Origin of the sequence: Novosphingobium sp. Chol11 (assembly GCF_945870625.1) — a bacterium.
Classification (GTDB): Bacteria; Pseudomonadota; Alphaproteobacteria; order Sphingomonadales; family Sphingomonadaceae; genus Novosphingobium.
On sequence record NZ_CAMBTS010000013.1, the window covers coordinates 1 to 52,179 of the forward strand.

Consider the following 52,179-nt stretch of genomic DNA (forward strand, 5'->3'; position numbering starts at 1 on the left):
GGTTTTCCCGATCCTGCTCGATACCGACAATCCAAAGTTTCGCGATGCGATGGAAGCGATGCGGCTGGCATCGCTGCGGCTCGAGGCGGCACGGGAAAAAGCCGGCCTGCGCAAGCTGATCGCTCGCGCCGGTGTTCCCGCGCGATCCGGTCGATCAGGCTGTCGGTCAGGGACCGGGCGATCAGGCGGCCGAGCGGTTTGGTGCTGGCCGCGCTCGGCGAGAGCGGGATCGCCAGCGCAAACCGGGTCCGGTAAATGTCGCGCTGCGAGATCGTGGTATAAAGCCGGGCAAGTTCGGCATCCTCGCCCGCGCCCAGAAAGGCGAACGGCGCAATCAGCGCGCCGGTGCTGATCCCGGTGACGATCGAAAACTCTGGGCGGGTGCCGGATTTGGTCCACCCGTTCAGCAATCCGGCACCGAACGCCCCGTTATCGGATCCGCCCGAAAGCGCGAGCATTGCGGTCTCGCCATCGCGCCCACGAAACGAGGCGGTCATCTGCCGCCCGGCCCCCGGCGCATCGGCCCAGAACCGCGCATCGGCGATCCCAGGCACGGTGGCTGTCGCCGCCTGCGCTTCGGTAAATGCGCCGCGGTTGATCGTGGCGCACCCTTCCAACAGGAAGGATGCGCTCACGATGGAAAGCAGCAACACCGACTTTTTCCGTCTGCGCACGGCTGGGGCGATCCGGTCGCTCAATTGGGCTGGCTGCTCGTGGTGGTCACTGTCCGCTTGACGACGGTTTTCTCGGTGGCGGCGCGGCGGCGATGATGCACGATCTTGCGCTTGCGCACAGGCGTTGCGGCCCGCACCGGCGTCACCAAACTTGATCGGGTCGTCTCGGTCGAGACTGTTGCCGTGGTCGTTGCCGGAGGCACCATCATCACGACGGGCGGCTGTGCGGCGCGGGCATTGGCTGCGTCAGCCTCGGCGTTGGCAATCGCGGCGGTTTGCTGCGCCACATCGGCGCGGGCATTGGCATTGGCCGCCGATTGCATCGCGCCAGCGGTCATGGCGTCGCTTTGCGATCGCTGCGCGCTGACATTGGCGGCGCGCGCGCGGGCTACTTCGGCGATGGCGGTGTCGGCCAGCTTCGAGGCGTGCTGCGCATCGATGATCGCTTCGGCCTTCTGCCCGGCGGCAAGCTCCTTGCGCGCCAGCACCAGCGCGTTCTGCGCCTGGCTCTGGATCGCCAGCGCATCGCCATCGGTGCCCACCTTGATGGCGGCGTCGATCTTGCCTGTGGCTTCGGCGATGGCTGCGCGGGCTTTGGTCGTCTGGCTTTGGGCCATGGCGGGGGTGGTGATCAGCAGCATGGCGCTCAGCGCGATGGCGGAAGAAGCATGGATGAAGCGTTTCATGGTTTTCGTCTTTCAAAGGCGGCCGGTGCAGCGAAAGGCCGCTGTCCTAAGCCGGTTGATGGGATCATTCAGGTTATCCGCAGCGCGTTCGGCGGCGGCGCTCGATTGCGCGTCCACCGACCACGCCAAGGCCCGCACCAAGCAGGGTCCCCAGCGTCCGGTCGCCGCGGCCGGCCACTTCATGGCCGATCACGCCGCCTGCCACGCCGCCGATGATCGCACCGGTGGTGCCATCGGATTTGCGGCAGTAAGTCCGGCCATCGCGGCCGACGAAGGTCTTGTAATGCCTCGAGCCAGCGTTCGAATGTCGCTGCCGGGCGTTGGCTGGGCTTGATGCCAGCATGGCGCAAGGGGCGAGGGCAAGCAGAGCGCCCAGCACAAATCTGGTTTTCATGTGTAATTCAATTCTTTGGTTAAACCGGGCATCATTTGCCAATGCGGATGGCGTTGATCGGGCCCATCATCCCCATCGTCTGAAGCAGCCAGATGACCACCCCGATCACGACGACAATGTTAAGAATATTCTTGATCTTGCTATCCATCGGGATGTAATTGTTTACCAGATAGAGCAGGACCCCAACGACAACGAGGATTATGACTAAAGTAACGAGGGGCACAGGCGATCCTTTTATTTGGACGAAATTTATCCGAAGCATGTTTGATATTGATAAAATTGCGCGACTCATGGCCTGCGGTGGCTGCAAAACCACGCTGGAACCCGTTTGAACCTACAGACCCGATAACCATGATCGCGGCGGATTGTTCCCGCGGACAGATCTAGGCTGCGGTTTGGTTCGCTATTCGTGCGCGCTGGGCGCTTGAGCCTGAGGGGTGAGTTCCGAAACAGTCGCCTTTAGGCCCGCTCATGCGGTAGGCGACATCGAGCTGCCCCGCCTCGGCGGGGCATGGTCGATGTCGCTAGAACATCTGCATATAGTTGAATATAACTTGAGATGCAGGCGTGCGTCTGTTAATCCTCCAGCCATTGTAGAGGTGCCATGCCCAGCCGACTGACTGTTGCTCGCGAACCCTCCGATATTTTCAAAGTGATTGGCCATCCCGATCGCGTTCGGCTCATCGAGGAATTGCGGGTGGCTGATAAGGACGTGAACACGCTGGCGGTTCACACCCATTTGCCGCCGACCCGGGTGTCGCAGCATCTGGCATTGCTGCGCAGCCACCGGCTGGTCGATGAAAAGCGCGAAGGGCGGCACCATGTCTATCGGCTGACCCAGCCGGAAATCGCCCAATGGATCGTCGAGGCCATTCGCTTCATCGAGCAGCGCGGCCCGGCATCGCTGAGCGCCGAGGCTGAAGAGGCGCGGATGCTCTGGTCCTGAATTTTACGAGCTAACCCTAATAGCAGGAGCCTACCCCATGCCCCGTTTCGCCGCAGGCGTTGTCCGCTTTCAGACCGAAGTGTTCCCCCAGCAGCAGGCCTTGTTCGAGCAGCTGGCCAAAGGTCAATCGCCCGAGGCGTTGTTCATCACCTGCTCGGATTCGCGCATCGAAACCGCCATGCTGACGCAGACCGCGCCGGGTGAATTGTTCATCTGCCGCAATGCCGGCAACATTGTTCCGCCGCACACGCAGCAGACGGGCGGGATGACCGCGTCGATCGAATTTGCCGTGGCCGTGCTCAAAGTGCCGCATATCGTGGTTTGCGGGCATACCGAATGCGGCGCGATGAAAGGGGCGATGAACCCGGAAGGGCTCGATGGCTTGCCGCATGTGCGCGAATGGCTGGGCTTTTCCAAGGCAGCGGTCGACGTTGTCGCGCACATTGCCCAGGGCAAGAGCGATGCCGAAAAGATGCAGGCGCTGCTCGAACAGAATGTCATCCTGCAATTGATGCATCTTCGCACCCACCCCACAGTTGCCGCGCGGATGGCTGCTGGCGAGCTGCGGCTTCACGGATGGGTTTATGACATTCGCACCGGCGGCGTGATGGCCTATGACGAGGCGCGCAATGTGTTCGTGCCCGTCCCCGAACTCTATGCTGCCGAAGTTGCCAAGCACGCCAGCGACCATGCCGCCTGCGCCGTCTGACCGGAGACCGACTATGTCCAATTCTGCCGCTACCACCGCGCCATCGCCGACCGCGAGCAAGGCCCGGATGCAAGATATACTCGCTTCGATCGTCGTGTTTCTGGTTGCGCTGCCCTTGTGCCTCGGCATTGCCATCGCGTCGGGCGCCCCGCCCGCGCTTGGTTTGATCACCGGCATCATCGGCGGCCTCGTGGTGGGCTCCATCGCTGGATCGCCGCTGCAGGTCAGCGGCCCTGCGGCCGGCCTTGCCGTGCTGGTGTTCGAACTGGTGCAGTCGCATGGCCTGCCCATGCTCGGCGTTGTCGTGCTGATGGCGGGTGCGTTGCAGTTGCTCGCAGGTTCCCTAAAGCTGGGGCAATGGTTCCGCGCGATTTCCCCGTCGGTCATTCATGGGATGCTGGCCGGGATCGGCGTGCTGATTTTCGCCTCGCAATTCCATGTGATGATCGACGATAAGCCGCATGGCAGCGGGATCAACAATCTGATCGCCATTCCGGGCGCGATCATCAAGGCGATCTTCCCGCTCGACATGTCGGTGCATCATCTGGCGGCATCGATCGGGCTGGTCACGGTCGCCAGCATTCTGGCGTGGAACTTTTTCAAACCTGCGGCGCTGAAATCGGTGCCCTCGGCGCTGGTCGCGGTGATCATCGGCACGACATTGACCGCTATCGCCAATCTGCCGATTGCGCGGGTGAACGTGCCTGAGAGCCTCGTAGCATCGCTCAACATTCCGACTGCCGCCGGGTTTGCGCAGGCTTTTCACACCGACATTCTCGTGCTGGCGCTGGTCTTTGCCTTCGTCGCCAGTGCGGAAACGCTGCTTTGCGCCACGGCGGTGGACCAGATGCACACCGGCCCGCGGACCAAATATGATCAGGAACTGCGCGCGCAGGGCATCGGCAACATGCTGTGCGGTGCGGTCGGTGCTTTGCCGATGACCGGCGTGATCGTGCGTTCCTCGGCGAACGTGCAGGCCGGGGCTACAACCCGGCTTTCCGCCATTCTCCACGGCGCGTGGCTATTGGGCACCGTGGTGGCCGTGCCGTTCCTGCTCAATCAGGTGCCGACGGCGGCGCTGGCCGCGATCCTGGTCTACACCGGGTACAAGCTGGTCAATCTCGCCCAGATCCGCAAGATCGCGACGTTTGGCCGAGTTGAGCTGATGATCTATTTCGCCACGCTGGTGGGGATCGTGCTGGTCGATCTGTTGACCGGGGTGCTGATCGGCTTCGGGATTGCGGTGGCCAAGCTGGTCTGGTCGCTCACCCATGTGCGCATTGATCGGATGGAGGACGCGGCGACCGGGCGGATCGATTTCGACCTTCATGGTTCGGCCACGTTCGTTTCGATCCCGCGCATCGCCGCCGCACTCGACACGGTGCCGACAGGCTCCGATGTGCATATCCAGATCGAGCATCTCGACCATATCGACCATGCCTGTCTCGATATGCTCTCGGCCTGGGGCCGTCAGCACGAAGCAACTGGCGGCAAGCTGGTGCTGGAATGGCATGATCTGCAAAGCCGCTATGCCGCGCCGCAATCCGCCCAGGATCAGGCGGCAAGGCGCAAGAAGGCAGAAGCGGCCGGTTGAAATCTGTCCCGGCAAGGCCAAGCCTTGCCGGGAATGGGTCAGTTCCCCGAAGGCCCGCCAGACATCTTGACGGGAGCGCTTGACGGTATTCCGCCGCCGCCGCCGCCGCTGTAGCCATAGGCCTGCGGCAGAACCGGTCCCATCTTTCCGCGCGGCAGCGGCGCCGGCGCGCCTGCCGCATCTGTCGCACCGGCGGGGGCGGGCGGGGCCATCGCCGCCAGCGCCTCGGGCGGGCTGGTGCGCGCAGCTGGCGGCGCGGCCAGCGGGCTTGCGCCTTGCGCTCCGGCGCGGGCCGGCGTCCGGGCGAGGCGCGACGCAGGCGCAGTGGGTGCCGGTGCCACGATCGGCGCGTCTGCCATGCGGATCGCAGCGCGGGCAGGGGGCGCGGAAACAGTGGGCACCGCCGGTTCATTTGCGGCAATCGGCGCTGCTGGCGGCAACGCAGCGGGCGGAACGCTGGCCGGGGTGCCGATAAGGATCGACGCGGTGCCCGCCGCCAGCGCGCCCATCCCGGCGGCCAGGATCCACCCGCGCGCGGCGCGCCGCTGCTGCGGCGCTGCCGGGGTCGCCGCTCGCCGCGCGGCGGCGACGGGATCGGCAGTCAGCGGCGCGACTTGCGCCAGGCGCGGCACATCGCGGGCGATGCGCGCGGCAAGGTCCGCCGGTATGCGCGGGGTCACTGCGGTATCGAGCAGGCGGTCGAGCGCATCGCGCCGGGGCCGGGGTGAAAATGGTCTATGGTGGCTCATGTCATCGCGCTCACATGCTGGGGGGCAATCTCGCCCCATGCCTGCGCCCGCGTTTGCAATCGCTCGCGCATCAGGCGGCGCGCCCGGAACAACAGCGATTCGAGCGCCTTGATGTTAAGGTCGAGCACCTCGGCGGCGCTGGCATTCGACAGGCCCTCATAATAGCACAGCACCAGCGCGGCACGGTGGCGCGCAGGCAGGGCGGCCAGCGCGTCGGCCACAGCGCAGCGGGTCTGCTCCGCTTCGATCAGCACATCCGCCAGCGGAGCCGGGTCTGCGCGGTCGGGCACATCGGGGGTGACGATCACGCGAAAGCGCCGCTTGCGATCAAGGCACAGGTTCATCGCCACACGGTGGAGCCAGCCAACCAGCCCGGCGCCCGTTGGCTGCCAGCGCGGCGCATTCTGCCAAAGGCGGGTGAAGCATTCCTGCACCACGTCCTCTGCTTCGAAGCTGTCCCCCAGCATGCGCGCGGCGAGGCGATAGAGCTGCGGCGTATGGCGTTCCACCAACACGCCGAAGGCGTTCGCCGATCCCTGGCCCACGGCAATCATCAGCGCGGTGTCCTGTGCGTCGACCCCCTCACAATCTGGGCCTTCGGGCGCAGGATCAGCCATAAGCGGACGCGCCGAAGCGCAGATCAGCGCCGACTCGTCGCCAGAACCCCGGATCGGGTGACTGTCATGATCGAGCCTCACGTGGTGATTCCCTCCCCGGCCCGAATCATGCCCCAAAATGCCGCGCGTTGCAAAGCGGCGCATCGGCGGCCCATTTTCGGGCTGCTGTACCGCCACATTTTGTGAAGGGCCGCGCCGTTCCCCGCGTTAGGCGATGTGGAAGCTGCGGAGCGGCCGACCTCCCCGGGCCGGCTGCTGCGCAGTTTCCACCGGGCTTTCGTGCCGCAGTCTGTCCTATTTGGCCTGCTGCGCGAACCACGGCTTCATCCGGGCAATCGCCTCCTCCACCAGCGGCGTGGATACGGCAAAGCTGAAGCGCATGAAGCGGTGGCCGTTCACCGGATCGAAATCGATTCCCGGCGCGCCGGCAACCCCGGTCTCTTCGAGCAGCCGGGTGCAGAACGCCATGCTGTCGTCGGTCAGGTGCCCGATATCGGCATAGACATAGAACGCGCCGTCGGGCGGAGCGATTCGGGCAAGGCCCATGTCCGCCAGCGCGGCCAGCAGCAGATCGCGGTTGCGCGCATATGTTTCAAGGTGTCCGTCCAGCTCATCCCGGCAATCAAACGCGATGAGCCCGGCGTGCTGGCTGAGCGAAGGGGGGGTGAGAAACAGATTGCCCATCCGCGCCCGCGCCTGTTCGATCAGCGCAGGCGGCACCAACAGCCAGCCCAGCCGCCATCCCGGCATGCTGAAATACTTGGAGAAGCTGTTGACCACCAGCGCCTCAGGCTCGATCGCCAGCAAGGAAACGGCGGCGTCGCCATAGGTGATGCCGTGATAGATCTCGTCCGACACGATCTGGATGCCGCGCGCACGGCAGATCGCAACAATCGCGGCCAGTTCATCAGGTGCGATCACTGTGCCGGTGGGATTGGCGGGGCTCGCCAGAATAAGGCCGTCGGGCGCGGGGTCGAGCGCGGCCAGCGCCGCAGCGGTGATCTGGTAGCGCTCAGCGGGCCCGCATTCCAGTTCGACCGGCTCCATGAACAGCGCGCGCAGATTGTTGCGATAGGCGACATAGCCGGGCCGCGCCATCGCCACCCGCGCGCCCGGCGCAAAGCGCAGCGAGAGCGCCATGACCAGCGCAGGCGAAGCGCCGCAAGTCAGCACCACTTGCGCAGGGTCGATCGCGCACCCGGCGGTGTCGAAGTAATAGCGGGCGATCCGCGCCTTCAGCGGCTCGCTCTCCCAATATCCCGCCACATCGTCATCGAGCACGCGTCGCGCCTCGGCCAGGGCGGCGGCGGGCGCTCCGGTCGATGGCTGGCCAAATTCCATGCGGATGATGCTGCGCCCGCTTTCGGACAAGCGCTGGGCCAGGCTGGAAATGGCAATGGCGTGAAACGGTTCGAGGCGTGCGATCATCGCGCGCCATTAGCACCGCGTCAGCGCGCGATCAAAACGACATTAATGGCCGGGTCAACATTTCGCCGGGGTAACCGCGGGCGAAGGGTTATAGATCTGCGTCAGATCGCGGTCGTCGCGCACATAGAGCGCGGCTTCCTTGCGGATCACGGTGTCTTTGATCACCCCGTTGAAAAACAGCGGCTTGTAGTTGTAGGCCACCTCGACAAACATGATGGCCGCATCGCTTTCGGCGGTCATTGGCGAAGTGCCCTGGCCCATGCCCTTGAATGCGGTGCCCGTCTTGCCGGTGCCTTCCACGCCGTAGCGCGAGGCATAGGCATTGCTTCCCGAGCAGCGTTGCCACTGGATCCACTGGCCGCCCGAACTGTTGGTCTGCAGGCTCGACAGGATAATGCGCCCCCTGGTCGGGAAATCCAGACCCTTGACCGATAGCCCCGCGCCAGCGAACACTTGGTTGACATCGTACTCGCGGAATTGCGGCGCGCTGTTGACCTGCGTCATCTTGGCGCGGCTGGCATTATCGGCCACCGTGATCGCCAGCTGGTTGAGGCGGACATGCATGATTGTCAGATTGACGGTTTCGCCCCCGGTCAGCGACAATCCCATCAGAAACGGTGTCGCCAGCCCGACCTCGACCACGTTCACCGCGCTCTGGTCGCGCAATACCCGTCGCAACAGGCCCCAAGCGCGGCTCATGTGCACACCTGCACGCCAACGCGCTCGCTTTGGGTGGAGAAGGGCTGGTTCTGCAGGATGGTGGTCGAATTGACCTTCTGGGTTTTGGGCAATCCCCAGAAGGTGCCGATGTTGAACATCGTCGTATAACTGATGCTCACGGTGTAAACCACCACGTCATCCGCGCCGCCGAGGCCGGTCTTTCCCATATCTGCATCCCATAGCGAATTGCCGTTCATGTCGGTGAAGCATTCACCTGCATCGCGCTTGGCGTTCTTGTTTGTATCGGTGAAGTCTTCCGGCTTGCCGATGCTGGTGAATTCAGCGTAATTCTTGCGTGTGAAAGTAACAGTTGAGTTGGGAACGCCGGTTTTGATGATTTTGGATACCGCCGCGTCGATCGTGGTCTGGCTGGTCGGGCCGGTTTGCAGCGACGAATTGCGCGCCGCCGCGTTGACCGCGCCGGTCAGCACGCCTTTGACGTAGAACGAATGCGCCATCTCCAATGTGCCGAAGATCATCAGGAACAGCAGCGGCGCCATCAGCGCGAACTCCAGCGCCGCCGCGCCGTCCTGATCGCGCGCCGCGCAGGCAACAAGCGGTGCCACGCGCGCCGTACGGTGCGGGTGGGCCAGCGCGCTCACTTGTTGATCCGAAGGTCGGCGACCTGGCCCGCGATGTAGCGGAACGTGTTGGTCAGCTCGGTGGTGTTGCTGGCATAATAAGCGCGGTTCGCGGTCGCGCAGCTGGTCAGCTGCGTGTTGAGCGAGGTGCCGAAGCCGATCACCCAGATCGTGTAGCCCAGCGCTTTGGCCCTGCCGCAGGCTGCGACAAAGCGCGAGTTATGTCTGTCGCGCAGCGTCGAGTTCGACGATCCCTGCGGAGCCACCCGTTGGTCGTTCTGTTCAAGGCCATAGGCGGAGTACGTTGTCGACGAAGGGGCCATGTCGCCATCGGTCATGAAGATGATGTGGCGGCTGATCGAGGTTTGCACGCCGTTGCCAAACGCTTCGTTGACATTGTCGGCAAAGATTCCGGTCGGGCTGGCAAGGCGTCCGCCCCAGATCATCCCGATGTCGTGATACGTCGATCCAGTCGCGACCAGGCTGTCGAGATAGGTCGTCAGCCAGTTGGGCACGACGGTCGGCTGCGTGACATCGACATTGGTGAATTGCATCATCGGTGCCGGGCAGGCCTGGCCTACCGAGCTGGTGCCCGAGGTCGAGGTCGAGTCATAGACGGCGTTGTAAGTATTGCGATTGAACACAAGGTCGTCGACCGCGATCTTCCAGCTTGTCGCGTCATCGGTCGGCTCGCTGTCCATATCGAGATCGCTTGCGGCCGCCGGGATCGGGTTCCACGTTGCGGTTTGCACCGTGGCGCGCTCTTCGATGCAGCCGTTCCACTTGTCATTTTTCGTGGTGACGCCGGTTACGCCCGGCGTGCCGACGATTGTGCCAAGCGCACGCGCGTCATAATAACCGGCGGATGGAACCGTCGCAGTTGAATTGACGCTGCTGGCCAGCGTGACATTGCCCAGCCCCTTGTAGTCGGAGACGTTGACCGTGGCCTGGGTCCAGCGGTAGTTCGTGAACTGGTAGTTCGTGACATAGCTGGTGGTGGTCGTCGCGACATTGCGGATGCAGGTGCCAAGCGCGCTGCTGCCGCTACCCGAAACCCTTACCCAGCTGTTGGCGGAATATGCCGTGCTGGTTGTGATTGCAGGCGGGGGGCCGCCACCAGTCTCCGGGTTCGTGCCGACGGTCGGGAACCTGTTCTGGCGATAAAGCGTGCAATTCGCAGATGTAATGTTGTTTGGATAGGTCTGCGTGGTGGGCACCGAGCTTGTCGATGACGGGACATAGACCGGCGTATTGAAGTAATAGAGCCGCGTTTGATAGGGTGCGGTATCGTCAAAATAGCTCAACGGCATCTTGCCGCTTGCCACAAGCGAACTCGCGTTCACCGTCTGGCTGTAAGGCACAAAGGCGAACCGGATGCGGCTCTGCGCCGGATCGACCACAGCGGCCGCAACAGTGTTGTAGAACGAGGCGACCGCGCTGCGCAGCCCTACGATCTTGGAACTGCTGCCGCTGTTGCAAGAGCCGCCGCTAGGAGTGCATGCCATCGACCCGGTCACGTCGAGCACGAACATGACATCCGCGCTCGCCATCTGCAACTCGGCGCTGCACGTCACCGTCAGCGGGATCGTTTTCACCCCCGCGAGCGCCATGATCGTGGTGGGCACCACTGCCGTGGCCGAACCCGTGACCGATCCCTTGCCATCGGCTTGCGAGGTGAACGAGAGCGAGGTGGTATTGGTCTCCTTCGCGTTGAAGTTGAAGTTGAACATCTTGTTCGCCTTCGCAATCTCGGCATTGCCATAGGTGGCGCTCTTGGTCAGCGCCTTGCGCCCAGCGAGCACGCCAGCGTCGCAGGCGTTCTGCAAGCTGGTGCGCGCCATATAGGATCGGGCCATGTCTGTGCCGCTGCCGACCATCGAGATCAGCAACATCATGGTCAGGAGGATGAGGTCCATGGCGTTGCCGGCCTCGTCGCGCACCAAGCGCTTGACGAGCGACCTGAACTCACTCCGTGATGCCTGTGGCTGGCGCGACATCGTTAACCGTTCCTTCTCCACCGGGCCGGGCGCTGCCAGAGCAGTGCTCGCCAAGAAAAAAGACGCGCGGAATTCCGCACTTCAATTTGCCTGATAAGCCACGCGCTCCTTCCAAAGTGCCAAAGCTTCTGGTTAAGATCACGGTAACAAAGCCCGCCGGTTAAGCGCATTTATGGCGTGTTTGCGCGCTATTCCGGGCCGCCCACGCGCCGATCATCGACCAATCGCGGCGCAGCCACGCAAACCGGTTAAGCATATCGCGGCGGCTTGCCACTTTTTGTAGCGATTGCTACATGAGTGGGCGACTCTGGCGAGCACAAAGGAATGGCAGATGAAAATGGTCGGTTCTGCGCAGAACGACGGCGGGCTGAGCTTTGGGCAGAGCGCCATGCTGGTCGCCATTGGGATCGCGCTGTGGTTCGTGGCGGCCATGCTGCTGCGTCAGATCGCCCCGCTCGGTGTGTTCGATGGCCCGGCGCGGATCGCGCTCTATGCGCTGACAGTGCCGGGAACTTGGCCATTTGTGCTCCTGACGCAGCGGTTGGTGCGCCTTGCCCCGGACCAGATCGTGCCCGGGATCGCGCTCGTCACCGCTGCGGCTTTGCTGACCGATAGCTTTGTGTTCGCGTGGTTTCCGTGGATTTACGGCGCGGCGGAATACCATCGTGATTGCGCTGCCGCCGTTTTCTGGGGCGCGGCAGTCGGCCTGCTGTTAAGCTTTATCGCCGCCGCTGTGCGGCAACCCGCGCGCTAACCGATCGCAGCGACCATTTCTTCGGTCAGCCACTGGCCCAGCACGGTGCCCGCCGCGCTCACGGCCGCTTCCTCGCCCAGCGTTTGCGCCAGCTGCGCACAGATCGGGCCAAAGCCAAGGCCCTGCGCCGACCACGCCAGCACATCGAGATCATGCGCGGCGGCCCGGCGAAACACCGGCTCCAGCCCTTGCCGCCAGAACAGCAGCACCACCGGCTCCTCCTCGCGGCATGCGGCAGGCGGCATCTCTTCCGCCGCCAGCGCGCGCCAGATCGCATCGGCATTGCTCGCCAGCGTGATCTGGCGCAGCGAGGGCACCGCGCGGATCACCGCCGTGTCCCAATCCTCCACCGCCAGCGCTTCGGGCCGCAACGCCGCCGCATCGGCGCTCACGAACACTTGGCCCACCGCCCAATCGATCGCGGCGAGATCGGCAACCTCCGGGTCATCGGGATAAATCCGGGCGAGGAACGCGCCAAAGCGCTCGCCATAAGCGTCCAGCGTCCAGCTGGTCGGCGGATGCGCATCGACATAGCGCGCCGCAGCGGCCTCGAATGTGTCCTCGCCCAGCCAGCTGGCCACGCGCTTATAGTTTTCGCCGAGGCAACCCATCAGCGAAGTGCGGTAGTTGTTCTGATAGATCGCTGTCCCCGGACCGCCGCCCAGCCGCCACTCGGCGGTCTCGTCGGCCTCGACTAGCCAGTCGCGGAAAGTGTGCTGCAATTCGGCCAGGTTCATGCCGCGATCCTGTGCGCAGCCGCTTCGGCCGCAATGGTGCGCGCGACATCGATCTCTGCGGTCAGCACGTCCAGCTCGGGGATATTGTCATCGCGCTCGATCATCGTGGCAACCGCGCCCGCGCGCTCGATGGCGCTGCGATAAAGCGCCCAGACTTCATCGGGCACTGGCTGGTCGTGCGTGTCGATCAGCAGATGTTCGCCCTTCACATGCCCTGCCAGATGGATCTGGCCAACCACTTCGAACGGCACTCCGGCGAGATAGGCCTGCGCATCAAACCCTTGGTTGATGGCCGAAACATAGATGTTGTTCACATCGAGTAGCAGGCCGCAGCCGCTGCGCCAGGCCATTTCGGCGAGGAATTCCCACTCGGTCATCGCGCCGGGAAAGGCGATGTAGCTTGAAGGATTTTCAAACAGCATGGCGCGGCCGAGCGTATCTTGCGCGCGTGCGATATTGGCGCAGACCACGTCCAGCGCTTCCTCGGTATAGGGCAGCGGCAGCAGATCATGCGAATTGAAGCCATCCACGCCGGTCCAGCACAGATGGTCGGAAACTACGGTGGGTTCGATGATGTCGACAAGCTGTTTCAGCCGCGCGAGATAATCGCTGCGCAACCCGTCGCTGGAACCGATCGACATGGAAACGCCGTGCAGCGCCAGCGGATAGTTGGCGCGCGCTTTGGTCAGGGTATCGAGCGGCCTGCCGCTGTCGATCATGAAGTTTTCCGAGATCACTTCGATGAAATCAACCGGCGCGGTGCCCTCGATATAGGCGCGATAATGCTCGCGCCGCATGCCAAGGCCAAAGCCGGTGAGGCGATCCATGCTCGTGGCGGTCATGATCGTTCCTGGATCAAAAGGGGCCGAGGCTCCGCTGAGGGGGGGAAGGCGGAGCCCCGGTTTGGCGGGAAGGCTTACTTCTTTTCGGTCAGGCTGCCACCTTGCGCGGCGCACTCTTTGGTGGTCAGCGCCTTGAAGCCTTGGCCCTTGCACTCGTTCTGGCCCTTGCAGCTATGCGTGCCAGCGGCGCAATCCGACGAACCCTTGCAGGTGTTGATGCCGTAGCAGTGGACGACTTCGGCCGCAGCCTTCTTGGCGAGCACTGGCGAAGGCGCAGCCGCGAGGGCGACCGCGAGGAGGGCAGCATTGGCAGCAAGGGCGAAGCCGGATTTGGCGTTGATCATGGGAGGTCTCCTGAAAGAATGGGTTTGCGCCGGGGTGGCACATGCTAATTCGCCGATGTGCAGCGGATCGTTACAGATGGTTTCATCAGGCACAGAAAAAATTTTGTGCCGCCGCGCGCGATCTGCCAAAACCTGCGTCGGGGGCAAGAGTGTTTAGCTCTGAGGGGATCGAAACCGGATGATCGAATTGTTGACCGCGCCCACGCCCAATGGCTGGAAGATCTCGATCATGCTGGAAGAATGCGGTCTTCCTTATGAGGTCCGCTGGATCGCGCTGGGCAAGGGCGAGCAACACCAGCCGGAGTTTCTCGCCGCCAGCCCCAATGGCCGCATCCCCGCGATCATCGATCATGCCCCGGCCGATGGCGGCGCGCCGCTCAGCCTGTTCGAAAGCGGCGCCATCCTGATGTACCTGGGCGAAAAGACCGGGCAATTCCTCCCCGCCGCCCCGCGTGAACGCGCCGCTGTGCTGGCATGGCTCAATTGGCAGATGGGCGGGCTGGGGCCGATGCTGGGCCAGCACGGGCATTTCAAACTCTATGCGCCCGAACGGATCGCCTATGCCACCGATCGCTATCGCCGCGAGGTCTTGCGCCTGTTTGGCGTGCTTGATCGCCAGCTTGCAGGTCACGACTACATTGCCGGTGACTATTCGATTGCCGACATGGCTTGCTTCCCGTGGATTCAGGTCTGGCGCGCACAGGACATCGATCTGGCCGCTTTTCCTGCGGTCAAGGATTGGTACGAGCGGCTGAAACTGCGCGATGGCCTGCGCCGGGGCATGGCGCTGGGCCGCGATCAGCTGCGCAAAGGGCCGCACGACGCGCAGGCGCGCCGCATTCTGTTCGGCATCGAGGAGCAAGCCGATGGCCCACGTTGAATTCTTCTACGATCTGTCCTCGCCGTGGACGCGGCTGGCCTTTGCCAATATCCAGCCAATCCTCGCCGAGACGGGGGCGACGATCACGTGGCGGCCGTTTCTGGTCGGCGGCGTGTTCAATGCGGCCAACCCCGGCATCTATGAACGCCGCGCCGATGGCGGCAGCCCGGCGCAGAAGCATGCCTGGCGCTGGCTGTCCGAATGGGCGCGGCTGGCGGGCACGGCGATGGATTTTCCCTCCGTCCACCATCCGCTGCGCTCGGTCGCGGCGATGCGGTTTTGCTGCGCGCTGGAGCAGGATCAGGCCGATCTGGCGCGTTTTTCCGATGCCGCGTTCGATGCCTACTTCGGCGAGCAGCGCAATCTCGATGATCCTGCCGAACTCATCGCGGTCGCCAATGCTTGCGGTCTTGATGGCGTGGCGCTCGCCGCGCTGGCTGCCACTCAGCCGGTCAAAGACCGCCTGCGCGCCAACACCGACGAAGCCATCGCGCGCGGCGCGTATGGCTCGCCCACCGTGTTCGTGGAGGGCGATCATATGTATTTCGGCAACGACCAGCTGCCATTGGTGCGCCAGCGGCTGCTCGGGCCGCGCTAAACCTACCCACGCCCCCCGGCGCATGCCGGGGCCTCAGGCAGGATAAGCGCAATAACCCGCGCCCTTAGCCGACGGTCACGCCCTTCCAGAACGCGATCCGGCCACGAATGCTGGCGGCCTTGTCCTTGGGCTCGGGATAATACCACGCGGCATTGATGTTCTCGGCCCCGTCCACGTCCAGCGTATGATAATGCGCGGTGCCCTTCCACGGGCAGACCGTGGTCGTGTCGCTCGGCTTCAGGAAGGCGGCGTTGACCGCGCTTGCCGGGAAGTAGTGATTGCCTTCGACGACGACCGTGTCATCGCTGCTCGCGATCAGTGCGCCGTTCCATCGTGCTTCGACCATGCTGCGTCTCCTGCAAAAGCCGAAGATCGGGTGGATCGCGGCGGGCGTCAAGCCTTGGGGCTTGGCCTGTTCGGGCGGGAACCGGGTCCGCCTCAAAAAAACTTGGCTCCGGCCTGTGTAACCATCCCGCGCAAAGCCGCGAACTGTCTCCTGTGACCGGCGCGAACATCCGGGCACGGGAGGACGGCAGGATCGCAATAGTGAGCCCGCTGACACTCCGTTCTTGCATGGTATCAACCAAATTTGAAAGGAAATCCCCGTGAACATTACTGCAACTGCACTCGCCGCAACGCTCGCTCTTGGTCTGGCTGCTGGTGCCGCCCATGCCGCCGAAGGCAAGCCCGCCATGGAAAAGTGCTTCGGTGTTGCCAAGGCTGGCAAGAATGACTGCGCCGCCGGTGCCGGCACCTCGTGCGCGGGCACGTCGAAGGCCGATTATCAAGGCAACGCGTGGACCCTCGTGAAGGCCGGCACCTGCACTTCGATCAAGACGCCCAAGGGCAACGGTTCGCTGACCCCCAAGGCGCACTGATCGCGCGCCGCGCGCCGGATGCCGCAAAGTTTCGGCGCGCGGCTTGCCCCCTGAAAGGCGCACTTGATGCATTCGCTGACCATGATCTATCACCGGCTGGCCGCGCTGGCCGGCCGCATTCTGCCCGATGCCGTGCTGCTGCTGGTGGCCAGGCTGGGTATCGCGGCGGTCTTTTTCCAGTCCGCCCGGACCAAGGTCGAAGGGCTGCTGACGATTACCGACAGCACCTATTATCTGTTCGAAACCGACTACAAGCTGCCGTTTGTCGCGCCAAACATCGCGGCCCACATGGCGACCTATTCCGAACACCTGTTCCCGATCATGCTGGTCCTTGGGTTCGGCTCGCGCTTTGCCGCGCTCGGCCTGCTGGGCATGACCACCGTGATCGAAGTGTTCGTTTATCCAGATGCGTGGGCAACGCACCTCAGCTGGGCTGGGCTGCTGTTGCCGATCATCGCCAAAGGCGGTGGAGCGTTCTCGCTCGACCGTCTGCTGCGCCGGGACTGACCCGCGCCGCATGTTTCGTGCGCAGCCGCTGGCCTGCATCTCCACCCCGGGATGCAGGCCAGCTTGCGTTTAGATGACGCGCAGCCGCGCCGCGTAATTGGCGGCCTGCGCGGTCAGCGCGGCGCCCGAACAGACCTCGACGAGCGCCAACCCGTCAACCAGCGCCAGAATCATCGCGGCGGCGGCGGGGCGCTCCGCTTCGGGCGTGGCGCCCAGCCGCGCTTCGATCCAGCCGAGGAACCCTTGCGTGATCTGGTGGGCAATCGCGGGATAGGGTGCTTCGCCGCGCGCCGCGGCCGCAACCACTTCGATCCATAGCCGCATGAACGGCTTCATCGCGGGGGCGCTGGTCACGCGCACCGCCTCGCCGATCAGTTGTCCCGCGCTCAGCGCCGCGCCCGGGGGGATGGCATCGGCCAGCTGGCCTGCGCTATCGGCCGCAATCCGCGCCATGGTCTGCGCCAGCAGATCGGCCTTGTCGGTGAAGTAATACAGCAGCATTCGGTCGCTCACTCCGGCGGCGGCGGCGAGCTGGCGCAGGCTGGTCTGCGCCAGACCCGTGGCCAGCAAATGTGCGCCGATCGTCTCGATCACGCGCGCACGCTGCGTGTCGCGGATGCTCACCGCTTGCGCTTGCCGGGCAAGCCCGCTAGGAATGTAGCAGTTGCTACAAAGACTCGGTGGGAGAGTATCATGATCCTGTTTCGTGCATTCCTGATGGCCGTCTTTTGCGTGATCGCGGGGTATACCGCAATCGTCGTCGGCATGCATGGATCAGACTTCCTGCCACTGTTCAACGCCGACATTCTGGACATGACCTGGCGCGGCCAGTTCAACACCGATTTCCTGTGCTTTCTGTTGCTCAGCGCGATCTGGATCTCCTGGCGCAACGATTTCAGCCCAGCCGGGCTGATGCTGGGGGTTGTCGCGGTGTTTGGCGGCATGCTGTTTCTCTCGGTCTATCTGCTGATCGCCAGCTTCGCTGCGCGCGGCGATGCGGCGGTCTTGCTGCTCGGCCCGCGCCGCGCCGCCGCTCGCGGCTAAACAGACCGCCGCTCGCGGCTGAACAAACAGCATCGTCATCGCGGCCGCAGCGGCATAAAAGAGGCCGCGCGATGAAACTATTGCGGGCACGGGCGCGAACCTGTGTTCATGAAACATTCACGCCCCGCTCCCGCGCCAGCGCTTGCCATGCAGCCACGCGGCTTGCTAAATATGCCTTCCGATGGACCGCGCGCGGCGCGAAACGGGGAAGTGCCTTTGCTCAAGCCTCGCGATCCGCGCACGCCGCCTGCTGGTCCGCTGTCCGATCCGCTCCCAGAATCGCATGCAGGATCGCTGATCGATCAGATGGTCGCGGATCTTACGCCGGTCGATCCGCTGCGCCTGGTGGACGGGGTGATCGCCGGCCTTGCCGCGACCGCGCTAGTCGTGGGGGCGGTCGCGCTGTTGTTTGGTTGGCGCGACGATCTTCTGGCCGGGCAACCGAGCTTGCTGGTGGTGGCCCGTTCCGGCATCCTGTTGCTGGCAGGGGCTGCTCTGCTGATGGCGGTGGTGCTCGGTGCTTTGCCGGGGCGCGATGATCGCGCCGCGCGCCGCGCTGGAACACTGCTGCTCGGCCTGTTCCCGCTCGGCCTAGCCGTCCTCACCGGGCAAGCAGTAATCTCCCGCACCGGGCTCTCGTACGCCGAAGTGGGCGCGCTGTCCGCCGCGCGCTGCTTTGTCATTTCGCTGTGCTGCGCGCTGGTTGTCGCAGGCGCGGTGGTTGCCTGGCTGCGCCGCGCCGCGCCGACCGATCTCGCCCGCGCCGGCTGGCTCACCGGAGCGGCAGCGGGCGCCCTGGGGACTTTTGCCTACAGCCTGTTCTGCCCGTCAAACTCGCTGGCTTTTGCGGTCACGGTCTATCCCGCCGCCATCCTGCTGGCGGCGCTGCTGTCGCGGCTGGTCGTGCCGCAAGTGGTGCGCTGGTAGTTCAGCCCGCCTTGAGCGCGGCCAGCGCGTCGGCCGGTTCGGCGCGGTTGCGAAAATCAACATCGACGAACGCATAGCGCACCGTCCCGTCGCGCCCGATCACATATGTTGCCGGCACTGGCAGAAAGCCGCTGTCCGAACCGTAGATCGCGCCGAAGTCTATGCCCGACTTGCGGTAAAAATCGAGCATCGGCTCGCCCGCGAAAAACGCGAGCCCTAACGAAAGCGCAAGCCCATGATCGACATCGCACACCACCTCGGCCTGGCCGGGCAAGCTCTGGAGGATCGAGCGCGCCTCTCCGCCGGTTTCGCCAGTGACCTCCAGAAAGCGCGCGCCGGCGGCGTTCAATGCGGGCAAGGCCTCGCCCCATGCGGCAAGTTCGTGAACGCAATAAGGGCACCAGCGGCCCCGGCTGAAATTGAGCACCACTGGCCCTTCTGCCAGCAGCTCGTCCAGCGCCAGAAACCCGCCGCGCGCGCTGGGCAGCGCAAACTCGGGAAAAACCTCGCCCAGTTGCGGCGCGGCGCGGCCCACGCCAACCGACTTGAGGCCCGCCACGATCTCGTCGAAAAAGGCTTCCAGCGTGCGATAGGTCTCGCGCGTTGCGGCCAACCGCGCGGCCAGGGAATGGGCAGGAAGATGGGCCAATGGTGCGCTCGCGGCTGAGGTTTCAGAGATCATGCACCATCACTAGGCGGCGCTGCGCGATCATGGAATGCCCCGCGTGGGTATCAAGTCCATGCTCAGCGCCTATTGTCGGCCTCGTCGCTGGCAAATGTGTCCCATCGTTGCGCGCGCGCCGCGCGGACAAACGCCTCGGCGGCGATCCCCCGGCGGCGGCCCGCGACCGACGCGAGCACCACCTTTACCGCGGTTTGCGCAAACGGCAGCGGCACCGCAACCAATGGCGCGCCCACCACCCCCAGCGGCAGCCACGCGCAGCCGAGCCCGGCCAGCACCATCTGGCGCAATTGCGCGAGGCTGTGCGCCTGATGGCGAACCTCGATCTGCACCCCCGATTGCCCGGCGATGCGGGCCAGCCCGGCGCAGCCGTCTCCGGCATAATCGATCCACACTTCTTCTTCGAGCGCTTCCACGCTTTCCGGCGGGGTGCTGGCATAGCCGTGTTCGGGCCGGATCACGACCTGATAAACGTCCTCGAACAAAGGCCAGCGGTCTAGCCGGTCGGGCGCTTCCTCGGGCAGTTCGATGATGACGAGGTCGAGCGATCCGCCCATCGCCAGCTCGATCAGTTCGGCGCAGGAGCCGCTGGTCAGCGCCAGTTCGAGCCCGGCCAGCCCGTTGCCCAGTTCGGCCAGCACGCGCTGGAGCGCCGCATGCTCCACCGTGCGCGCCACGCCTAGCGTGAGCGGCGCGATTTCGGCGCGCCCCAGCCCGCGCGCCATCTGCTTGGCGGTCTGCGCGGCATCGAAGCTGCGCTGCAAATGCGGCAGCATCGCCTTGCCCAGCGCGGTCAGGTGCGTGCGCGCGCGCTCGCGCCGAAACAGCGGCGCGCCGAATTCCTCTTCCAGCTTCTGGATCGCCTTGGTCAGCGATGGCTGCGAAACATTGCACTCAATCGCCGCGCGGGTGAAATTCAGCAATCTTGCCGCCGCCAGAAAATAGCGGACCTGATGCATTTCCATCGCTCAAGATCCCGTCTCAATGCCCCTGCAAAGCCCGCCTGCGGCTCCATGCAGGACGGGGTCGCCCTCGGCAAGCGCGGGTGCCGCAATATGATTTATGCGTTTCACGCAAGAATGCCGAATTTGTGTGGTGGCAAAGCGAGCTAAAGTCTGTAGCGGAGGACGTATGAACGAACTGGCCGGCTGGATGCGAACCTTTGTCGCGGTGGCCGATGGGGCAAGCTTTTCGCGCGCGGCGCTGCGGCTGGAGATCACTCAATCTTCGGTTTCGCGCCAGATCAGCGCGCTGGAAAAGCATCTCGGCGCGCAATTGCTCCAGCGCACGACCCGCTCGATCGCGCTGACCGCCGAGGGCACCGCGTTTTTCGAGGCTGCGCTGCGCGCGCTCGCCGCGATCGACGAGGCGGAGGCGTCAGTCGGCCTGCATGGCGCGCTCAGCGGGCAAGTGCGGCTGACCGCGCCGCTCACTTTGGCGCAAGCGCGGCTGATCGCGATGATCGCGCGCTTTCAGCAAAAGCATCCGCGCATCGAAGTCGATCTGCGCCTGTCGGATCATGCGCTCAATCTGGTGTCGGACAATCTCGACTTTGCAATCCGCGTGGGGGCCATCGGCGATAGCCGCAATATCGCGCGCCGCATCGGGCGGGCAAGCCGGGTCATGGTCGCTGCGCCCGCCTATATCGCCGCGCGCGGGCTTCCGCAGCGGCCAGAAGACCTGTGGGACCACAATTGCCTGAGCTATTCCTTGCTCGCCACGGGCACGCGGTGGTCGCTCGCGGGCCATGCGCCGGTCGATATCCGGGGCAATTTCCGCGCCGACAGCCCCGATGCGCTGCGCGCCGCCGCGCTTGCGGGCGCTGGCATCGCGGTCAATGCGCGCTGGTTGTTCGAACCGGATCTGGCCGAAGGGCGGCTGTTCGAAGTGCTGCCCGCGTTTCCCCCGCTCGATATGCCGATCCACCTCACCATGCCTCCGGGCCGCTATCTGGCGGCGCGCGTGCGGGCGCTGGCCGACTTCCTGATCGAAGCCTTCGCCGCCGATCCGCTGCTCAGGATACCCTGATCGCCCGCGCAAACATGCCCTTTGGGAATGAACACTATGCCTAGCCGGTACATGGTCTTTGGACCCCGCGCGGCGCATTCTCCGTCTTGCCGAGAGACGAAGGAAACCACGATGACCAGCCAGACCGCCGCTCTTCATGAACCCGCTGCCAACCCAGAGGCCAGCCCGGCGGCCCCCAAGCGGCGCGCGGCCTCGTTTGCGTGGGAACAGACAATGGCCGCCAGCTTTGCTGGCGATGCAGCGGCCTATCGCTTGCTGCTGGGCGAGGCGAGCCGCTGGTTGAACCGCTACTTCGCCCGCCGTCTGCCCCCCGCCATGGTCCCCGATGCGGTGCAGGAAGCGCTGATGGCGCTGCATACCAAGCGCGCCACCTTCACCCCCGGCCGCCCGTTTCTGCCCTGGCTGGCCGCGATCGCCCGCTTCAAGGGTGTCGATTGCCTGCGCGCCGCGCACCGCACCCGCAGCGAGGAATTGAACGAGGCCGAACATAGCGTAGACAGCCATGAGAACGCGGCGCTCAGCATCATCGCGATCAGCGGGCTGTTCGATAATCTGCGCCGCCCCCAGGCCGATGCGATCCGGCTGGTCAAGCTTCAGGGCTTTTCGGTGCGCGATGCGGCGGCCCTGACCGGCCAATCCGAGGCGCTGATCAAGGTCAACATCCACCGCGGGCTAGCCACCTTGCGCGCGCTGTTCGGCAACACCGAAGAGCTGGGCGAACTGGCTGTCTGACACCTGCATGGACAAACCGCCGCGATGGTTTATCGCTTTGCCGGGCAAGGCAGAGGAACCGGCGGGATGGCGGCAGACACTGACTTTAGCGGCAGCCGCGTGCTCGTCGTCGGCGGCTCGAGCGGGATCGGCAATGGCATCGCGCAGGCGTTTCGTGCGCGCGGAGCGCGGGTGAAGGTCTGGGGCACGCGCGCTGCGGCCAGCGATTATAGCCTCGCCGAGGGTTCCGATCTTGCCGGACTGGATTACGCCTGCTGCGATGTCAGCGAGCCGGGCGCGGTCGATGCGGCCCCCGATCCGTTTGTCGATGGGCTTGACGTGCTGGTGCTCTCGCAAGGCACCGTCGTCTACCGGCGCGGCGAGTTCGAGCGGCCCGGCTGGGACCAAGTGATGGCGGTCAATCTCGATAGCGTGATGGACTGCGCGCGGCGATTCCGCCCGGCGCTGGCGGCATCGCGCGGCGTCATCATCATCGTGAGTTCGGTTGCCGGGTTCAAGGCCAATATCGGCAACCCGGCCTATGCCGCGTCGAAGGCCGGCGCGGTTAGCCTGACCAAGACTTTGGGCCAGGCCTTCGCCGCGCAGGGCATCCGGGTGAACGGGATCGCGCCGGGTCTGGTCGATACCAAGCTCACCAAAGTCACCACCGATCACCCCGAGCGGCTCGAAGGCGCGCTCGCGTCGATCCCGCTGCGGCGGCTGGGCACCCCCGCTGACATGGCGGGGGCGGCGCTGTTTCTCGCCTCGCCGCTGGCGGCCTATATCACCGGCCAGACCATCGTGGTCGATGGCGGGCTCACCTTGTAATTGTGCTGATGGAAGCTTGCACAAGCAGGCTGGTTCCGGGTTAAACAGGTCGCAGATGAACCGCCGACTCCTTCTTGCCGCGCTTCCGGCGCTGACCCTGCTGCTGGCCGCAGCGCCGCATAAGCGCCTGCGCCCAGTATCAGCTCCTGCGCTGATCCCGTTGGCAGACAGCGTGCATGTGCTGGTCGAGACCGAGCTCGGGCCGATCGAGCTTGATCTGGATGGCAAGCATGCGCCGGTCAGCACCGCCAACTTCCTGCGCTATGTCGATACGCGGCGGTTTGACGGGATCACGTTTTATCGCGCGATGCGGCTGGCCTTTGGCGATCAGCCAAATGGCCTGATTCAGGGCGGCCAGCGCAACGTGCGGCTACGTTTCCCCGGCATCGCACACGAGCCCACTAGCCAGACCGGGCTGCGGCATGTGGCGGGCGCGCTATCGATGGCGCGCTATGCCCCGGGCACCGCGACGGCGGATTTCTCGATCCTGCTGGCGGATATGCCCGCGCTCGATGCCGATCCGGCGTCTGCCGATCCCGAAACGCAGGCGGGCTATGCCGTGTTCGGCCATGTCGCGGCGGGGATGGAGGTGGTGCGCAAGATCTGGGATGCGCCGCTTTCGCCGACCGCGGGCGACGGTGCCTTGCGCGGGCAGATGCTTGAGCCGCCGGTCAAGGTGCTGCGCGTGCGCCGCATGCCCGCAATAGCAGCGGGATAAGGGCCACTTAAGCGCATTTGCCCAAGACCATTTGTTAACCGGAATTTGGTAGCGCGGCTTGTCGTTTGTACAAGCAGCAAGGCGGACCAGCGGGCTATGAATTCACGGGACAAGATTGGCGTTGTTGGCCTCGGATATGTTGGTTTGCCCATTGCCATCGCCTTTGCGCGGCAATATCAGGTGGTTGGTTTCGATGTCAGCGCGCTGCGCGTTTCGACGCTCAAGGACGGGATCGACTTCACCAACGAAATCTCGCCCGAGGAGCTGGCCGCCTCGACCCTCGTCATCACCAGCGACCCCGAACACTTGCGCGGCTGCGCGATCATCATCGTCACCGTGCCGACCCCGGTTGATGACAGCCACCGCCCCGATTTCGGCAACTTGCGCAGCGCCTGCACCGATATCGGCAAGATCATCGCGCCCGGCGCGATCATCGTGTTTGAATCGACCGTCTATCCCGGCGCGACCGAAGAAGTCTGCGCGCCGCTGATCGAGGCGGCATCGGGCCTCACCTGCGGCACCGACTTCACCATCGGCTATAGCCCCGAACGGATCAATCCGGGCGACAAGGACCATCCGCTCGAAAAGATCGTCAAAGTGGTCGCCGGGCAAGACCAGCGCACGCTCGATGCGCTCGCCGCGCTCTATGGCTCGATCATCACCGCGGGCATCCACAAGGCCTCGTCGATCAAAGTCGCCGAAGCCGCCAAAGTGATCGAGAACACCCAGCGCGACATCAACATCGCGCTGATGAACGAAATCTCGAAAATCTGCGATCTGGTCGGCATCCAGACCAGCGAAGTGCTGGCCGCGGCCGGCACCAAGTGGAATTTCCTCAAGTTCTATCCCGGCCTTGTCGGCGGGCACTGCATCGGGGTCGATCCCTATTACCTCACTGCCAAGGCCGAGCAGATGGGCTATCACCCTGAAGTGATCCTCTCGGGCCGCCGCATCAACGATGGCATGGGCAGCTATATCGCCCAGCGCGCGATCAAGCTCCTGGCGATCAACGGGCGGCCCTTGAAGCACGCGCGGGTCGGCATTCTAGGGCTGACGTTCAAGGAAAACGTGCCCGATATCCGCAATTTCAAGATCGAGAGCATTTACCGCGAATTGTGCGACTTCGGCGTGATCCCGCTGGTCCACGACCCGCTCGCCGATCCCGCCGCCGCGATCCGCGAGTTCGGCATCACGCTGCAGCCGCTGGAGGAAATGGAACAGCTCGACGCCCTGATCTACGCCGTCTCGCACCGTGATTATGCCGCCATGGGCGCCGCTGCGATCCAGGACCATGTCGCGCCGGGCGGGGTGATCATCGACGTGAAATCGATGCTGGCCAAAAACGAGGTCTGCCCGGACTTGCGCTATTGGAGCCTTTGATCGCAGTCGTCCGACGATGGTCGTCATCCTGAAACAAGTTCAGGACGGCGAAAAATGAATCGAGAGATCGTTCAAAATAACTCGCGGTTCGTTTAACGCATTGACCGCAACCCCATCTGGAGAAAGCACTTGGCAATCCTCGTTACCGGCAATGCCGGCTTCATCGGCTTTCACACCGCCAAAACCCTGCTCGAACGCGGCGATGATGTGGTCGGGATCGATGTGGTCAACGATTATTACGATCCGGCGATCAAGGAAGCGCGGCTCAAAATTCTGGAAGAAACCGCGCGGCAGACCAACGCCAGCTATAACTTCGTGCGCGCCAATCTGGCCGACCGCGACGCGGTCGAGCGCACGTTTGGCGAGAACGATATCCGCCGGGTGATCAATCTGGCCGCGCAGGCCGGGGTGCGCTATTCGATCGAAAACCCGCACGCCTATGTTGAAAGCAATATCGTCGGCTTCACCAATATTCTCGAAGCCTGCCGCCACGGCGGGGTCGAGCACCTTGTCTATGCCTCGACCAGCAGCGTCTACGGCGCCAATCAGGCGATGCCGTTCAGCGAACATGTCGGCGTCGATCATCCGCTGCAATTCTATGCCGCCACCAAAAAGGCTAACGAGCTGATGGCGCACAGCTACAGCCATCTCTACCGCCTGCCGACCACTGGCCTGCGCTTCTTCACGGTCTATGGGCCGTGGGGCCGCCCCGACATGGCGCTGTTCCTGTTTGCCCGCAATATCATGGCGGGCAAGCCCATCGACGTGTTCAACTATGGCAACCACACCCGCGATTTCACCTATGTCAGCGATATCGTCGAAGGGGTGATCCGCGCGTGTGATCATCCCGCCGCGCCCAATCCGGCGTGGGATGCGAAAAACCCCGATCCTGCCACCAGCAACGCGCCCTACCGGATCTACAACATCGGCAATAACAACCCGGTCAAGCTGACCGCCTATATCGAGGCGCTGGAAGAGGCGCTGGGCAAGCAGGCCCAGCGCAATCTCCTGCCGCTGCAAGCTGGCGATGTACCCGATACCTTTGCCGATGTCTCCGATCTGGAGCGCGAGCTGGGCTACAAGCCTGCCACCAGCGTGCGCGAGGGCGTGGCCAATTTCGTGAAATGGTATCAGGAATATATGTCCGCTGCCGAATAAGTCGGGCTATGCGTGCGGCCCTCGGGGGTATGCCAAATTTGCATATATTGCCCCGCCTTGCGCGGGCGTCTAGGCGGGTTTGATGGAGAGCCTTGACGATATCATTGCCGCGCATGCCGGGCGCGAGGGGCCATTGCTGCCCATCCTGCATGATGTTCAGGCGCGCTTTGGCGAGGTTTCGGAACACGCGATCCGCGCCATCGCCAATGCGCTGAACCTGACCCGCGCCGAAGTGCACGGGGTGGTAAGCTTCTATCACGATTTCCATGAGGTCGCCGATCCGCGCCCGGTGCTCAAGCTTTGCCGGTCGGAAGCCTGCCAGGCGCGCGGGGTTGAGGCGCTGGCGGCGGGGCTGCCCGATGATGGCCGGGTCAAGGTCGAGACGATCTATTGCCTCGGCCTGTGCAGTGTCGGCCCCAATGCAATGGCGGCGGGGAAGGTTCATGCCCGGCTCGATGGCGCAAAATTGAACGCATTGCTGGAGTCGCTGGCATGACTATGGTGCGGATCAGCGATGACGCGCTGGCGCTGGCTTGCGGAGCAGACGATGTGGCGGCGGCGTTTGCCGCGGCGGGCTGCACCGTAGAGCGCGTATCGAGCTGGGGCATGCACTGGCTGGAGCCGCTGGCCGAGATCGCTGGCATGGGCTTTGGCCCGCTAGGTCCCGGCGATGTCGCGGCGGTGCTGGCGGGCACCAGCACCAAAGCCGTGGGCAAGATCGCCGATCACCCGTTCATCGCGCGCCAGCAGCGCTTCACGTTCGCGCGCGCGGGCAAAACCCGGCCGCTCAGCCTCGACGACTTTGCCGCCAGCGGGGGTTGGGCTGGGCTTACGAAGGCGCGCGCCATCGGGCCAGAAGCCACCATCGCCGAAGTCACCGCATCGGGCCTGCGCGGGCGCGGCGGCGCGGGCTTTCCGGCGGGGATCAAGTGGACCACCGTGGCGCGCGCGCGCGGTGCGCGCAAATACATCGTCTGCAACGCCGACGAGGGCGACAGCGCCACCTTTGCGGATCGTATGGTGATGGAAGGCGATCCCTTCATGCTGATCGAGGGGATGGCGATTGCCGGGCTCGCGGTCGGCGCGGGCAAGGGCTATGTCTATATTCGCAGCGAATATCCGCATGCGATTGCCAAGATGCAGGCCGCGGTCGAAGCCTGCGCGCCCATCATCGCGCCATTTGACGTTGAAATCCGCGTCGGCGCGGGCGCCTATGTTTGCGGCGAGGAAACCTCGCTGCTTAACAGCCTGGAGGGCAAGCGCGGCGAAGTGCGCGCCAAGCCGCCGCTGCCTGCGCTCGAAGGGCTGTTCGGCATGCCAACCGTGGTCAACAATGTCCTCACGCTGGCCGCCGTGCCATGGATCATGGCGCAGGGCGGGGCGGCCTATGCCGCTGTCGGCTTTGGCCGCTCGAAGGGCACGATGCCGATCCAGATCGCGGGCAATGTGAAGCACGGCGGATTGTTCGAAGTGGGCTTCGGCATCACTTTGGGCGAACTGGTGAACGAAATCGGCGGCGGCACCGCCTCCGGCCGCCCGGTGCGCGCGGTGCAGGTCGGCGGGCCGCTCGGCGCGTTTCACCCCCCGGCCGATTTTCATTTGCCGTTCGATTACGAAGCCTTCGCCGCTGCCGATGGCCTGATCGGCCATGCCGGCCTCACGGTGTTTGATGACAGCGCCGACATGAGCAAGCTGGCGCGCTTTGCCATGGCGTTTTGCGCGGCGGAAAGCTGCGGCAAATGCACCCCCTGCCGCATCGGCAGCACGCGCGGGGTCGAATTGATCGACCGCATCCGCGAGCGCTCGGGCCGCGCGGCGGACAAGGTCGAGGCGCTCCCGCAAATGCACAATGCCCGCAAAGGCGCGCGCTCTTTGGACGAAGAAGTGACCTTGCTCGAAGACTTGTGCGAGACGATGAAGTTCGGCTCGCTCTGCGCGCTGGGCGGGTTCACGCCTTACCCGGTGCTTTCGGCGCTCAAGCATTGGCCGCAGGATTTCGGGGTGGGCATCCCGCAAGCGGACGCGGCGGAGTGACGATGGGTCGCGCCAACATCCTTCGACAAGCTCAGGATAAGCGGGTGTTGCTTTGGGACTCAAATCCCCTGACCCAAACCCCGCTCGTGCTGAGCCTGTCGAAGCACAACAGCGCAACGTGGCCCCAAGCATGATCCTCGGCGCAGTCCTCGCAGGCGGCCAATCCTCGCGCTTCGGCAGCGACAAGGCGCTCGCCGAGATTGGCGGACAAACCCTGCTCGCGCGCGCCGTCGCGTCGCTCGAAGCCCAATGCGACGCGGTCGTGGTGATCGGGCGAGCGCAAGCACCGGTGCCCGTGCTGCCCGATTGGCCGCGCGCGCATATGGGGCCGCTGGGCGGGATCGCCGCCGCGCTGCGCCATGCGCAGGCTGCAGGCTATGACGCGGTGATGACTTGCGCGGTCGATAGCGTCGGGCTTGGCTGCGATGCGCGCGAGCAGCTCTCGCCGCCGCCATCCTATTGCGAGAGCCAGCCGGTGATCGGGCTGTGGCCTGCCGCTGCTGCGTCTGAGGTCGAGGCGATCATCACCGGTGAGGGCAAGCATTCGATGCGCGCCTTTGCCGCAATGATCGGCGCGCGGGCGGTGCAATTGTCCTCCATTCCTGCTAATATCAACACGCCGGCAGACCTTCTTGCTGCCGAGGAGCGCAACCATGGGTTATGAGCGTCAGGCCGATTTCGGCACCCCGGAAGTCAAGTCGGACATCACGGTCACGGTCAATATCGACGGTCGCGCGGTCAGCGTGCCGGCGGGCACCACCGTCATGCGCGCCGCCGCGCTTTCGGGCGGTTCGATCCCGAAGCTGTGCGCCAGTGATAACCTCAAGCAGTTCGGCTCTTGCCGCCTTTGTCTGGTCGAGATCGACGGAATGCGCGGCACCCCCGCCTCGTGCACCACGCCGGTGGCCGAAGGGATGCAGGTCCACACCCAGACGCCCGGTTTGCAAAAACTGCGCAAGGGGGTGATGGAACTCTACATTTCGGACCATCCGCTCGATTGCCTTACCTGCAGCGCCAACAACGATTGCGAGTTGCAGGATCAGGCCGCCGCCGTGGGCCTGCGTGATGTGCGCTATGGCTACGCAGGCGAGAATCATCTGGGCGAGCAGGCCGATACCTCTAACCCCTACTTCGATTTCGACCCCTCCAAATGCATCGCCTGCTCGCGCTGTGTGCGCGCCTGCGATGAAGTTCAGGGCACCTTCGCGCTCACCATCGAGGGGCGCGGCTTTGCCAGCAAGGTCAGCGCGGGCGCGGCCTCTGACAGCTTTTTGAGCTCGGAATGCGTTTCGTGCGGGGCCTGTGTGCAGGCCTGCCCCACCGCCACCTTGCAGGAAAAGGCGGTCAAGGAAATCGGCAAGCCCGAGCGCGCGGTGGTCACAACGTGCGCCTATTGCGGCGTCGGCTGCACGTTCCGCGCCGAAATGCGCGGTGAGCAATTGGTGCGCATGGTGCCATGGAAGGATGGCAAGGCCAATCGGGGGCATTCCTGCGTCAAGGGCCGCTTCGCCTGGGGCTATGCGCAGCATCAGGAGCGCGTGCTCTCGCCGATGATTCGCGAGCGGATCGACCAGCCCTGGCGCGAGGTCAGCTGGGACGAGGCGCTGGCCTATACCGCCAGCGAATTGAAGCGGATCGCCACAAAATATGGCCGCAATGCGCTGGGCGGGATCACCTCCAGCCGCTGCACCAACGAGGAAACCTTCCTCGTGCAGAAGCTGGTGCGCGCCGGTTTTGGCAACAACAACGTCGATACCTGCGCCCGCGTCTGCCATTCGCCTACCGGCTACGGCCTCAAGACCACTTTCGGCACATCGGCGGGCACGCAGGATTTTGACAGCGTCGAAGATAGCGATGTGATGCTGGTGATCGGCGCGAACCCGACCGACGGGCACCCCGTGTTCGCCAGCCGGATGAAGCGCAGACTGCGCAAGGGGGCAAAGCTGATCGTGATCGATCCGCGCCGCACCGATCTGGTGCGCAGCCCGCATCTCGAGGCCGATTTCCATCTGCCGCTGCGCCCCGGCACCAATGTCGCGGTGCTCTCCGCGATGGCGCATGTGATCGTGACCGAGGGGCTGGTCGATGAAGCCTTCGTGCGTGAGCGCTGCGATTGGGACGAGTTCAGCCACTGGGCCGAATTCGTGAGCCAAGAGCGCAACAGCCCCGAATTCCTCGAACCGGTCACTGGCGTTCCAGCCGCCGATCTGCGCGGGGCGGCGCGGCTGTTCGCCACCGGAGGGAACGGTGCGATTTACTACGGGCTAGGCGTCACCGAGCATAGCCAGGGCTCGTCCACCGTGATGGCGATTGCCAACCTCGCCATGGCGACGGGCAACATCGGCCGGCGCGGCGTCGGCGTGAACCCGCTGCGCGGGCAGAACAACGTGCAGGGCGCGTGCGACATGGGTAGCTTCCCGCACGAGCTTTCGGGCTACCGCCATGTCTCGGACGCGGGCGCGCGCGCCTTGTTCGAGGCGGAATGGGGCGTGGCGATCGATCCCGAGCCTGGCCTGCGCATCCCCAACATGCTTGACGCCGCAACCGACGGCGAGTTCAAGGCAATCTATATCCAGGGGGAAGACATCCTCCAGTCCGACCCTGATACCAAGCATGTCTCCGCCGGGCTCGCGGCGATGGAATGTGTCATCGTCCACGACCTGTTCCTCAATGAAACCGCGCATTACGCGCATGTTTTCCTGCCGGGCTCCACCTTCCTTGAGAAGAACGGCACCTTCACCAATGCCGAGCGGCGCATCCAGCCGGTGCGCAAGGTGATGGAGCCGCTAAATGGACCAAAGGGGAACGGTCTTGAGGATTGGCAGGTCACGCAGGAACTGGCCCGCGCGATGGGGCTCGATTGGAACTACACCCACCCGCGGGAGATCATGGACGAGATCGCGCGACTGACGCCCTCGTTCGCCGGGGTCAGCTTTGCCCGGCTCGATGCCGAGGGTTCGCTGCAATGGCCGGTCACCAATGCCGCGCCAAACGGCTCGCCGATCATGCACATCGATGGCTTCGTGCGCGGCAAGGGCAAGTTCGTGGTGACCGACTATGTGCCGACCGACGAGCGCACCGGCCCGCGCTTCCCGCTGCTGCTCACCACCGGGCGCATCCTGTCGCAATACAATGTCGGCGCGCAAACCAGGCGCACCGCCAATTCGGTGTGGCATTCCGAAGATCTGCTTGAAGTGCACCCTCAGGACGCGGAGAATCGCGGGCTAAAATCGGGCGACCGGGCGCGGCTGGCCAGCCGGGCGGGAGAGACGACCTTGCGCGTCACCGTGACCGACCGGGTTGCGCCGGGCGTGGTCTACACCACCTTCCACCATCCCGCGACGCAGGCCAATGTCGTCACCACCGACTTTTCGGACTGGGCAACCAATTGCCCCGAATACAAAGTGACCGCAGTCCAGATCACACCGTCCAACGGGCCGAGCGAATGGCAGGAAGGCTATGAAGCGCTGGCGCAGCGCGCGCGCCGCATCGAAACGCAAGAGGCTGCCGAATGAGCGCCGATACCGGCGAGAAACTGGTTTACATGGTCAACCAAATTGCTCGTAATCTGACGCACGAATCCAATCCTGCGGATGTGATTGCAAGACATGTAATCACGTTTTGGTCGCCGCGCATGAAGACCACGTTCCTCGACTGGGTCGCGGCGCATGGGCTGGCGGGGCTCGAGCCTGCGGCGCAGGCGGCGCACACCCTGTTGGCCGGCGCGGGCGCGGATGCTGCCTGAAGGCGCCGCGTCGCACCCGCTGAGCGAGCATTTTGCCGACGGACGAAGCCCCCGCGCACTGATCCGCGGGCTCGCGATCGAAGCGCCCATCGCGCTCGAAATCAACGGCGTGGGCTATGCCGTGATGATGGCGACACCCGCCGATCTCATGGATTATGCGCTGGGCTTTTGCCTCTCCGAACAATTGATCGCCGCGCCGAGCGAGTTCGTCTCGGCCGATGCCGTGCTCGTGGCCAGCGGCGGGTGGATGCTGCGGATCCAGGTGGCAACCGGGAGCGCCGCGCCCTTGCTCGAACGCGCGCGGCTTCGGCTTTCCGAAGGAAGCTGCGGGCTGTGCGGGATCGAAAGCCTTGAGCAGGTGCTGCGCCCTTTGCCGCCGGTCACTGCGCGGATCGCGGTGGAACCCGCCGCCATTTTCCACGCGGTTGCGGCGCTGCCCGGCCTGCAACCGCTGGGCGAGGCGACCCGCGCGGTGCATGCTGCCGCGTTTTGCACCGCCGATGGCGCGGTCCGCCTGGTGCGCGAGGATGTCGGGCGGCACAATGCGATGGACAAGCTGCTCGGCGCGATGGCGCTTGCGGGGCATGCGGCGGGCGATGGATTTATCCTGCTGACCGCGCGGTGCAGCTTCGAACTGGTGCAAAAAGCGATCATCGCGGGCTCTCCGCTGCTGGTGACAATCTCGGCGGCATCGACGCTGGCCGCAGAGCAAGCGGCGGCGCATGGGCTGCGGCTGATCACGCTCGCGCGCGGCGACAGCTACCTGTCAGACTAACTCGCCCCCCAAAACGCACCCCGGCCTCCGCCGGCGCGCGCGGAGCTGTTCCTGTTGTGCAGCGATTGCCCTATTGATCGCGGCGTGATCACTGAACCTGCCACGACGCGCTTTACCGATAGCCCGGCTGTAAACCCGCGCCAGCGCGCGGCTCTGATCGGGTTGATCGCGTTGCTCTATGGCGGGCTGATCGTGGCATTGGTGCGCGGGCTCAGCGGGGTGGCGGCCCCGGATGCCGGGGCGGGGCCCGGCCCGGCATTGGTGGCTCTCAACATCTCGGCAGACTCGCCGCCGCCGAGCCCGTCCGGCAAGGAGCCCGCAGGTGCGCAGGCGGCGATGGGCAAAAAGGCGCGGCCGAGGGACATCGTCGCTCCCCCCGCGCGCATTCCTGCCAAAGCCATTGTGGCGGCCCCCGCTGCTTCAAGCGGCGCAGATACCCGCTCGGGCGCCAGCGCCGCTGGCGCAGGCACCGGCGGCGGCGGAGCCGGCACCGGCAGCGGGGGCAATGGCGCTGGCGCAGGCGCGCAGCGCGCGGTCAAGATCGCGGGCGAGATCACCTCGGCGCGCGATTACCCGGCCAAAGAGCGCGCCGCGCGGCAGGGCAAGCAGGTGATCGTAGTGCTGCGCATCGGCATCGATGGCCAGCCCAAATCGTGCCGGGTGCATAAACCAAGCGGGGTGGACGCCGCCGATGCCGCGACTTGCGCGCTGGCTCTCAAGCGGTTTCGCTTTCGTCCCGCGCAGGATAAGGCCGGTGCGGCGATAGAATCCGACTATGGTTGGGAACAGCATTGGAACGCGCCTAAAGGTTGAAGCGTTACAATTTGGTAAGAATGACCCGCTATTGCCTGAATAGCGGTTGTGCCGCAGGGGCTGACGAACTCGCCTTCGGCACACAGGAACAAGGACGACGATGGACATTATCATCCCGGTTGTATTGTGCGGCGGCAGCGGCACCCGGCTCTGGCCGCGCTCGCGCAAGGCCAAGCCCAAACCGTTTCTTCCGCTGGTCGGCGAGAATACGCTGTTCGAGGCAACCGTGCTGCGTTGCTCCGCCGATGCCGGGTTCGCCGCGCCGGTGGTGGTGACCGGCGCGCTGCATCTTGAGCATGTCGAGGCGCAATTGCCCGATCTTGCCGCCAGCCGGATCATTATCGAGCCAGAGGGCAAGAATACCGCCGCTGCGATTGCGCTGGCTGCGCTGAGAATGCCCGAAGACGCGGTGATGCTGGTGTGCCCCAGCGACCATCACATCGGCGAGACCAGCGCGTTTCAGGCAGCGGCGCGCGAGGCGGCGGCGCTGGCGGCGCAAGGCTGGCTGGTTTCGTTCGGGATCGCGGCGACCGCACCCGAAACCGGTTTCGGCTATCTGCAACAAGGCGAGCCGATTCCGGGCAGCCTTGGTTTTCGCGTCGCGAAATTCGTCGAAAAGCCTGATCTTGAGCGGGCGATGGGCTTTCTGGCGCAAGGCGGCTATGCTTGGAATGGCGGCATTTTTGCATTTCGCGCCGGTACTTTTCTGGCGGAGCTCGAAGCACATCGACCGGCGCTGGCCGCTGCGGTGCGCGCGGCCAATGCGGGCGGCGTGGCCGATGGTCATCGCTTCCACCCCGCCGCCGCCGCCTTCGCGCTGATCGAAAGCGAATCAGTGGATTATGCGGTGATGGAAAATACCGCGCGCGCCGCCATGGTTCCGGCGGTGATGGCTTGGTCCGACATCGGCAATTGGCAGGCGCTGCACGAAGCGCAACCGCGCGATGGGCAAGGCAATGCGGTCTCGGGGCGGGCCGAGCTCAAGGACTGCGCCAATGTCCTGGTGCACAGCGACGGCCCGCGCGTTTCGGTGATCGGCGTCAGCAATCTGATCGTGGTGGTCGATGGCGATGAAGTGCTGGTTACGTCGGCTGATGGCGCGCAGTTGGTCGGAAAGCTGGACGGCGCGATCAATCAATGAGCGCGCTGCCCACCCGTGAAGTTGAGAAAGTGTGGGGCAGGGACACGCTGCCCGCGCCGTTTATTGCACCAGATGGCCAGCGGATTGGCGAAATCTGGTTCGAACCGCCGCCGCAAGTGCCCACATTGCTGGTCAAGTATATCTTCACCAGCGAAAACCTCTCGGTGCAGGTCCACCCTGACGACGCGCAGGCGCTGGCTTCGGGCGAAACCGCGCGCACCGGCTATGGCGGCAAGGAAGAATGCTGGCTGGTGATCGATGTCGATCCCGGCGCGGCGCTGGGGGTGGGGTTCAAGGCAGCGCTCGATGCCGCCGCGATGCGCGCCGCCGCACTCGATGGCTCGATCGAACATCTGCTGGCGTGGCATCCGGTGCGCGCGGGCGATTTCTTTTATATTCCGGCGGGAACCGTCCATGCCATCGGGGCGGGGGTCAGCCTGATCGAGATTCAGCAGAACTCGGACATTACCTATCGGCTTTATGACTATGGCCGCCCGCGCGAGCTGCATCTCGATGCGGGCATGGCAGTGGCGAAGGGCGAGGTGCACGATCCGGCGCTGCGCCGCCAGATCCCCGAAACCGGCACGATCGAGCTGGCGCGCGGGCGCTATTTCACGGCACACCGGCTCGATGGTGCGCCCGACGAAGCGCTGCGCGCCGAATATGACGGCCCCATGCTGGTCATTCCGCGCACCGGCGAAGTGCGGCTTGACGGCCAAGTGCTGCGCCCCGGCGATTGCGCCTGGGCTCCTTGGATCGACGCGCTGGATTTTTCGGCAAGCGGCCTCAGCATCGTGGTGCATGCGGCGCGATGACCAGCGCGCCATGATCGCACAGACCATCCAGCTGGCGCTTGCGCCGGTGTTCGTGCTGGTGGCGATTGGCAATATCATGAATATCCTGACCACGCGGCTCGGCCGGATCGTCGATCGCTCGCGCAGTTTGAAGACTCTCCATGCCGCAACCAAAGACGCGCAGCATGATGAGGTTGTCGTCGAAATGCGTTTTGTCGACCGGCGGATTCAGCTGATTGGTCGGGCTTTGCTGGTATTGGTGATGAGCGGTCTGGGCATCGGCGTCACCGTCGGCATGGTGTTCATCGGTGAAATTCTGGGGATTGAACTGCGCACTTTGACCGCCAGCACGTTCTTCCTGTCGATCAGCCTTCTGATGCTGGCGCTGGTTTTCCTGCTGATGGAAACGCGGCTGGTGGCGCAAAGCCTGCGCCTGCCGCCCGAACTGCTCGAGTTGCACCGCAAGGATATCTAAGCCAGCAGCTTCTCGCTCTTTTCGCGGATCACGCTTTCGATCATGCCGCGCGCAAAGCCGAGGCCGGGCGGCATCGTCACTTCGAAAACCAGCGCGGTTTCTTCGATGGTGGCGGTGCAGGGCACGGCGAAGCCCATCGCGCTCACATCCATGATCAGCGTATCGGCGTCGCGCCAGTGCTGCTCAACCGAGGCGAGCCCGCCGATCAGCGCGCTTGTCTTGATCGAAGCCTCATGGCGGCGCGCTTCGAGGCGGCGGCGCAGTTCGTCCTTGCCCAGCATATGTGCGATGGTGATCCGCATCAGGGCTGTCCTGTCGGCGCAGCGAGCGAAGGCGCAGGTTCCAGCACTTCGCCATATTTGTAATCGAGAAAGCGGCCGCGCACCGCTAGCGCGTCAAGATCCCCCGCTGCCAGCTGGCGCGTCACCGCGTCGATTTCGGCGCTGATCTTGCCAAGGCCATCGGCAAGCTGCTGGTCCGCGCTGCGCCCGCCGCGCTGTTCGGCTTTCAAATGCGGCGGGATGCGGCGATAGCTATCTACCATGCCGGGGAGCAGTTCGCCCACCAGCTTGCGCACTTCGCCCACCGCCGGTTCGGCCGGGTCGATCCCTTCGAGCTGGAGCCCCAGCCCATCGAGCTGCACCCCGATCTGATCGACCAGCCGCACGGCGGGTGCGGGCAGCGCAGGTCGCTGAGCTTCGAGCCATAGCTCGGTGCGCCCGACCATGCCGCGCACATCGCCGCTGTTGAGCGCCGACAGGCTCGGCACCTGAAGCCGGGGAAAGACGCCGAACAGCAACAGCGCCGCGATCACCGCCAGCGCCGTGACGAACAGGCCGGTCAGCCCGATCCCGTTCATGGCAAGGCCGGTTGCCATCGCCGCAATCAGCACTGCGGTGACCGCCACGGTCATGCGCACGGCCTTGCGCGTCAGGTGGCGGCGCTTGATCTCGGACGAGCGCTGGCCGATCGAGCCGCGCCTGCCGCCCTGCTGGCGCACCAAGGCGGTGCGCGCGGCAGAAAGGGTGCGGGCGCTGTCGCTTGCCGGGCTGGTCATCGCGCCCGCGCTCAACCTTCGATGCTCAACAACGAGGGCGCCTCTCCGCCCGCCAGCCGCGCCTGCGCCGCGCCTTCGGTCCGCGCGATATAGCCCTTGGATTTCTCGACCTCGCTTGAAAGTGTGTCGATCGTTTGCTTCATCGAATCGAGCGCTTTCAGCTTGAACGTGTCGATCGTGTCCATCGTCTCGTAGATGTTCTGAAACGCGCGCTGCAGCGTCTCCATCGGGATCGTGCTCGATGCTGCTTGTTCGTGGATCTTGGCGGTTTGTTCGCGCAGCAGCTTGCCGGTGGAATCGATGATATTGGCGGTGGTGGTGTTAAGCGCGGTGATCTGCGCCAGGACCAGCCGCTGATTGGTCATCGCTTGCGCCACCGTGACGGCGGTGCGCAGCGCGGCCACGGTGGTTGTGCTGGCGCGGTCGACGCCCTTGACCAGCTCGACGTTGTTTTTCTTGACCAGATCGAGCGCGAGATAGCCCTGCACGCTCACCGCCATTTGCGTCAGCAGGTCCTGCGTGCGCTGCCGCGTGTAAAACAGCGCGGATTCGCGGATCGCCTTGGCTTTCGCCGGATCGCTGGTATCGAGATCGAGCGCCGCATCCTCAAGCTTCTGATCGAGCACTTTGGAAATGTGGACCATCTGCTCCAGATTGCCCATCGCTTCCCAAAGCTTCTGGCGTTCCACATCGATGGCGGCGTTGTCCATCAAGAGCTCGTCCTTGCCCGAGGCCAGCCGATCGAGGATCGCCTTGATGTGGCCTTGCGCCGAGGTGTAGCCATCGAAATAGCTCTTCATGGTGTTGCCGAAGGGGATGATGCCGAGGAATTTGCGGCCTGAGGATAGATTGCCCTGGCGGCCCGGATCGAGATCTTCGACCGTGCGGCGCAGCGCCGCCAGATCGGTACCGACGCCGCCCTCCTTGTTCATCGCGCGCAGCGGCCTATCGAGAAAGCGGTTCGACATGCCCGCCGCCGCGGCGATTTCCTTGCGGCCCATCGCGGTCAGTTGATCGACCCGCTTGCCAAACTCAGGCCCTGCGGCATCCTGCGCAATCAGATCGGCGACAAAGGCATCGGCCTTGGCCTCCAGCTTGGATTTCGCCTCGCTGCTCACCGGCACCAGCCCGGCGGCCTGCGTCGGCGCCACCACCGGCACCGGATCGGGCGCGGTCAGCACGATGGGTTTGGCGATGTCGATTGCAGGTTCCGTGGCCATGGTCGCTCTCTCGATAAATGGCCCGTTGCGGGCGCGCAGCCACGAAGATGGCAATCCTCGTAGCGCGGTGCAAGTGTATTGTTGGGTTAATACACTATCGCCCAACCCCCCCCGTTGCCAAACCCCTTGCCCTATGGGCGCGCTGGACGCGTCCCATCAATGCAGGCCATGGGCATTGCGATGGAAACCATGGGTCAGGAAAAGCGCTGCGCGGTGTTTGGCGCGTCCGGCGGGATCGGCGCGGCGCTGGTCGCGGCGTTGAGCGTGCGCGCAGATGTCGCGCAAGTATGGGCAGGCGGGCGGTCCGGCGTCGGGGTGCCGGGGCCGAAGGTGGCGTCCTTTGCGTTCGATCTGCTCGATGAAGCCAGCATCGCTGCGGCCTGCGCCGCGATCGGCGGCCCGCTCGATCTGGTCATCGTGGCCACCGGGCGGCTGACGTATGCTGATGGGGCAGGCCCCGAAAAGAGCACCCGCGCGCTTAGCGGCGATCACCTCGCCGAAATGTTCGCGATCAACGCGGCCGGCCCCGCGCTGATTGCCAAGCATGCGCTGCCGCTGCTGCGCAAGGACACGCGCGCGGTGTTCGCGGCGATCTCGGCGCGGGTCGGCTCGATCGGCGACAACCGGCTCGGCGGCTGGCACGCCTACCGCGCCAGCAAGGCCGCGCTCAACATGCTGGTCCGCACCATGGCGATCGAACTGGCGCGCACCCACCCGCAAGCGCTGGCGGTGACGCTGCACCCCGGCACCGTCGATACCGCGCTGTCGCAGCCGTTTCAGCGCGGGGTCGCTGCAGAAAAGCTGTTCACGGCGGACTATTCGGCCGGGCGGATGCTGGCGGTGCTGGATGGCCTCGCACCATCGCAGAGCGGCCGGCTGTTTGCGTGGGACGGAGCAGAAGTGCCGTTCTAGCGGGGATGGGCTGGCGGAACTTTGGCGTTGTTGCCGCGTTTGCAGAACAACACCAATCGTCAACTCTGGAGAGCCGCCATGCTTTGGACCATCGCCGTCATTCTCATAATCATGTGGGCTGCCGGTTTTCTCGCGTTCCACATCTCAGGCGGGCTTATTCACCTGCTGCTCGTCGTCGCCTTGGTCATCTTCATCTATCAGCTTATCACCGGGCGGCGCAGTATCTAGCCAAGCCGCGCTTCCATCGCGGCGATGAGCGCATCAAGAGTCCCCAGCCTGTCAAGCGTCGCCGCGTCAAGCAAAGTCTCGATCTGCCCGCCGCGCTCGCACAGCACGGCGGGCAGCGTCACGTCCTTATAAGGCGTGTCGTCCTTGTGATAAAACACCACCGGGATCGCAAGGGCTTTGAGCCACTTGCGCCACTGCGGGTGCATCCGCAGCGAACCATAGGTGATCGCGCATAAGCTGCACGGATAAGTCGCCGGTGACAGCGTCTTGTGCACCGAATCGAGAAACGCCTGCACCAGGCCCCCGTCGGCGTTGTAGACGAAGATCAGGCGGTCGGGCGTGGCCATCAGTACTGGGCCGTTTAGGCTGCCAGCTTGTAGGGCTCGATCTCGCCTGCGAGATAGAGCTTCTTGGCCTTGGCGCGGCTCAATTTGCCCGAGCTGGTGCGCGGCAGAGTGCGCGGCGGCACCAGCTCGATCACACAATGCATGCCTGTGATCGAGCGGACCTTGTCGCGGATCTGGTTGCGCAGTTTGATCCGCTCGTCCGGGTCGGAAACGCGGCAATGGACCAGCACGGCGGGGGTTTCCTCGCCATTATCGGCCTCGACCGAGAACGCGGCGATATCGCCCTGATGAAATCCGGGAAGCTGCTCCACCGCCCATTCGATGTCCTGCGGCCAGTGGTTCTTGCCGTTGATGATGATCATGTCCTTAGCGCGGCCGACAATGAACAGATAGCCCTCTTCGTTGAGATAGCCCATGTCGCCGGTGTCAAGCCAGCCGCCGACCATGCAGGCCTCGGTCGCCTCCGCATCGCGGAAATAAGAGTGCATCACCGAAGTCCCCCGGCACCACACTTTGCCGATGTGATGATGCGCAAGTGCCTCGCCGGTCTCGCCGCGCACTTCCAGATCCATGCCGCGCACCGCCACGCCGCAATTGACGATGGCGCGGTAGCGCGCCGGGCGCGAGAGATCGCGCGGAGCGCCCGAGAGGCGCTCTTCCTCGACCAGTTCGACCCGGATGCCTTCGCCCGGCGGCATCAGCGTGACCGCCAGCGTCGCTTCGGCGAGGCCGTAGCTAGGGAGGAACGACGATGCCTTGAAGCCCGCATCGGCAAAGGCATTGACGAAGCTTTGCATCACATCGGGGCGGATCATGTCCGCGCCGTTGCCCGCCACGCGCCAGCGCGACAGGTCGAACCGCTCGGCGACATGCGACTGGCTGGAAATGCGCCGGGCGCAGATGTCATAGCCGAAGGTGGGCGAATAAGAGAGCGTGGTGCCGGAATTGCGGCTGATCAGATCGAGCCAGGCGAGCGGGCGGCGGGCAAAATCCTCGGTCCGCAGGTAATCGACCGAAACCTGATTGGCGATGGGCGAGAGGAAGCAGCCGACCAGACCCATGTCGTGATAAAGCGGCAGCCAGCTGATCGCGCGGTCGCCCGGCTGAAACGCCATGCCATGCGAATGCCCGGCCAGATTGGCGAGCAGCGCGCGGTGTGTGACCGCGACGCCATGGGGAAAGCGGGTCGAACCGCTGGAATATTGCAGGTAGCTGATCGCATCGGGATCGGGCGCGGGCAATGCCGCGCCTGCCGGTGTCGTTTCGGCAAAAGCGCTCCAGCTCATGCCGGGGCAGCCCTGACGCTCGGCGGCAATGGCGCACATGCCATCCAGCTCGTCTGGATAGAGCAACAGCGCCGGATCGGAACTGCCGAGTTGGACCGCGATCTGGTCGATGTAGTTTTCCTTGCCGCCAAAGCTGGTCGGCAGCGGCAGCGGCACCGGCCAGACACCGGCATACATCGCGCCGCAGAACAACGCGGCAAAATCGGCCCCGGTCTCGGCGATCAGCGCAACCCGGTCGCCCGCGCCAAGGCCGTGCGCGATAAGCCGCTGCGCCGCGATCAGCGCATCGGCGCGCAGCTGCGCATAAGGATAAGCATGGGTCAGAACCGCGCGCGCATCATGAAAATTGAGGCCACAAGGCCCCGCTGCGGCGAAATCGAGCGCTTCGCAAAATGTACCGAAATCGGCAAACCGGCGGGGGCGGGGATCAAGGTTGGGCGTCGGGATCAGGTTTGCCTGTTCAGCGACAACGTCCGAAATTTTCATGCGGTACTCCGGCTCTATCATTGCGTGCAAACTGCGCAGTTTGCGGGCTCTTGTGGCTTTGGCGCGAACCCGGCGGCGTCGGCGGTCGCCGCACCATGAACCGCGCATTCGTCCCGAAAAGAAACGTTCATATTCTCATTTAGCCGTGACTGTGGCACGAATGTGGCATGTTAACACAATCTCCCCGGCGGCCGCGCCCGGCAAAGGCGTCGCCGCACCGGGAACGTCCTGTGCCAAAGCCGCTCGATGCGGCGCAGCTCGATGCGCTGGCGCTGGCCTATGTGGCGCGCTTTGCCACCAGCGGGGGCAAGCTTTCGGCTTATCTGGCGCGCAAGCTGCGCGAGCGCGGGTGGCAGGACGGCGCGCCGCCGCCCGATGTGGCTGCGCTGGTTGAGCGCATGGCGGCGCAAGGCTATATCGACGATGCCGGCTATGCCCTGGCCAAGGGGCAGGGGTTGCTGCGCCGGGGCTATGGCGCGCGGCGGATCGAAGGCGCGCTGGCGCAAGACGGGATCGCCGCCGAAATCCGCGCGCCTGCGCAAGGCGATGAGACACAGCGCCGCCGCGCCGCCTTGGCCTTTGCGCGGCGCAAGCGGTTCTGGCCCTTTGCTGAAGCGCGCAGCCTTGACCGTGCCGTGCGCGAAAAGCAGGTCGGCGCGTTCCTGCGCGCCGGACACCCTCTTGCCTATGCGCGCAGACTGGCCGATGCAGCGAGCCTCGAAGATGCAGAGAGTTGGGCCGATGAAGACCTTGAACCGAATTGATGGGATCCGGATTTCTGGCCTGGCCTTCGCGCTGGGGATGGCGGCGTGCTCGCCAGTGGCGGCGGGATCGGCCAATGCACCAACATCCGCGCAAAGCGATGCTGCGCTTGCCGTCCATCCGGTTTCCGGGCTCAAGGTGGTGCCGCTGACGGTAAAAACCGCCTCTGGGGTGCACAGGTTCAAGGTGGAGCTGGCGGCCACCGCCGACGAGCAGGCCAAAGGGCTGATGTTTCGCACCGCGATGGGCGCGGATGAGGGGATGATCTTCCCGATGGACCCGCCGCGCCGTGCCTCGTTTTGGATGAAGAACACGGTGATCAGCCTCGATCTCGTGTTCGTCGGCCCCGATCACAAAGTGCTCAATGTGGCGGCCAATGCGGTGCCTTGCGATCCCACGCCGCTGTCTGCGATCGGCCTCACCGGCAGCGTGCTCGAACTCAATGCCGGGCGCGCGGCAGAGATCGGGATCAAGCCGGGCGATGAGGTGAACTGGTAGGCTGCAAAAGCAAGCCGCCGGCCCACTCCCCGCTTGCCCAAACCCACCGTAAACCGCTAAGCGATCCGGCGATGAGCATCCTCGGCAAAATTTTCACCTGGTGGGACGGTGCCACCGTAGGCACCATGTTCGATAACGCGCTGAACGGCGTGGAAGTCGGCCATGATGCGCAAGGGAACCGCTATTTCCATGCGCGCAAACCCTATCCCAAGGGACATCCTTTTGCCGGGCGCGAGCGGCGCTGGGTGATCTATAACGGCGCCAACGATGCCAGCCGGGTGCCAGCCGAATGGCATGGCTGGCTGCACGGCAGCTTTGACGGCCTGCCGCAAAGCAATTTGCCCGCAGCGCGCATCTTCGAGGTGGACTATACCCCCAATGCCACCGGCACGGCGCAGGCCTATCGCCCGCAAGGCGCGCTTGAGCGCGGCGGCAAGCGCGCGGCGGCAACCGGTGACTACGAAGCCTGGTCGCCAGAAGACTGATGCGGCGCGCCGCAAAGCCAGCGCGGGTTGCGGCTGGCCTGTATTTTAGCTGCCTCATCGCAGCCGCATTGGCCGGGTGCAGCCAGCAGGGCGATGCGCCCGCGCCGCCGGCTGAGGCAACGCAGTCCGGACCGCGCGCCGCATCGGGCAATGGCGCGGTGGTCGAAAGCGCTTTCGGCACGCCGGTGCGCGACCGCGTGGCAACGCTGGGCCTGCTCAACAAGCGCAACAACATCACGCAGGATGTGGTGCTCAAAAGCGGCGATTCGCGGCGCATCGGCAATGTGATCATCAAGCTGGCGACCTGCGAGCGCACCGCGCCGTGGGAGGATCCCACCGAAACCGGCGCGTTCGTGCAGGTGTTTGTCGAAGAGCGCGCCACCACGCAGGACAAGCTGGCCTGGCACAAAGTGTTCTCTGGCTGGCTGCTTCACAATTCGCCCTCGCTCAATGTGGTCGAGCATCCGGTTTATGATGTGTGGGTGAAGGACTGCGCGATGAAGTTTCCGGGGGAGGAAGACGGCCCGCCCGACGCCGCATCTGCCAGCAGCGCGGCAAAGCCCGCGGGCACGGTTGCCGCCCCGGCGGCCGGGCCATCGCCGGAGCCAGCCGCCGCCCCCCAGCCGCCGGGGCCGCCGCCTCCGCGCGAACCTGCTGGATAAGGGCGCAGCGCCGCTTTCAGCCGCTCCAGATACTGCGCCTGGGTGATCTCGATCGCGCCGAGCGAGACGAGATGCGGCGTGGTGAATTGGCAATCGAGCAATTCGCACCCTGCACGCCGCATCGCCGCAACCAGCCAGGCCAGCGCCACTTTCGAGGCATCGCTGGCGCTGCTGAACATGCTTTCGCCGCAAAACACGCGTCCGAAACCAACCCCGTAAAGCCCGCCGACCAGAAATCTCTCGCCTTCCTCGTCCACAGCCCAGGTTTCGATCGAATGAGCATGGCCCAGCCGGTGCAATTCGCGGTAGCTCGCGCCCAGGCGCAGGCTGATCCAGCTGTCTTCGGCGGCGGCGCGCGGCGCGGCGCAGGCAGTGATCACCGCATCGAACGCGGCGTTGCAGGTCACGTGAAAGCGCCCCCGGCGCAAGGTGCGCGCCAGCGACTTTGCCATGTGAAAGCCCTGCAACGGCAGGATCGCGCGCATTCTGGGCTCCACCCAATAAACGTCGGGATCATCGCGGCTGTCGGACATCGGGAAAATGCCGACGCGATAGGCCTTGAGCAGCAGCTCGGGCGGGATGATGGGGGGGTGGCCCAAGGACATCAGGACATTATGCAATCAGAATGTTCTCTCTCGCGGTTGCGCTGGCGGCGTCAAGCGATTAAGGGCGATTTCCCGGGCACAGGAGTGTAGCTCAGTTGGTAGAGCATCGGTCTCCAAAACCGAGGGCCGTGGGTTCGAGTCCCTCCACTCCTGCCAAGATTTTCTGACAACCTGATAAATCTCCCGTGGCGCGGGCCGCGGCGCTTGTGCTTGGCCGGACAAGCGGACATGTTCGCCTTTCGACAAGTCGATTGGGAATCCATCATGTCCGTTCACGCCTATGGTACGCACGCCGCCGATCGCCCGCTGGAAGCCCTGATCATCGAGCGCCGCGCGCCCGGCGCGAACGATGTCCAGATCGAGATTGCCTTTTGCGGGGTGTGCCATTCGGACCTGCACACCGCGCGCGATGAATGGGGCGGCACCCAGTGGCCCTGCGTGCCGGGGCACGAGATTGTCGGCCATGTCAGCGCCGTGGGCGACGGCGTCAGCCGGTTCAAAGTCGGTGATACGGTCGGAGTCGGCTGCATGGTCGATAGCTGCCACGCCTGCTCGGCCTGCGACGAAGGCCTCGAGCAATTCTGCCAGACCGGCATGACCGGCACGTACAATTCCCCGATCGCCGATGCGCCGGGCTACACCATGGGCGGCTATGCGCAGCGGATCGTGGTCGATCAGGCGTTCGTGCTGAACATCCGCCATCCCGCCGCGCAGCTTGCCGCCGCCGCGCCGCTGCTCTGCGCCGGGATCACGCTCTATTCGCCGCTGCGCCATTGGCAGGCCGGTCCGGGCAAGAAAGTCGGCATCGTCGGCATCGGCGGGCTGGGGCACATGGGGATCAAGCTGGCGCGGGCGATGGGCGCGCATGTGGTGGGCTTCACCTCGAGCGAGGCCAAGCGCGCCGATATCCTCAGCCTTGGCGCGCACGAGGTGATCGTCTCCAAAAACCGCGACGAAATGAAGGCGCATCTGGAAAGCTTCGATCTGATCATCGATACCGTGGCCGCCAGCCACAATCTGGATCAGTTCACCACTTTGCTGAAACGTAACAGCACGCTGGTGATGGTGGGCGCGCCCGAACATCCGCATCCCAGCCCCGCCATCTTCGCGCTGCTGATGCGCCGCCGCTCGATCGCCGGGTCGATGATCGGGGGAATCGCCGAAACGCAGGAGATGCTTGATTTCTGCGCCGAGCACGGCATCGTCGCGGAGATCGAGATGATCCCGATCGATGGCATCAATGCGGCCTATGAGCGGATGCTGGATAGTGATGTGCGCTACCGGTTCGTGATCGATAACGCCACTTTGGCGGGTTAGGTTCAGCGCGGGGCCGGGCGCGCAGCGTCTGGCCCTTGCATTTTGCGGCGCGCTGTCCTACCTCGCGTGCTCTTCCGACATCGGAAATTCGCCAGCCCCTCCCGAACCTGTTCGGGGCGGCGATGACCCCTAGCCGGAAGCCGTGTATTTCTGGGCATGCGCAAGCAGAAGCGAGACGAACAATGGCGAAGACCAGCCTGTCGGAATTTATCAACCAGGTGCGCGCCGAAACGCGCAAGGTGATCTGGCCGTCGCGTCAGGAAACCACGACCATCGCGATCTTTGTCGGCATCATGATGCTGATTCTCGCGGTGTTCTTTCTGGGGATCGACAGCCTGTTCGGCATGACCGTGCGCTGGTTGCTCTCGCTCGCCTGAACCGCCGCCCGCACTTTCGTTTTAATTCGCTTGATTTTGGCAAACCGGATTGGGAATCGCCGCAATGGCCCGTTGGTATATCATTCACGCTTACTCTGGTTTTGAAAACAAGGTGAAGGAAGCCATCCTCGCCGAGGCCGAACGCATCGGATTGGCGCAGCTGGTCGAAGCGGTCGAAGTGCCGACCGAGACGATCACCGAGGTGAAGCGCGGCAAGAAGGTTCAGGTCGAGCGCAAGTTCATGCCGGGCTATGTGCTGGCCAAGCTGGCGCTGAACGACGACATCTATCACCTTGTCAAGAATACCCCCAAGGTCACCGGGTTTCTGGGCCTCAACAACAAGCCGCAGCCGATCTCCGACAAAGAAGCCGCGCGCTATTTCGGCGCGCGCGATGCCGCCGCGGCCGAGCCGCGCAAGCAGGTTTCGGTCGATTACGAGATCGGCGATTCGGTCAAGGTCAACGCCGGTCCCTTCGCCAGCTTCAACGGCACGGTAGAGGAGCTCGATTTCGAAAAGAGCCGCGTCAAAGTGGCGGTCTCGATCTTTGGCCGCGCCACCCCGGTCGAGCTGGCGTTCGAGGAAGTCGAACTGGTCAAATAATCGCCAGTGCCCTTGCCCGTTGTGGGCAGAGGCATTTGTGATTGCATTTTGGAGCGCGTGGCTTTAACGGCCCGCACTTCGCAGCGCGGGCAACCGCTCTGCAAACCCCGCGCGGGAGGGCGATTCGTCGTCTGTTTGACCGCTCACTCTGAGGCGCGCTCCGCGCCAACAGGAAGAAAGGAGGCCCTTCGTGGCCAAGAAGATTGAAGGCTATATCAAGCTGCAAGTGAAGGCTGGCGATGCCAAGCCGTCGCCGCCAATCGGGCCTGCGCTCGGTCAACGCGGTGTGAACATCATGGAATTCTGCAAGCAGTTCAATGCTGCGACGCAGGAAGTGGAAAAGGGCACCCCGCTGCCCACCGTGATCACGGTCTATGCCGATCGTTCGTTCACCTTCATTACCAAGACCCCGCCCGCCACGTTCCTGATCAAGAAGGCGATCAATCTCAAGTCGGGCTCGAAAGAACCGGGCAAGATTTCTGCCGGAACGATCACGCGCGCGCAGCTGGCCGATGTGGCGCAGGCCAAGATGGTGGATCTCAACGCCAACGACATGGACGCCGCGATCAAGATTATCGAAGGCTCCGCTCGCGCGATGGGCCTTCAGGTTGTGGAGGGCTGATCCGATGAAGGCGACCAAGAACCAGAAGGCGCTGACCGAAAAGCTCGGCGACAACATGAAGCTTTATGGCGTGGATGAAGCCATCCAGCTGCTCAAAGACCTGAAGCGCACCAAGTTCGACGAATCGATCGAAGTCGCGCTCAATCTCGGCGTCGATCCGCGCCATGCCGATCAGATGGTGCGCGGTATGGTCACGCTGCCTTCGGGCACTGGCAAGGACGTCAAAGTCGCCGTGTTCGCGCGCGGCGACAAGGCAGAGGCCGCGCTGGCCGCTGGCGCTGACAAAGTCGGCGCGGAAGATCTGCTCGAAGATATGCAGGCAGGCAATCTCGATTATGGCCGCGTGATCGCCACGCCGGACATGATGGGCATTGTCGGCCGTCTGGGCAAAGTGCTCGGTCCCAAGGGCCTGATGCCGAACCCGAAGCTGGGCACTGTCACGCCAAACGTCGCCGAAGCGGTCAAGGCGGCGAAGGGCGGCCAGATCGAATTCCGCGTTGAAAAAGCAGGCATCATCCACGGCGGCATCGGCAAGATGAGCTTCTCGAATGAAGCGCTGCGCGCCAATTTCGATGCGTTCGTCGATGCCATCGTCAAGGCCAAGCCAGCGGGCGCCAAGGGCAAGTATGTCCGCAAGGTCGGCATTTCTTCGTCGATGGGCCCCGGCATCAAGATCGACGTTGGCCAAGTCTACAGCAGCTGATCGCCGCGCGATCACGAACCCATGAGAAGGCCGGGCGGGGAAACCTTCCCGGCCTTTTTTATCGGCGCCTCGGCCCAAGGTTGGCGCGGGTATAGCATTCCGCGACCAGGCTGATCGCGCTCCCGTCCGCCAGTCGCAGCACCGCGCGATGCGATAGCACGGTGCCCGCCGGGCAATCCCCGCTGCGCCCGCGCTGCGCCGCCAGCCGTTCGCGGCGAAAGCCAAGCGGGGCGACCACTTTGCCGAACGGCGTGCCGGTGGTTTCCAGCGTGCGGTTCATCGCTGGGGTGAGCCGCGCGGGCACATACCAGTTCTTGGCGTCAGACAGGGTTTTTGCGCCGCACATCAGCCGCACATGGCGAAATGCGAGGGGCTCATCGGGGCCGATCCCGAGCGCCGCACGCGTTGCGGGCGAGGGTGGTTCGGGCGCGGCCTGGTCTGCTACTGCGCGGATCGTTGGCGGCGAAGCGATGCCGCGCGCGGCGCACCATTCGCCCAGCGCTGCTGTGGCGCTGTCATGCACCGCAAGCGTCCGCTCAAACCGCGGCAAGGCCGGCGAACACGCGCTCAGCCCCGGCCCTAACAGCGCCGCCAGCGCCAGACCTGCGTGGCTCAGATGCCCCCCGGCACTGCAGCCCGGCCCAGCGCGGCAAGGCTTGCCGCCAGCGCGCTGGCGCAATCATCGAGGCGCGCCTGATCGACCGAGCGGATCACGAAATTCGCGCCGATGCGGCCTTCGCGAAAGAACGGGTAGCTGCCGATCTGGCATCCTTCGTGCGCGCGCTCGGTCTCGCCGAGCAATTCGGCCACTTCGCTTTCGGCGACCCAGCAGCCCACGGTGACGGACAAAAGCGGCAGGCCGCCTTCGAGCGTTCCGGTCAGGCCATCGAGCATCTGCGCGGTGATCCCCGGCACCCCGGCCATCAGAAACACATTGCCCACGCGAATGCCCGGCGCGCCCGACATGCGGTTTGCAATAAGATCGGCGCCTTCGGGCACGCGCGCCATGCGCAGCCGCGCCGGATTGAGCCCGCCGCGCGAGGCATAATAGCCTTCGAGCATATCGCGCGCCGCCGGAAGGATCACGACTTCGACGCCCAGCGCCTCGGCCACTGCATCGACCGTGATATCGTCGTGAGTCGGGCCGATGCCGCCGGTGGTAAACAGATAATCGTTGCGCGCGCGCAGCGTGTTCACCGCCTCGATGATCGCGGCCATATCATCGGGCACCACCCGCACTTCGCGCAGACGAATGCCCTGCACGCCCAGCCACGTCGCGACTTGAGCGATGTTCTTATCCTGCGTGCGGCCAGACAGGATTTCATCGCCAACGACAACAAGCGCGGCAGTCCAGATGCGGGTGGAGTCGGTCATAAGCGAGAGCGATAGCGCATTGGGTGAGGCGCGCAATGGGGCTTGGAGGGGGTGTGGGGAAACGGAGCCACTAAGCCCTCTCCCCTTCAAGGGAGTGGGTTGGGAGAGGGGGCTCTACGCACATCGCAAGGCGTGGAAAAAAAGAGCCTTCGGCGGGCAAGGGCCACAGCACTTGCCCGCCGGAGGCCCCTTCCTTTACTCGGCAGCCTCGCGCACTTCGCCATGCGTGGCCGCAGCTTGCGCCTTGGTGAAGCGCATGATGCCATCGTCGAGCGGGTTCTGCTTCAGCCAGACTTTGTCGAACACATAGTCCTGGTTGAGCCGCCACGGCATGGTTGGTGCGTTCTTGGGCTGGAGCGCTTGGCCGCGCTGGATGTAGCCGGAGGAGAGGCCGGTATCGGGGTCCTCGACCAAATCGTGATCCTCGGCCAGGAACGGCGTGGCGACATCCGCGCCGATCGCCTTCATGTGGTTGAGCAGGCGGCAGATGAAGTCCGAATCGATATCCGCGCGCAGCGTCCACGAGGCGTTGAGATAGCCGAACACTTGCGCCAGATTGGGCAGGTTCGAATACATGCAGCCCTTGTAATAATAGTGCTGGTTGAAATCGATCCGCTCGCCGTCCACGCTGAGCGCGATCTTGCCGGCGATGGTCATGGTGAGGCCAGTAGCGGTGACGATCACGTCGCAATCGAGCCGCCTGCCCGATGTGAGCTGGATGCCCGCCGCGTCGATCCGCGCGATATGGTCGGTCACGACATCGGCCTTGCCTGCTTTCATCGCCGCAAACAGATCGCCATCGGGAACAAGGCACAGGCGCTGCTCCCATGGGTTGTAGGGCGGGGTGAACGCGGCCTCGTCGTATTTGGGGCCAAGCGCGGCCTTGATCTTGTCGGTGAGATAAGCGCGCGCCTTTTCGGGCGCGGCGCGCGCGCGCTTGTAGACCATGTCCTGCATTTTCACGTTCTTGTAGCGCGTGATCCAGTAGGCGAGCTTAGCGGGCAGGAATTTGCGCAGCGCATTGGCGATGGCATCGCGCGCGGGGCGCACGGCATACCACGTCGGCGTGCGCTGTAGCATGGTAACATGCGCCGCGGTCTCGGCCATCACCGGAACAATCGTCACCGCCGTAGCGCCCGATCCGATCACGACGACGCGCTTGCCCGCATGGGCCGAATCCTTGGGCCAGAATTGGGGATGCAGCACCGTTCCGGCAAAATCGGCAAGGCCGGGAATCTGTGCGTCATAGGGCTTGTCGTAATCGTAATAGCCCGCGCCGAGATACAGGAACCGCGCGGTCGTGCGCGAATGCTGGCCATCCGGGCTTTCCGTGGTGATCACCCAATGTGCAGCGGCGCTGTTCCAGTCGGCGGAGACGACTTTGGTGCCGAGGCGGATGTGGCGGCGGATATCGCGCTCATCGACAATGCGGTTCAGGTATTCGAGGATCGCGGGGCCATCGGCGATCGATTTTTCGTGCTTCCACGGTTCGAACACAAAGCCAAGCGTGTGCATGTCGCTGTCCGAACGGACGCCGGGATAGCGAAACAGATCCCATGTGCCGCCGAGGTTTGCGCGGCGTTCGAACAAGGCAAAGCTGCGATCGGGGCAGAGCATCTGCATGTGCGCGGCCATGCCGATGCCCGATAAGCCCGCGCCGATGATCGCCACGTCGATATCGGGCTGCATGTCGCCTGCGATTTTCGATTCCACGCCCACGGTCTTCTCCAAATTGCTGACATCGGTGTTAGCAAATTCGCCTTCAAATGCCAGCGCCGTTTCATCGCGCGGTTAAACTGCATCCACGAGCTAAGGCGGATTGCCCTTTGCGCGTCGGCGCGACAAGGACGGTGCCATGCCTGTTATTGCCGCCCGCCGCTATTCCGCAGGAAAAGCCCTCGACGCCGAGATCGTGCTCGATGGCGCGCCCGCGCGTCCGCCCGGCGCAGAAGCGCATCCCGGCAATTTCGATTGGATCGGCCTGTGCGATCCAACGGCGGAGGAAATGGAGCTGGCGCGCCGCCAATATGGCCTGCATCCCCTTGCCATCGAAGACGCGCTCCATCCGCGCCAGCTGCCCAAAGTCGATGTCTACGGCAGCCAGCTGTTCGTCGTGGCGCGCACGGCGGCGCTCGCCCCCGATGGCGAGGCGATCATCTATGGCCAGACCGGCTGCTTCATCGGCCGCGATTTCATCATCTCGGTGCGCCTCGGCTCGGCCCGTGCGCATGATGATTTGCGCCGACAGCTCGAATGCAATGCCGAGCGCCTGGTCGAAGGGGCAGATTATGTGCTCCACGCGGTGCTCGATTTCATCGTCGATGGCTATGTGCCTATTGCCAATGCGCTGGAAGATGCCGCGCAAAAGATTGAGGAAGCAGCCATTGATGCCTTTCCCGATCCCGCCACCATCCGCCGCATCTTCCGCCTGCGCCGCGAACTGCGCCGGTTCGACCGGATCATCGGCCCGATGGAGGAAATGGTCGAGCGGCTGGCGGTGGCCGATTTGCCGACCATCGATCCCTCGGCGCGGATCTGGTTTCGCGATGTGCTCGATCATGTGCGCCGCGCGATGGCGCGGATGCAGGCGCTGAAGGAAACGCTCGCCGCCGTCGTCGAAACCGCCAGCCTGCTCGAACAGCGCCGCCAGGGCGAAACCACCCGCCAACTCGCCGCCTGGGCCGCTATCCTCGCCGTGCCCACCGCAATCGCCGGGATTTATGGTATGAACTTCGAGCACATGCCCGAA

At 64.4% G+C, this 52,179-nt stretch carries 64 protein-coding genes, 1 tRNA gene and 1 pseudogene; 40 read left to right on the forward strand and 26 right to left on the reverse strand.

Annotated features, from left to right (window positions below):
• From Q0O40_RS03890 to Q0O40_RS03905, 4 genes are all read right to left on the reverse strand, one after another.
• A partial coding sequence (locus Q0O40_RS03890; protein ID WP_295526410.1) for a patatin-like phospholipase family protein occupies positions 1-653 on the reverse strand: 653 nt, incomplete at its 3' end.
• 41 nt (positions 654-694) lie between these two features.
• Positions 695-1,360, reverse strand: a complete 666-nt coding sequence (locus Q0O40_RS03895) for a hypothetical protein (RefSeq protein ID WP_295526412.1) — start codon at positions 1,358-1,360, stop codon at positions 695-697.
• 73 nt (positions 1,361-1,433) lie between these two features.
• Positions 1,434-1,754, reverse strand: a complete 321-nt coding sequence (locus tag Q0O40_RS03900) for a glycine zipper 2TM domain-containing protein (protein WP_295526415.1) — start codon at positions 1,752-1,754, stop codon at positions 1,434-1,436.
• 31 nt (positions 1,755-1,785) lie between these two features.
• Complete coding sequence (locus Q0O40_RS03905) at positions 1,786-1,977, reverse strand: Thivi_2564 family membrane protein (protein WP_295526417.1); 192 nt, start codon at positions 1,975-1,977, stop codon at positions 1,786-1,788.
• 381 nt (positions 1,978-2,358) lie between these two features.
• On the opposite strand from Q0O40_RS03905, the gene Q0O40_RS03910 reads away from it, so the two are divergent.
• The 3 genes from Q0O40_RS03910 to Q0O40_RS03920 are packed head-to-tail and all read left to right on the forward strand — an operon-like array spanning position 2,359 to position 5,003.
• Complete coding sequence (locus Q0O40_RS03910) at positions 2,359-2,700, forward strand: metalloregulator ArsR/SmtB family transcription factor (protein WP_295526420.1); 342 nt, start codon at positions 2,359-2,361, stop codon at positions 2,698-2,700.
• A gap of 37 nt (positions 2,701-2,737) precedes the next feature.
• Positions 2,738-3,409 (forward strand): carbonic anhydrase, encoded by a 672-nt coding sequence (locus tag Q0O40_RS03915; protein WP_295526423.1) that lies wholly within the window; start codon positions 2,738-2,740, stop codon positions 3,407-3,409.
• Between the two features lie 13 nt (positions 3,410-3,422).
• Positions 3,423-5,003 (forward strand): SulP family inorganic anion transporter, encoded by a 1,581-nt coding sequence (locus Q0O40_RS03920; RefSeq protein WP_295526425.1) that lies wholly within the window; start codon positions 3,423-3,425, stop codon positions 5,001-5,003.
• Between the two features lie 38 nt (positions 5,004-5,041).
• On the opposite strand, the gene Q0O40_RS03925 is transcribed toward Q0O40_RS03920, so the two are convergent.
• The 6 genes from Q0O40_RS03925 to Q0O40_RS03950 all read right to left on the reverse strand — a co-directional run bounded on the left by Q0O40_RS03925 (position 5,042) and on the right by Q0O40_RS03950 (position 11,014).
• Positions 5,042-5,752, reverse strand: coding sequence for a hypothetical protein (locus Q0O40_RS03925; protein ID WP_295526427.1), 711 nt, complete (start codon positions 5,750-5,752; stop codon positions 5,042-5,044).
• Positions 5,749-6,450, reverse strand: coding sequence for an RNA polymerase sigma factor (locus tag Q0O40_RS03930; protein ID WP_295526430.1), 702 nt, complete (start codon positions 6,448-6,450; stop codon positions 5,749-5,751). Before Q0O40_RS03930 ends, Q0O40_RS03925 begins: the two co-directional genes overlap by 4 nt.
• A gap of 213 nt (positions 6,451-6,663) precedes the next feature.
• On the reverse strand, positions 6,664-7,797 hold the full coding sequence (locus tag Q0O40_RS03935) for an aminotransferase class I/II-fold pyridoxal phosphate-dependent enzyme (protein WP_295526433.1): 1,134 nt from the start codon (positions 7,795-7,797) through the stop codon (positions 6,664-6,666).
• A gap of 54 nt (positions 7,798-7,851) precedes the next feature.
• Positions 7,852-8,496, reverse strand: coding sequence for a hypothetical protein (locus Q0O40_RS03940; RefSeq protein ID WP_295526436.1), 645 nt, complete (start codon positions 8,494-8,496; stop codon positions 7,852-7,854).
• Positions 8,493-9,119 (reverse strand): TadE/TadG family type IV pilus assembly protein, encoded by a 627-nt coding sequence (locus Q0O40_RS03945; RefSeq protein ID WP_295526439.1) that lies wholly within the window; start codon positions 9,117-9,119, stop codon positions 8,493-8,495. The genes Q0O40_RS03940 and Q0O40_RS03945 overlap by 4 nt, the downstream gene beginning before the upstream one ends.
• Entirely contained in the window at positions 9,116-11,014 is a 1,899-nt protein-coding gene (locus tag Q0O40_RS03950; RefSeq protein WP_295526441.1) for a Tad domain-containing protein, read from the reverse strand. The genes Q0O40_RS03945 and Q0O40_RS03950 overlap by 4 nt, the downstream gene beginning before the upstream one ends.
• Here Q0O40_RS03950 and Q0O40_RS03955 point away from each other — a divergent pair.
• The gene (locus Q0O40_RS03955; RefSeq protein WP_295526443.1) at positions 11,013-11,189 is read left to right on the forward strand and encodes a hypothetical protein; all 177 of its coding nucleotides are present in this window, start codon (positions 11,013-11,015) and stop codon (positions 11,187-11,189) included. The two genes, Q0O40_RS03950 and Q0O40_RS03955, sit on opposite strands and share 2 nt — an antisense overlap.
• 237 nt (positions 11,190-11,426) lie before the next feature.
• A complete protein-coding gene (locus tag Q0O40_RS03960; protein ID WP_295526447.1) occupies positions 11,427-11,849 on the forward strand; it encodes a hypothetical protein in 423 nt (140 codons plus the stop codon).
• On the opposite strand, the gene Q0O40_RS03965 is transcribed toward Q0O40_RS03960, so the two are convergent.
• The 3 genes from Q0O40_RS03965 to Q0O40_RS03975 all read right to left on the reverse strand — a co-directional run bounded on the left by Q0O40_RS03965 (position 11,846) and on the right by Q0O40_RS03975 (position 13,772).
• Positions 11,846-12,586: a DNA-binding domain-containing protein gene (locus Q0O40_RS03965; protein ID WP_295526450.1), complete on the reverse strand. Its 741-nt coding sequence runs from the start codon at positions 12,584-12,586 to the stop codon at positions 11,846-11,848. The two genes, Q0O40_RS03960 and Q0O40_RS03965, sit on opposite strands and share 4 nt — an antisense overlap.
• Complete coding sequence (locus tag Q0O40_RS03970) at positions 12,583-13,428, reverse strand: DUF692 domain-containing protein (RefSeq protein WP_295526453.1); 846 nt, start codon at positions 13,426-13,428, stop codon at positions 12,583-12,585. The genes Q0O40_RS03965 and Q0O40_RS03970 overlap by 4 nt, the downstream gene beginning before the upstream one ends.
• A gap of 74 nt (positions 13,429-13,502) precedes the next feature.
• Entirely contained in the window at positions 13,503-13,772 is a 270-nt protein-coding gene (locus Q0O40_RS03975; protein WP_295526456.1) for a hypothetical protein, read from the reverse strand.
• Positions 13,773-13,950: 178 nt separating this feature from the next.
• Between Q0O40_RS03975 and Q0O40_RS03980 the strand changes: the two genes are divergently transcribed.
• Positions 13,951-14,652, forward strand: coding sequence for a glutathione S-transferase N-terminal domain-containing protein (locus tag Q0O40_RS03980; protein ID WP_295526458.1), 702 nt, complete (start codon positions 13,951-13,953; stop codon positions 14,650-14,652).
• Positions 14,639-15,250 (forward strand): 2-hydroxychromene-2-carboxylate isomerase, encoded by a 612-nt coding sequence (locus Q0O40_RS03985; protein ID WP_295526460.1) that lies wholly within the window; start codon positions 14,639-14,641, stop codon positions 15,248-15,250. Before Q0O40_RS03980 ends, Q0O40_RS03985 begins: the two co-directional genes overlap by 14 nt.
• A gap of 64 nt (positions 15,251-15,314) precedes the next feature.
• Here the strand turns inward: Q0O40_RS03985 and Q0O40_RS03990 are convergent, their stop codons facing one another.
• Positions 15,315-15,596 (reverse strand): DUF427 domain-containing protein, encoded by a 282-nt coding sequence (locus tag Q0O40_RS03990; protein WP_295526462.1) that lies wholly within the window; start codon positions 15,594-15,596, stop codon positions 15,315-15,317.
• Between the two features lie 259 nt (positions 15,597-15,855).
• Between Q0O40_RS03990 and Q0O40_RS03995 the strand changes: the two genes are divergently transcribed.
• The gene (locus Q0O40_RS03995; RefSeq protein ID WP_295526464.1) at positions 15,856-16,128 is read left to right on the forward strand and encodes a DUF2282 domain-containing protein; all 273 of its coding nucleotides are present in this window, start codon (positions 15,856-15,858) and stop codon (positions 16,126-16,128) included.
• Between the two features lie 66 nt (positions 16,129-16,194).
• Positions 16,195-16,635 carry a DoxX family protein gene (locus Q0O40_RS04000; protein WP_295526466.1) on the forward strand — a complete coding sequence of 147 codons (441 nt, stop codon included), beginning with the start codon at positions 16,195-16,197 and terminating at the stop codon, positions 16,633-16,635.
• A 69-nt stretch (positions 16,636-16,704) separates the two neighbouring features.
• Here the strand turns inward: Q0O40_RS04000 and Q0O40_RS04005 are convergent, their stop codons facing one another.
• Positions 16,705-17,259: a TetR/AcrR family transcriptional regulator gene (locus Q0O40_RS04005; protein WP_295526468.1), complete on the reverse strand. Its 555-nt coding sequence runs from the start codon at positions 17,257-17,259 to the stop codon at positions 16,705-16,707.
• Between the two features lie 69 nt (positions 17,260-17,328).
• Here Q0O40_RS04005 and Q0O40_RS04010 point away from each other — a divergent pair, with 69 nt between their 5' ends.
• A complete protein-coding gene (locus Q0O40_RS04010; RefSeq protein ID WP_295526496.1) occupies positions 17,329-17,679 on the forward strand; it encodes a hypothetical protein in 351 nt (116 codons plus the stop codon).
• Positions 17,680-17,895: 216 nt separating this feature from the next.
• Entirely contained in the window at positions 17,896-18,606 is a 711-nt protein-coding gene (locus Q0O40_RS04015; protein ID WP_295526518.1) for an NrsF family protein, read from the forward strand.
• Between the two features lies 1 nt (position 18,607).
• Here the strand turns inward: Q0O40_RS04015 and Q0O40_RS04020 are convergent, their stop codons facing one another.
• Entirely contained in the window at positions 18,608-19,288 is a 681-nt protein-coding gene (locus Q0O40_RS04020; RefSeq protein ID WP_295526521.1) for a peroxiredoxin-like family protein, read from the reverse strand.
• A gap of 62 nt (positions 19,289-19,350) precedes the next feature.
• Positions 19,351-20,253, reverse strand: coding sequence for a LysR family transcriptional regulator (locus tag Q0O40_RS04025; RefSeq protein ID WP_295526524.1), 903 nt, complete (start codon positions 20,251-20,253; stop codon positions 19,351-19,353).
• Between the two features lie 166 nt (positions 20,254-20,419).
• Here Q0O40_RS04025 and Q0O40_RS04030 point away from each other — a divergent pair, with 166 nt between their 5' ends.
• From Q0O40_RS04030 to Q0O40_RS04105, 16 genes are all read left to right on the forward strand, one after another.
• Positions 20,420-21,316 carry a LysR family transcriptional regulator gene (locus Q0O40_RS04030; RefSeq protein ID WP_295526526.1) on the forward strand — a complete coding sequence of 299 codons (897 nt, stop codon included), beginning with the start codon at positions 20,420-20,422 and terminating at the stop codon, positions 21,314-21,316.
• Positions 21,317-21,427: 111 nt separating this feature from the next.
• Positions 21,428-22,048, forward strand: coding sequence for a sigma-70 family RNA polymerase sigma factor (locus tag Q0O40_RS04035; RefSeq protein WP_295526529.1), 621 nt, complete (start codon positions 21,428-21,430; stop codon positions 22,046-22,048).
• A gap of 66 nt (positions 22,049-22,114) precedes the next feature.
• Positions 22,115-22,855, forward strand: a complete 741-nt coding sequence (locus Q0O40_RS04040; RefSeq protein WP_295526531.1) for an SDR family NAD(P)-dependent oxidoreductase — start codon at positions 22,115-22,117, stop codon at positions 22,853-22,855.
• 55 nt (positions 22,856-22,910) lie between these two features.
• Positions 22,911-23,573 (forward strand): peptidylprolyl isomerase, encoded by a 663-nt coding sequence (locus Q0O40_RS04045; RefSeq protein WP_295526533.1) that lies wholly within the window; start codon positions 22,911-22,913, stop codon positions 23,571-23,573.
• Between the two features lie 96 nt (positions 23,574-23,669).
• Entirely contained in the window at positions 23,670-24,953 is a 1,284-nt protein-coding gene (locus Q0O40_RS04050; protein ID WP_295526535.1) for a nucleotide sugar dehydrogenase, read from the forward strand.
• A 129-nt stretch (positions 24,954-25,082) separates the two neighbouring features.
• On the forward strand, positions 25,083-26,111 hold the full coding sequence (locus Q0O40_RS04055) for an NAD-dependent epimerase (protein ID WP_295526538.1): 1,029 nt from the start codon (positions 25,083-25,085) through the stop codon (positions 26,109-26,111).
• Between the two features lie 82 nt (positions 26,112-26,193).
• Positions 26,194-26,607, forward strand: coding sequence for an NAD(P)H-dependent oxidoreductase subunit E (locus Q0O40_RS04060; protein WP_295526540.1), 414 nt, complete (start codon positions 26,194-26,196; stop codon positions 26,605-26,607).
• On the forward strand, positions 26,604-28,145 hold the full coding sequence (locus Q0O40_RS04065; protein WP_295526543.1) for an NADH-ubiquinone oxidoreductase-F iron-sulfur binding region domain-containing protein: 1,542 nt from the start codon (positions 26,604-26,606) through the stop codon (positions 28,143-28,145). Before Q0O40_RS04060 ends, Q0O40_RS04065 begins: the two co-directional genes overlap by 4 nt.
• A gap of 130 nt (positions 28,146-28,275) precedes the next feature.
• A complete protein-coding gene (locus Q0O40_RS04070) occupies positions 28,276-28,809 on the forward strand; it encodes a molybdenum cofactor guanylyltransferase (RefSeq protein ID WP_295526546.1) in 534 nt (177 codons plus the stop codon).
• Positions 28,799-31,660 (forward strand): formate dehydrogenase subunit alpha, encoded by a 2,862-nt coding sequence (gene fdhF / locus Q0O40_RS04075; protein WP_295526548.1) that lies wholly within the window; start codon positions 28,799-28,801, stop codon positions 31,658-31,660. The genes Q0O40_RS04070 and fdhF overlap by 11 nt, the downstream gene beginning before the upstream one ends.
• 29 nt (positions 31,661-31,689) lie before the next feature.
• On the forward strand, positions 31,690-31,890 hold the full coding sequence (locus tag Q0O40_RS04080; RefSeq protein ID WP_295526606.1) for a formate dehydrogenase subunit delta: 201 nt from the start codon (positions 31,690-31,692) through the stop codon (positions 31,888-31,890).
• Entirely contained in the window at positions 31,880-32,665 is a 786-nt protein-coding gene (gene fdhD / locus Q0O40_RS04085) for a formate dehydrogenase accessory sulfurtransferase FdhD (protein WP_295526551.1), read from the forward strand. The genes Q0O40_RS04080 and fdhD overlap by 11 nt, the downstream gene beginning before the upstream one ends.
• Before the next feature lie 84 nt (positions 32,666-32,749).
• Positions 32,750-33,478 (forward strand): TonB family protein, encoded by a 729-nt coding sequence (locus tag Q0O40_RS04090; RefSeq protein WP_295526554.1) that lies wholly within the window; start codon positions 32,750-32,752, stop codon positions 33,476-33,478.
• Positions 33,479-33,578: 100 nt separating this feature from the next.
• The gene (locus tag Q0O40_RS04095; protein WP_295526557.1) at positions 33,579-34,619 is read left to right on the forward strand and encodes a mannose-1-phosphate guanylyltransferase; all 1,041 of its coding nucleotides are present in this window, start codon (positions 33,579-33,581) and stop codon (positions 34,617-34,619) included.
• Entirely contained in the window at positions 34,616-35,434 is an 819-nt protein-coding gene (locus tag Q0O40_RS04100; protein ID WP_295526560.1) for a class I mannose-6-phosphate isomerase, read from the forward strand. The genes Q0O40_RS04095 and Q0O40_RS04100 overlap by 4 nt, the downstream gene beginning before the upstream one ends.
• Entirely contained in the window at positions 35,421-35,888 is a 468-nt protein-coding gene (locus Q0O40_RS04105; RefSeq protein WP_295526563.1) for a DUF2721 domain-containing protein, read from the forward strand. Before Q0O40_RS04100 ends, Q0O40_RS04105 begins: the two co-directional genes overlap by 14 nt.
• Here Q0O40_RS04105 and Q0O40_RS04110 read toward each other — a convergent pair.
• The 3 genes from Q0O40_RS04110 to Q0O40_RS04120 are packed head-to-tail and all read right to left on the reverse strand — an operon-like array spanning position 35,885 to position 38,165.
• Positions 35,885-36,190, reverse strand: a complete 306-nt coding sequence (locus Q0O40_RS04110; protein WP_295526565.1) for a hypothetical protein — start codon at positions 36,188-36,190, stop codon at positions 35,885-35,887. The two genes, Q0O40_RS04105 and Q0O40_RS04110, sit on opposite strands and share 4 nt — an antisense overlap.
• Complete coding sequence (locus Q0O40_RS04115) at positions 36,190-36,945, reverse strand: hypothetical protein (RefSeq protein ID WP_295526566.1); 756 nt, start codon at positions 36,943-36,945, stop codon at positions 36,190-36,192. Before Q0O40_RS04115 ends, Q0O40_RS04110 begins: the two co-directional genes overlap by 1 nt.
• A gap of 11 nt (positions 36,946-36,956) precedes the next feature.
• The gene (locus Q0O40_RS04120) at positions 36,957-38,165 is read right to left on the reverse strand and encodes a toxic anion resistance protein (protein ID WP_295526569.1); all 1,209 of its coding nucleotides are present in this window, start codon (positions 38,163-38,165) and stop codon (positions 36,957-36,959) included.
• A 180-nt stretch (positions 38,166-38,345) separates the two neighbouring features.
• Between Q0O40_RS04120 and Q0O40_RS04125 the strand changes: the two genes are divergently transcribed.
• Both Q0O40_RS04125 and Q0O40_RS04130 read left to right on the forward strand, forming a co-directional pair.
• Positions 38,346-39,077, forward strand: coding sequence for an SDR family NAD(P)-dependent oxidoreductase (locus Q0O40_RS04125; protein ID WP_295526571.1), 732 nt, complete (start codon positions 38,346-38,348; stop codon positions 39,075-39,077).
• A 78-nt stretch (positions 39,078-39,155) separates the two neighbouring features.
• Positions 39,156-39,305 carry a lmo0937 family membrane protein gene (locus Q0O40_RS04130; protein ID WP_295526573.1) on the forward strand — a complete coding sequence of 50 codons (150 nt, stop codon included), beginning with the start codon at positions 39,156-39,158 and terminating at the stop codon, positions 39,303-39,305.
• Here Q0O40_RS04130 and Q0O40_RS04135 read toward each other — a convergent pair.
• A complete protein-coding gene (locus tag Q0O40_RS04135) occupies positions 39,302-39,652 on the reverse strand; it encodes a hypothetical protein (protein ID WP_295526575.1) in 351 nt (116 codons plus the stop codon). The genes Q0O40_RS04130 and Q0O40_RS04135 overlap by 4 nt on opposite strands.
• Positions 39,653-39,666: 14 nt before the next feature.
• A complete protein-coding gene (locus Q0O40_RS04140; protein ID WP_295526577.1) occupies positions 39,667-41,424 on the reverse strand; it encodes a fatty acyl-AMP ligase in 1,758 nt (585 codons plus the stop codon).
• Between the two features lie 230 nt (positions 41,425-41,654).
• Between Q0O40_RS04140 and Q0O40_RS04145 the strand changes: the two genes are divergently transcribed.
• The 4 genes and pseudogenes from Q0O40_RS04145 to Q0O40_RS04160 form a co-directional block, all read left to right on the forward strand.
• The gene (locus tag Q0O40_RS04145; RefSeq protein WP_295526579.1) at positions 41,655-42,188 is read left to right on the forward strand and encodes a RecX family transcriptional regulator; all 534 of its coding nucleotides are present in this window, start codon (positions 41,655-41,657) and stop codon (positions 42,186-42,188) included.
• Positions 42,166-42,684 carry a DUF192 domain-containing protein gene (locus Q0O40_RS04150; protein ID WP_295526581.1) on the forward strand — a complete coding sequence of 173 codons (519 nt, stop codon included), beginning with the start codon at positions 42,166-42,168 and terminating at the stop codon, positions 42,682-42,684. The genes Q0O40_RS04145 and Q0O40_RS04150 overlap by 23 nt, the downstream gene beginning before the upstream one ends.
• Positions 42,685-42,755: 71 nt before the next feature.
• Positions 42,756-43,169 (forward strand): NADH:ubiquinone oxidoreductase subunit NDUFA12, encoded by a 414-nt coding sequence (locus Q0O40_RS04155; RefSeq protein WP_295526583.1) that lies wholly within the window; start codon positions 42,756-42,758, stop codon positions 43,167-43,169.
• Positions 43,169-43,603 (forward strand): annotated as a pseudogene (locus tag Q0O40_RS04160) (DUF2155 domain-containing protein); the annotation flags it as partial. The gene Q0O40_RS04155 and the pseudogene Q0O40_RS04160, both read left to right, overlap by 1 nt.
• Before the next feature lie 35 nt (positions 43,604-43,638).
• Here Q0O40_RS04160 and aat read toward each other — a convergent pair.
• Positions 43,639-44,436: a leucyl/phenylalanyl-tRNA--protein transferase gene (gene aat, locus Q0O40_RS04165; protein ID WP_295526586.1), complete on the reverse strand. Its 798-nt coding sequence runs from the start codon at positions 44,434-44,436 to the stop codon at positions 43,639-43,641.
• A gap of 80 nt (positions 44,437-44,516) precedes the next feature.
• On the opposite strand from aat, the gene Q0O40_RS04170 reads away from it, so the two are divergent.
• The 6 genes from Q0O40_RS04170 to rplA all read left to right on the forward strand — a co-directional run bounded on the left by Q0O40_RS04170 (position 44,517) and on the right by rplA (position 48,056).
• Positions 44,517-44,592: transfer RNA gene (locus Q0O40_RS04170), tRNA-Trp, on the forward strand.
• A gap of 108 nt (positions 44,593-44,700) precedes the next feature.
• A complete protein-coding gene (locus tag Q0O40_RS04175) occupies positions 44,701-45,753 on the forward strand; it encodes an NAD(P)-dependent alcohol dehydrogenase (RefSeq protein WP_295526609.1) in 1,053 nt (350 codons plus the stop codon).
• Positions 45,754-45,935: 182 nt separating this feature from the next.
• On the forward strand, positions 45,936-46,130 hold the full coding sequence (gene secE / locus Q0O40_RS04180) for a preprotein translocase subunit SecE (protein WP_295526589.1): 195 nt from the start codon (positions 45,936-45,938) through the stop codon (positions 46,128-46,130).
• Positions 46,131-46,194: 64 nt separating this feature from the next.
• Positions 46,195-46,731, forward strand: coding sequence for a transcription termination/antitermination protein NusG (nusG, locus tag Q0O40_RS04185; protein WP_295526591.1), 537 nt, complete (start codon positions 46,195-46,197; stop codon positions 46,729-46,731).
• Between the two features lie 190 nt (positions 46,732-46,921).
• The gene (gene rplK, locus Q0O40_RS04190; protein ID WP_295526593.1) at positions 46,922-47,353 is read left to right on the forward strand and encodes a 50S ribosomal protein L11; all 432 of its coding nucleotides are present in this window, start codon (positions 46,922-46,924) and stop codon (positions 47,351-47,353) included.
• A 4-nt stretch (positions 47,354-47,357) separates the two neighbouring features.
• Positions 47,358-48,056: a 50S ribosomal protein L1 gene (gene rplA, locus Q0O40_RS04195; RefSeq protein WP_295526595.1), complete on the forward strand. Its 699-nt coding sequence runs from the start codon at positions 47,358-47,360 to the stop codon at positions 48,054-48,056.
• Between the two features lie 58 nt (positions 48,057-48,114).
• Here rplA and Q0O40_RS04200 read toward each other — a convergent pair whose 3' ends face one another.
• The 3 genes from Q0O40_RS04200 to Q0O40_RS04210 form a co-directional block, all read right to left on the reverse strand.
• On the reverse strand, positions 48,115-48,579 hold the full coding sequence (locus Q0O40_RS04200; protein ID WP_295526598.1) for a hypothetical protein: 465 nt from the start codon (positions 48,577-48,579) through the stop codon (positions 48,115-48,117).
• An 89-nt stretch (positions 48,580-48,668) separates the two neighbouring features.
• Positions 48,669-49,430 (reverse strand): molybdopterin-binding protein, encoded by a 762-nt coding sequence (locus Q0O40_RS04205; RefSeq protein ID WP_295526600.1) that lies wholly within the window; start codon positions 49,428-49,430, stop codon positions 48,669-48,671.
• Between the two features lie 195 nt (positions 49,431-49,625).
• On the reverse strand, positions 49,626-51,119 hold the full coding sequence (locus tag Q0O40_RS04210; RefSeq protein WP_295526612.1) for an NAD(P)/FAD-dependent oxidoreductase: 1,494 nt from the start codon (positions 51,117-51,119) through the stop codon (positions 49,626-49,628).
• Between the two features lie 166 nt (positions 51,120-51,285).
• Between Q0O40_RS04210 and Q0O40_RS04215 the strand changes: the two genes are divergently transcribed.
• Positions 51,286-52,179 (forward strand): magnesium and cobalt transport protein CorA (locus Q0O40_RS04215; protein ID WP_295526603.1); only part of this gene is annotated, 894 nt, incomplete at its 3' end.

What these genes read in the sequence shown, in the direction of transcription:
- Q0O40_RS03895 (WP_295526412.1), bottom strand. Translation starts at nt 1,360, where the DNA reads ATGAAACGCTTCATCCATGCTTCTTCCGCCATCGCGCTGAGCGCCATG.
- Q0O40_RS03900 (WP_295526415.1), bottom strand. Translation starts at nt 1,754, where the DNA reads ATGAAAACCAGATTTGTGCTGGGCGCTCTGCTTGCCCTCGCCCCTTGC.
- Q0O40_RS03910 (WP_295526420.1), top strand. Translation starts at nt 2,359, where the DNA reads ATGCCCAGCCGACTGACTGTTGCTCGCGAACCCTCCGATATTTTCAAA.
- Q0O40_RS03915 (WP_295526423.1), top strand. Translation starts at nt 2,738, where the DNA reads ATGCCCCGTTTCGCCGCAGGCGTTGTCCGCTTTCAGACCGAAGTGTTC.
- Q0O40_RS03920 (WP_295526425.1), top strand. Translation starts at nt 3,423, where the DNA reads ATGTCCAATTCTGCCGCTACCACCGCGCCATCGCCGACCGCGAGCAAG.
- Q0O40_RS03925 (WP_295526427.1), bottom strand. Translation starts at nt 5,752, where the DNA reads ATGAGCCACCATAGACCATTTTCACCCCGGCCCCGGCGCGATGCGCTC.
- Q0O40_RS03935 (WP_295526433.1), bottom strand. Translation starts at nt 7,797, where the DNA reads ATGATCGCACGCCTCGAACCGTTTCACGCCATTGCCATTTCCAGCCTG.
- Q0O40_RS03940 (WP_295526436.1), bottom strand. Translation starts at nt 8,496, where the DNA reads ATGAGCCGCGCTTGGGGCCTGTTGCGACGGGTATTGCGCGACCAGAGC.
- Q0O40_RS03955 (WP_295526443.1), top strand. Translation starts at nt 11,013, where the DNA reads ATGGCGTTGCCGGCCTCGTCGCGCACCAAGCGCTTGACGAGCGACCTG.
- Q0O40_RS03950 (WP_295526441.1), bottom strand. Translation starts at nt 11,014, where the DNA reads ATGGACCTCATCCTCCTGACCATGATGTTGCTGATCTCGATGGTCGGC.
- Q0O40_RS03960 (WP_295526447.1), top strand. Translation starts at nt 11,427, where the DNA reads ATGAAAATGGTCGGTTCTGCGCAGAACGACGGCGGGCTGAGCTTTGGG.
- Q0O40_RS03965 (WP_295526450.1), bottom strand. Translation starts at nt 12,586, where the DNA reads ATGAACCTGGCCGAATTGCAGCACACTTTCCGCGACTGGCTAGTCGAG.
- Q0O40_RS03970 (WP_295526453.1), bottom strand. Translation starts at nt 13,428, where the DNA reads ATGACCGCCACGAGCATGGATCGCCTCACCGGCTTTGGCCTTGGCATG.
- Q0O40_RS03975 (WP_295526456.1), bottom strand. Translation starts at nt 13,772, where the DNA reads ATGATCAACGCCAAATCCGGCTTCGCCCTTGCTGCCAATGCTGCCCTC.
- Q0O40_RS03980 (WP_295526458.1), top strand. Translation starts at nt 13,951, where the DNA reads ATGATCGAATTGTTGACCGCGCCCACGCCCAATGGCTGGAAGATCTCG.
- Q0O40_RS03985 (WP_295526460.1), top strand. Translation starts at nt 14,639, where the DNA reads ATGGCCCACGTTGAATTCTTCTACGATCTGTCCTCGCCGTGGACGCGG.
- Q0O40_RS03990 (WP_295526462.1), bottom strand. Translation starts at nt 15,596, where the DNA reads ATGGTCGAAGCACGATGGAACGGCGCACTGATCGCGAGCAGCGATGAC.
- Q0O40_RS04000 (WP_295526466.1), top strand. Translation starts at nt 16,195, where the DNA reads ATGCATTCGCTGACCATGATCTATCACCGGCTGGCCGCGCTGGCCGGC.
- Q0O40_RS04010 (WP_295526496.1), top strand. Translation starts at nt 17,329, where the DNA reads ATGATCCTGTTTCGTGCATTCCTGATGGCCGTCTTTTGCGTGATCGCG.
- Q0O40_RS04020 (WP_295526521.1), bottom strand. Translation starts at nt 19,288, where the DNA reads ATGATCTCTGAAACCTCAGCCGCGAGCGCACCATTGGCCCATCTTCCT.
- Q0O40_RS04025 (WP_295526524.1), bottom strand. Translation starts at nt 20,253, where the DNA reads ATGGAAATGCATCAGGTCCGCTATTTTCTGGCGGCGGCAAGATTGCTG.
- Q0O40_RS04030 (WP_295526526.1), top strand. Translation starts at nt 20,420, where the DNA reads ATGAACGAACTGGCCGGCTGGATGCGAACCTTTGTCGCGGTGGCCGAT.
- Q0O40_RS04035 (WP_295526529.1), top strand. Translation starts at nt 21,428, where the DNA reads ATGACCAGCCAGACCGCCGCTCTTCATGAACCCGCTGCCAACCCAGAG.
- Q0O40_RS04040 (WP_295526531.1), top strand. Translation starts at nt 22,115, where the DNA reads ATGGCGGCAGACACTGACTTTAGCGGCAGCCGCGTGCTCGTCGTCGGC.
- Q0O40_RS04045 (WP_295526533.1), top strand. Translation starts at nt 22,911, where the DNA reads ATGAACCGCCGACTCCTTCTTGCCGCGCTTCCGGCGCTGACCCTGCTG.
- Q0O40_RS04050 (WP_295526535.1), top strand. Translation starts at nt 23,670, where the DNA reads ATGAATTCACGGGACAAGATTGGCGTTGTTGGCCTCGGATATGTTGGT.
- Q0O40_RS04060 (WP_295526540.1), top strand. Translation starts at nt 26,194, where the DNA reads ATGGAGAGCCTTGACGATATCATTGCCGCGCATGCCGGGCGCGAGGGG.
- Q0O40_RS04065 (WP_295526543.1), top strand. Translation starts at nt 26,604, where the DNA reads ATGACTATGGTGCGGATCAGCGATGACGCGCTGGCGCTGGCTTGCGGA.
- Q0O40_RS04070 (WP_295526546.1), top strand. Translation starts at nt 28,276, where the DNA reads ATGATCCTCGGCGCAGTCCTCGCAGGCGGCCAATCCTCGCGCTTCGGC.
- fdhF (WP_295526548.1), top strand. Translation starts at nt 28,799, where the DNA reads ATGGGTTATGAGCGTCAGGCCGATTTCGGCACCCCGGAAGTCAAGTCG.
- Q0O40_RS04080 (WP_295526606.1), top strand. Translation starts at nt 31,690, where the DNA reads ATGGTCAACCAAATTGCTCGTAATCTGACGCACGAATCCAATCCTGCG.
- fdhD (WP_295526551.1), top strand. Translation starts at nt 31,880, where the DNA reads ATGCTGCCTGAAGGCGCCGCGTCGCACCCGCTGAGCGAGCATTTTGCC.
- Q0O40_RS04095 (WP_295526557.1), top strand. Translation starts at nt 33,579, where the DNA reads ATGGACATTATCATCCCGGTTGTATTGTGCGGCGGCAGCGGCACCCGG.
- Q0O40_RS04100 (WP_295526560.1), top strand. Translation starts at nt 34,616, where the DNA reads ATGAGCGCGCTGCCCACCCGTGAAGTTGAGAAAGTGTGGGGCAGGGAC.
- Q0O40_RS04105 (WP_295526563.1), top strand. Translation starts at nt 35,421, where the DNA reads ATGCGGCGCGATGACCAGCGCGCCATGATCGCACAGACCATCCAGCTG.
- Q0O40_RS04110 (WP_295526565.1), bottom strand. Translation starts at nt 36,190, where the DNA reads ATGCGGATCACCATCGCACATATGCTGGGCAAGGACGAACTGCGCCGC.
- Q0O40_RS04115 (WP_295526566.1), bottom strand. Translation starts at nt 36,945, where the DNA reads ATGACCAGCCCGGCAAGCGACAGCGCCCGCACCCTTTCTGCCGCGCGC.
- Q0O40_RS04120 (WP_295526569.1), bottom strand. Translation starts at nt 38,165, where the DNA reads ATGGCCACGGAACCTGCAATCGACATCGCCAAACCCATCGTGCTGACC.
- Q0O40_RS04125 (WP_295526571.1), top strand. Translation starts at nt 38,346, where the DNA reads ATGGAAACCATGGGTCAGGAAAAGCGCTGCGCGGTGTTTGGCGCGTCC.
- Q0O40_RS04130 (WP_295526573.1), top strand. Translation starts at nt 39,156, where the DNA reads ATGCTTTGGACCATCGCCGTCATTCTCATAATCATGTGGGCTGCCGGT.
- Q0O40_RS04135 (WP_295526575.1), bottom strand. Translation starts at nt 39,652, where the DNA reads ATGGCCACGCCCGACCGCCTGATCTTCGTCTACAACGCCGACGGGGGC.
- Q0O40_RS04140 (WP_295526577.1), bottom strand. Translation starts at nt 41,424, where the DNA reads ATGAAAATTTCGGACGTTGTCGCTGAACAGGCAAACCTGATCCCGACG.
- Q0O40_RS04150 (WP_295526581.1), top strand. Translation starts at nt 42,166, where the DNA reads ATGAAGACCTTGAACCGAATTGATGGGATCCGGATTTCTGGCCTGGCC.
- Q0O40_RS04155 (WP_295526583.1), top strand. Translation starts at nt 42,756, where the DNA reads ATGAGCATCCTCGGCAAAATTTTCACCTGGTGGGACGGTGCCACCGTA.
- aat (WP_295526586.1), bottom strand. Translation starts at nt 44,436, where the DNA reads ATGTCCTTGGGCCACCCCCCCATCATCCCGCCCGAGCTGCTGCTCAAG.
- Q0O40_RS04175 (WP_295526609.1), top strand. Translation starts at nt 44,701, where the DNA reads ATGTCCGTTCACGCCTATGGTACGCACGCCGCCGATCGCCCGCTGGAA.
- secE (WP_295526589.1), top strand. Translation starts at nt 45,936, where the DNA reads ATGGCGAAGACCAGCCTGTCGGAATTTATCAACCAGGTGCGCGCCGAA.
- nusG (WP_295526591.1), top strand. Translation starts at nt 46,195, where the DNA reads ATGGCCCGTTGGTATATCATTCACGCTTACTCTGGTTTTGAAAACAAG.
- rplA (WP_295526595.1), top strand. Translation starts at nt 47,358, where the DNA reads ATGAAGGCGACCAAGAACCAGAAGGCGCTGACCGAAAAGCTCGGCGAC.
- Q0O40_RS04205 (WP_295526600.1), bottom strand. Translation starts at nt 49,430, where the DNA reads ATGACCGACTCCACCCGCATCTGGACTGCCGCGCTTGTTGTCGTTGGC.
- Q0O40_RS04210 (WP_295526612.1), bottom strand. Translation starts at nt 51,119, where the DNA reads ATGCAGCCCGATATCGACGTGGCGATCATCGGCGCGGGCTTATCGGGC.